This window comes from Hahella chejuensis KCTC 2396 (assembly GCF_000012985.1).
Taxonomy (GTDB): Bacteria; Pseudomonadota; Gammaproteobacteria; order Pseudomonadales; family Oleiphilaceae; genus Hahella; species Hahella chejuensis.
Window position 1 is genome coordinate 6,155,344 of the sequence record NC_007645.1, and the last position, 57,671, is coordinate 6,213,014.

At 55.7% G+C, this 57,671-nt stretch carries 49 protein-coding genes and 3 pseudogenes (1 of these 52 running past the window's edge); 36 read left to right on the forward strand and 16 right to left on the reverse strand.

The genetic code is table 11. The features are described 5' to 3' along the window. On the forward strand, positions 1-149 hold the 3' portion of the coding sequence (locus HCH_RS32775; RefSeq protein WP_011399721.1) for an EAL domain-containing protein. 3,643 nt of this gene lie to the left of the window's left edge; only the last 149 of its 3,792 coding nucleotides appear in the window; the start codon falls outside the window, past its left edge; the stop codon is at positions 147-149. Further along, positions 133-414, forward strand: coding sequence for a circadian clock KaiB family protein (locus HCH_RS27060; RefSeq protein ID WP_011399722.1), 282 nt, complete (start codon positions 133-135; stop codon positions 412-414). Before HCH_RS32775 ends, HCH_RS27060 begins: the two co-directional genes overlap by 17 nt. 14 nt (positions 415-428) lie before the next feature. On the opposite strand, the gene HCH_RS27065 is transcribed toward HCH_RS27060, so the two are convergent. Further along, positions 429-947 carry a hypothetical protein gene (locus HCH_RS27065; RefSeq protein WP_011399723.1) on the reverse strand — a complete coding sequence of 173 codons (519 nt, stop codon included), beginning with the start codon at positions 945-947 and terminating at the stop codon, positions 429-431. 278 nt (positions 948-1,225) lie between these two features. Here HCH_RS27065 and HCH_RS27070 point away from each other — a divergent pair, with 278 nt between their 5' ends. Continuing rightward, entirely contained in the window at positions 1,226-1,735 is a 510-nt protein-coding gene (locus HCH_RS27070) for a GAF domain-containing protein (RefSeq protein WP_011399724.1), read from the forward strand. A 354-nt stretch (positions 1,736-2,089) separates the two neighbouring features. Beyond that, complete coding sequence (locus HCH_RS27075) at positions 2,090-2,980, forward strand: DMT family transporter (protein WP_011399725.1); 891 nt, start codon at positions 2,090-2,092, stop codon at positions 2,978-2,980. A 15-nt stretch (positions 2,981-2,995) separates the two neighbouring features. On the opposite strand, the gene HCH_RS27080 is transcribed toward HCH_RS27075, so the two are convergent. Next, a complete protein-coding gene (locus HCH_RS27080; RefSeq protein WP_011399726.1) occupies positions 2,996-4,252 on the reverse strand; it encodes a diguanylate cyclase in 1,257 nt (418 codons plus the stop codon). Between the two features lie 293 nt (positions 4,253-4,545). Here HCH_RS27080 and HCH_RS27085 point away from each other — a divergent pair, with 293 nt between their 5' ends. The 21 genes and pseudogenes from HCH_RS27085 to HCH_RS27175 all read left to right on the forward strand — a co-directional run bounded on the left by HCH_RS27085 (position 4,546) and on the right by HCH_RS27175 (position 32,716). Beyond that, a complete protein-coding gene (locus HCH_RS27085) occupies positions 4,546-6,315 on the forward strand; it encodes an Ig-like domain-containing protein (protein ID WP_011399727.1) in 1,770 nt (589 codons plus the stop codon). Positions 6,316-6,615: 300 nt separating this feature from the next. Then, positions 6,616-7,485, forward strand: coding sequence for a 4-hydroxy-tetrahydrodipicolinate synthase (dapA, locus tag HCH_RS27090; protein WP_011399728.1), 870 nt, complete (start codon positions 6,616-6,618; stop codon positions 7,483-7,485). Between the two features lie 385 nt (positions 7,486-7,870). After that, positions 7,871-9,019 carry an acyl-CoA dehydrogenase family protein gene (locus HCH_RS27095; protein ID WP_011399729.1) on the forward strand — a complete coding sequence of 383 codons (1,149 nt, stop codon included), beginning with the start codon at positions 7,871-7,873 and terminating at the stop codon, positions 9,017-9,019. 232 nt (positions 9,020-9,251) lie between these two features. Next, on the forward strand, positions 9,252-9,665 hold the full coding sequence (locus HCH_RS32780; RefSeq protein ID WP_011399731.1) for a DUF6041 domain-containing protein: 414 nt from the start codon (positions 9,252-9,254) through the stop codon (positions 9,663-9,665). A 108-nt stretch (positions 9,666-9,773) separates the two neighbouring features. Further along, a complete protein-coding gene (locus HCH_RS27100) occupies positions 9,774-11,471 on the forward strand; it encodes an FAD-dependent oxidoreductase (protein ID WP_011399732.1) in 1,698 nt (565 codons plus the stop codon). Positions 11,472-11,497: 26 nt separating this feature from the next. After that, complete coding sequence (locus HCH_RS27105; protein ID WP_011399733.1) at positions 11,498-14,224, forward strand: PEP/pyruvate-binding domain-containing protein; 2,727 nt, start codon at positions 11,498-11,500, stop codon at positions 14,222-14,224. Between the two features lie 204 nt (positions 14,225-14,428). Beyond that, positions 14,429-16,906 carry a hypothetical protein gene (locus HCH_RS27110; RefSeq protein ID WP_011399735.1) on the forward strand — a complete coding sequence of 826 codons (2,478 nt, stop codon included), beginning with the start codon at positions 14,429-14,431 and terminating at the stop codon, positions 16,904-16,906. Positions 16,907-16,945: 39 nt separating this feature from the next. Further along, positions 16,946-19,486 carry an aminotransferase class III-fold pyridoxal phosphate-dependent enzyme gene (locus HCH_RS27115; protein ID WP_011399736.1) on the forward strand — a complete coding sequence of 847 codons (2,541 nt, stop codon included), beginning with the start codon at positions 16,946-16,948 and terminating at the stop codon, positions 19,484-19,486. 32 nt (positions 19,487-19,518) lie between these two features. Further along, complete coding sequence (locus HCH_RS27120) at positions 19,519-20,538, forward strand: methyltransferase (protein WP_011399737.1); 1,020 nt, start codon at positions 19,519-19,521, stop codon at positions 20,536-20,538. A 51-nt stretch (positions 20,539-20,589) separates the two neighbouring features. Continuing rightward, the gene (locus HCH_RS27125) at positions 20,590-20,832 is read left to right on the forward strand and encodes an acyl carrier protein (RefSeq protein ID WP_011399738.1); all 243 of its coding nucleotides are present in this window, start codon (positions 20,590-20,592) and stop codon (positions 20,830-20,832) included. 30 nt (positions 20,833-20,862) lie between these two features. Further along, on the forward strand, positions 20,863-23,076 hold the full coding sequence (locus HCH_RS27130) for an aminotransferase class I/II-fold pyridoxal phosphate-dependent enzyme (RefSeq protein ID WP_011399739.1): 2,214 nt from the start codon (positions 20,863-20,865) through the stop codon (positions 23,074-23,076). Positions 23,077-23,163: 87 nt separating this feature from the next. Next, positions 23,164-24,789, forward strand: a complete 1,626-nt coding sequence (locus HCH_RS27135) for an amino acid adenylation domain-containing protein (RefSeq protein WP_011399740.1) — start codon at positions 23,164-23,166, stop codon at positions 24,787-24,789. 1 nt (position 24,790) lies between these two features. Then, positions 24,791-26,011: pseudogene (locus HCH_RS35285) on the forward strand (beta-ketoacyl synthase N-terminal-like domain-containing protein); the annotation flags it as partial. Continuing rightward, positions 25,954-26,112 (forward strand): hypothetical protein, encoded by a 159-nt coding sequence (locus HCH_RS35290; protein WP_420794882.1) that lies wholly within the window; start codon positions 25,954-25,956, stop codon positions 26,110-26,112. The pseudogene HCH_RS35285 and the gene HCH_RS35290, both read left to right, overlap by 58 nt. A 121-nt stretch (positions 26,113-26,233) precedes the next feature. After that, positions 26,234-27,619: pseudogene (locus HCH_RS35295) on the forward strand (polyketide synthase); the annotation flags it as partial. 14 nt (positions 27,620-27,633) lie between these two features. After that, positions 27,634-27,951: a RedY-like protein gene (locus HCH_RS27145; RefSeq protein WP_011399742.1), complete on the forward strand. Its 318-nt coding sequence runs from the start codon at positions 27,634-27,636 to the stop codon at positions 27,949-27,951. Next, complete coding sequence (locus tag HCH_RS27150) at positions 27,938-28,741, forward strand: 4'-phosphopantetheinyl transferase family protein (protein WP_011399743.1); 804 nt, start codon at positions 27,938-27,940, stop codon at positions 28,739-28,741. Before HCH_RS27145 ends, HCH_RS27150 begins: the two co-directional genes overlap by 14 nt. Positions 28,742-28,778: 37 nt before the next feature. Further along, positions 28,779-29,906, forward strand: coding sequence for a nitroreductase family protein (locus HCH_RS27155; protein ID WP_011399744.1), 1,128 nt, complete (start codon positions 28,779-28,781; stop codon positions 29,904-29,906). A gap of 105 nt (positions 29,907-30,011) precedes the next feature. After that, a complete protein-coding gene (locus tag HCH_RS27160) occupies positions 30,012-30,743 on the forward strand; it encodes a DUF1295 domain-containing protein (protein WP_011399745.1) in 732 nt (243 codons plus the stop codon). 505 nt (positions 30,744-31,248) lie between these two features. After that, a complete protein-coding gene (locus HCH_RS27165; RefSeq protein WP_011399747.1) occupies positions 31,249-31,866 on the forward strand; it encodes a DUF5565 family protein in 618 nt (205 codons plus the stop codon). 238 nt (positions 31,867-32,104) lie between these two features. Then, complete coding sequence (locus HCH_RS27175; protein WP_011399748.1) at positions 32,105-32,716, forward strand: DUF2239 family protein; 612 nt, start codon at positions 32,105-32,107, stop codon at positions 32,714-32,716. Positions 32,717-32,782: 66 nt separating this feature from the next. Here HCH_RS27175 and HCH_RS27180 read toward each other — a convergent pair whose 3' ends face one another. From HCH_RS27180 to HCH_RS27190, 3 genes are all read right to left on the reverse strand, one after another. Then, the gene (locus tag HCH_RS27180) at positions 32,783-33,478 is read right to left on the reverse strand and encodes a hypothetical protein (protein ID WP_011399749.1); all 696 of its coding nucleotides are present in this window, start codon (positions 33,476-33,478) and stop codon (positions 32,783-32,785) included. A 205-nt stretch (positions 33,479-33,683) separates the two neighbouring features. Then, complete coding sequence (locus HCH_RS27185) at positions 33,684-35,288, reverse strand: ATP-binding protein (RefSeq protein ID WP_011399750.1); 1,605 nt, start codon at positions 35,286-35,288, stop codon at positions 33,684-33,686. Positions 35,289-35,290: 2 nt separating this feature from the next. Continuing rightward, a complete protein-coding gene (locus HCH_RS27190; protein ID WP_011399751.1) occupies positions 35,291-36,049 on the reverse strand; it encodes a response regulator in 759 nt (252 codons plus the stop codon). A gap of 429 nt (positions 36,050-36,478) precedes the next feature. Here HCH_RS27190 and HCH_RS35300 point away from each other — a divergent pair. The 4 genes and pseudogenes from HCH_RS35300 to HCH_RS27205 form a co-directional block, all read left to right on the forward strand. Then, positions 36,479-36,958 (forward strand): annotated as a pseudogene (locus HCH_RS35300) (phage tail protein); the annotation flags it as partial. A 116-nt stretch (positions 36,959-37,074) separates the two neighbouring features. Continuing rightward, positions 37,075-37,605, forward strand: a complete 531-nt coding sequence (locus HCH_RS27195; protein WP_011399752.1) for a phage tail protein — start codon at positions 37,075-37,077, stop codon at positions 37,603-37,605. 77 nt (positions 37,606-37,682) lie between these two features. Continuing rightward, on the forward strand, positions 37,683-38,222 hold the full coding sequence (locus HCH_RS27200; protein WP_011399753.1) for a phage tail protein: 540 nt from the start codon (positions 37,683-37,685) through the stop codon (positions 38,220-38,222). Between the two features lie 18 nt (positions 38,223-38,240). Next, positions 38,241-38,771, forward strand: coding sequence for a phage tail protein (locus HCH_RS27205; protein ID WP_011399754.1), 531 nt, complete (start codon positions 38,241-38,243; stop codon positions 38,769-38,771). A 73-nt stretch (positions 38,772-38,844) separates the two neighbouring features. Here HCH_RS27205 and HCH_RS27210 read toward each other — a convergent pair whose 3' ends face one another. After that, a complete protein-coding gene (locus tag HCH_RS27210) occupies positions 38,845-39,147 on the reverse strand; it encodes a DUF6916 family protein (RefSeq protein ID WP_011399755.1) in 303 nt (100 codons plus the stop codon). 261 nt (positions 39,148-39,408) lie between these two features. On the opposite strand from HCH_RS27210, the gene HCH_RS27215 reads away from it, so the two are divergent. Next, positions 39,409-39,693, forward strand: a complete 285-nt coding sequence (locus HCH_RS27215) for a PqqD family protein (protein ID WP_011399756.1) — start codon at positions 39,409-39,411, stop codon at positions 39,691-39,693. 75 nt (positions 39,694-39,768) lie between these two features. Then, the gene (locus HCH_RS34335; RefSeq protein WP_011399758.1) at positions 39,769-39,906 is read left to right on the forward strand and encodes a hypothetical protein; all 138 of its coding nucleotides are present in this window, start codon (positions 39,769-39,771) and stop codon (positions 39,904-39,906) included. Positions 39,907-39,923: 17 nt separating this feature from the next. Here HCH_RS34335 and HCH_RS27220 read toward each other — a convergent pair whose 3' ends face one another. Further along, the gene (locus tag HCH_RS27220; protein ID WP_011399759.1) at positions 39,924-40,823 is read right to left on the reverse strand and encodes a hypothetical protein; all 900 of its coding nucleotides are present in this window, start codon (positions 40,821-40,823) and stop codon (positions 39,924-39,926) included. A 288-nt stretch (positions 40,824-41,111) separates the two neighbouring features. On the opposite strand from HCH_RS27220, the gene HCH_RS27225 reads away from it, so the two are divergent. Together HCH_RS27225 and HCH_RS27230 are read left to right on the forward strand one after the other, a co-directional pair. Continuing rightward, a complete protein-coding gene (locus tag HCH_RS27225; protein WP_011399761.1) occupies positions 41,112-41,951 on the forward strand; it encodes a 2OG-Fe(II) oxygenase in 840 nt (279 codons plus the stop codon). Next, a complete protein-coding gene (locus HCH_RS27230; RefSeq protein ID WP_011399762.1) occupies positions 41,948-43,840 on the forward strand; it encodes an asparagine synthase-related protein in 1,893 nt (630 codons plus the stop codon). Before HCH_RS27225 ends, HCH_RS27230 begins: the two co-directional genes overlap by 4 nt. Positions 43,841-43,854: 14 nt before the next feature. On the opposite strand, the gene HCH_RS27235 is transcribed toward HCH_RS27230, so the two are convergent. From HCH_RS27235 to HCH_RS27245, 3 genes are read right to left on the reverse strand one after another with little or no spacing between them, the layout of a single operon-like run. After that, positions 43,855-45,594 (reverse strand): ABC transporter ATP-binding protein, encoded by a 1,740-nt coding sequence (locus HCH_RS27235; protein WP_148212668.1) that lies wholly within the window; start codon positions 45,592-45,594, stop codon positions 43,855-43,857. Between the two features lie 18 nt (positions 45,595-45,612). After that, a complete protein-coding gene (locus HCH_RS27240) occupies positions 45,613-46,782 on the reverse strand; it encodes a nucleotidyltransferase domain-containing protein (RefSeq protein ID WP_158304997.1) in 1,170 nt (389 codons plus the stop codon). Between the two features lie 20 nt (positions 46,783-46,802). Further along, on the reverse strand, positions 46,803-47,318 hold the full coding sequence (locus HCH_RS27245; RefSeq protein WP_011399765.1) for a GNAT family N-acetyltransferase: 516 nt from the start codon (positions 47,316-47,318) through the stop codon (positions 46,803-46,805). Positions 47,319-47,478: 160 nt separating this feature from the next. Between HCH_RS27245 and HCH_RS27250 the strand changes: the two genes are divergently transcribed. Continuing rightward, a complete protein-coding gene (locus HCH_RS27250; protein ID WP_041598966.1) occupies positions 47,479-47,916 on the forward strand; it encodes a 2OG-Fe(II) oxygenase in 438 nt (145 codons plus the stop codon). On the opposite strand, the gene HCH_RS27255 is transcribed toward HCH_RS27250, so the two are convergent. From HCH_RS27255 to HCH_RS27275, 5 genes are all read right to left on the reverse strand, one after another. Continuing rightward, the gene (locus tag HCH_RS27255) at positions 47,900-49,042 is read right to left on the reverse strand and encodes a hypothetical protein (protein WP_041598967.1); all 1,143 of its coding nucleotides are present in this window, start codon (positions 49,040-49,042) and stop codon (positions 47,900-47,902) included. The genes HCH_RS27250 and HCH_RS27255 overlap by 17 nt on opposite strands. Beyond that, positions 49,035-50,348 (reverse strand): methyltransferase domain-containing protein, encoded by a 1,314-nt coding sequence (locus tag HCH_RS27260; protein WP_011399768.1) that lies wholly within the window; start codon positions 50,346-50,348, stop codon positions 49,035-49,037. Before HCH_RS27260 ends, HCH_RS27255 begins: the two co-directional genes overlap by 8 nt. Positions 50,349-50,399: 51 nt before the next feature. Then, positions 50,400-51,503, reverse strand: a complete 1,104-nt coding sequence (locus HCH_RS27265; protein WP_011399769.1) for a phytanoyl-CoA dioxygenase family protein — start codon at positions 51,501-51,503, stop codon at positions 50,400-50,402. After that, positions 51,487-52,107, reverse strand: coding sequence for an aspartyl/asparaginyl beta-hydroxylase domain-containing protein (locus HCH_RS27270; protein WP_011399770.1), 621 nt, complete (start codon positions 52,105-52,107; stop codon positions 51,487-51,489). The genes HCH_RS27265 and HCH_RS27270 overlap by 17 nt, the downstream gene beginning before the upstream one ends. 123 nt (positions 52,108-52,230) lie before the next feature. Further along, positions 52,231-52,863 (reverse strand): hypothetical protein, encoded by a 633-nt coding sequence (locus HCH_RS27275; RefSeq protein ID WP_011399771.1) that lies wholly within the window; start codon positions 52,861-52,863, stop codon positions 52,231-52,233. An 851-nt stretch (positions 52,864-53,714) separates the two neighbouring features. Between HCH_RS27275 and HCH_RS27285 the strand changes: the two genes are divergently transcribed. Then, a complete protein-coding gene (locus HCH_RS27285; RefSeq protein ID WP_011399773.1) occupies positions 53,715-54,707 on the forward strand; it encodes a carbohydrate porin in 993 nt (330 codons plus the stop codon). A 260-nt stretch (positions 54,708-54,967) separates the two neighbouring features. On the opposite strand, the gene HCH_RS27290 is transcribed toward HCH_RS27285, so the two are convergent. After that, positions 54,968-55,753: a substrate-binding periplasmic protein gene (locus tag HCH_RS27290; protein WP_148212669.1), complete on the reverse strand. Its 786-nt coding sequence runs from the start codon at positions 55,751-55,753 to the stop codon at positions 54,968-54,970. Between the two features lie 300 nt (positions 55,754-56,053). On the opposite strand from HCH_RS27290, the gene HCH_RS27295 reads away from it, so the two are divergent. Next, the gene (locus tag HCH_RS27295) at positions 56,054-57,634 is read left to right on the forward strand and encodes a methyl-accepting chemotaxis protein (protein WP_011399776.1); all 1,581 of its coding nucleotides are present in this window, start codon (positions 56,054-56,056) and stop codon (positions 57,632-57,634) included. Positions 57,635-57,671 lie beyond the last annotated feature (37 nt).

Genomic DNA, 57,671 nt, shown 5'->3' on the forward strand with positions numbered 1-57,671 from the left:
AAGGCTGGATATTCAAGTTTCTGACCAAGCCCTGGCAGGATGACAAGCTACTGCAAGTTGTGACGGAAGCCTTTGAGCAATACGAAAAAGAACATCAGACACGGCTGTTGGATACAGCCAGCGGAGTCGGCGATGCAGCCCGGGCCTGAGCCATTGCCGGTTGAGCTGACGCTGTATGTGCAATCCGCGTCAAAAGTGTCGATGAACGCGATCCGCGCAGCCCGTCATCTTTGCGAAAGTGTACTGGCGGGCCGCTGTACTCTCAGCATTATCGACCTGGATCAGAGCCCCCAGACCGCCGAACGTGACGCTGTGCTGGCGACGCCGACGCTGGCCCGGGGAAGCCGGCGCATTATTGGCGATCTGTCCGACAGCGCCAGGGTGCTGGAGCTGCTGGACCTGACTTCGCTCTGATCGCCGGTCGGGACTTACGCGTCCTCCAGTGCGTCCATCTGCTCCTGATAGGCTTTGCGCTCTTTGATTTCCTCCAGCAGATAGGCGATGACGCAGTCATGAGTATCGGGGAATTCTTCCTTAATCGTCAGCAGGTAACCTTTGGCCAGATCCAGATTGCTCTCCCGTCGGCGCATATAAGCCACGGCGACATGGTACAAAGCGTGGGAGCGTACTTCCTCGGTCTGGGTCTTGTCGTTGTAGATCTCCAACAACAGCTTGATGGCCTGATCCAGACCATGAGGCGGCCGACTTTTCACGAACTCAATGATTTCCGGGCTGATGCGGTACTGCTGCCGCGGACAATCGACACTTTCGAATTCTTCCTGATATTTGGCGTATCCCTCTTTCACCGCATGGACGAAGTTATGTTTTTGCTCTGTCCGTTTGACGATGGCTACATCCGTCGCCACCGCTGCAGCGCCGGCCCAGCAGCCCGCCAATCCCATGCACGCCAGAGCGAGCGCCATCCCCGGAAGCAGTTGTTTCAGCATAGTATCCCTCGCAGTTTTGCAGGCAGTTCTTATAGATTGTTTTTCTAGAAGGCGTTATGGATAGCCATTCCGCTCAAAAAGCCATCGATAGACGTTTTTCGCGATCATACTGAAATCCACGGCTATTTCAGTGACATTCCGCTACTTATCTGATTTCGGGCAATTTTCTCCCATGCCGGCGCCTAAGTTCACGTGGCCGCAAACACACTGGAGCTATGGCCAAGCCGTTGGCGCAACCGCTATGATAGTGAGCGTTTTTATTCAGGGAACGCACAACCATGTATGACAGCCTGCCTTTATTGAGTTCTGAGGAAGAAAAATCCGCTCATTACCAACATACCCTGCGGGCGATTCGTCACGCTATTGAGGGAGAAACCGACTGGACGGCGATTCTTTCCACCGTTGTCTGCGAGCTTCATCATCGCTTCGAGTATTTCCACTGGACCGGTTTTTACCGCGTCGTCGCCCATGAATTAATGAAAGTGGGTCCCTATCAGGGCGGGCACGGCTGCCTCACCATTCCGTTCAGCCGCGGCGTGTGCGGCGCCGCCGCCCGTGAACAGAAAGTACAGCTAGTGTCGGACGTTAATGAGTTCCCCGGCCATATCGCCTGCTCCAGCACAACGCAAAGTGAAATCGTGCTGCCTTTATTCAACGCCAATGGTGACGTCGCCGCCGTGCTCGACATCGATTCCGACCATATCGACGCTTTCGACGCCGTCGATGAGCGTTTTTTGGCGGAGCTGCTGACCGATCTGATCCCCCTGGCTCCATCCCCCTTGTTCTGAGCCCGCGTAACACAAGGCCTTCGGGGTTAAACCGAGGGCTGCTTAAGGCCCTATCTGTACTCCTCACCGCCGTCATAACAGAATCTAAGCCGCCGATCTGTATCCCTGCAAACGAGGACAATCTGTGGCTTATCGGCGATTTAACGCTCCCCGTACAATATTAATCAGGCAGACAAATAGCTTCCTTCTATTTGTCTGCAACGACAGGGCCTGCACAGGTCAGGCCCTGTCTCCCGCGGCTTGCCGCCGCGCAGGCGCATCCATGCGCCTGATTATTAACATGCCAATATCATTGCCATATTAATAAAAACCCTCAATTCAATAAATTAACGCCGCTTCGGCGATAGAGACAGCATGCAGGCCACCTATATCCCTTATCTCTTTGTTCTGCTGTGGGCGACTGGGTTCGTCAGCGCCAAATGGGGTCTGCCCTACGCGGAACCCTTCACGTTTCTTAGCCTGCGCATGTTGCTGGTCGTGCCTCTGTTCGCCTTCCTGGCGATTGCAATGAAACGCCCGCGGCTTAACGCCGTGCAGCGCCGCCAGCAGATGATTACCGGCGTAGGAACCCATGGCCTCTATCTCGGCGGCGTGTTCTACGCCATTGCGGCGGGCATGCCTGCGGGGATTGTCGCCTTGATCGTCGGAGTGCAGCCCTTGCTGACGGCGCTGGTCAGCTGGCCGCTTGGCATCGGCTCCCCCCTGCGCCCCTTGCAGTGGATCGGGGTGTTGCTGGGACTGGCGGGATTGGGTGTAGTGGTGCTGCAAGGAGGAAAACTATCTGGACATATCACCGGCGAAGGCCTGAGCGCCAGCATTATCGCCCTGCTGGGCATATCCGGATCTACGCTCTGGCAATCGGTAAAGGGCGGCAAGACGGACTTGATAGCCGGCGGCTTGTGGCAATATATCGCCGCACTGATCATGTTCCTGATCGCCGCCTTCGCGCTGGAAACTCGTGAGGTGCAATGGAACCCCAATTTTATCGGCGCCTGGATGTGGTCAGTGTTCGTGCTTTCGCTGGCGGCGGTGCTGTTGTGGCTATACATGCTGAAAATCGGCGAAGCCACCAAAGTGACGCAGTACCTCTACCTGACGCCACCCACCACAGCAGTGATGGCCTACTTGTTATTTGACGAGCCCTTGACCCTGCAGACCGGCTTGGGCGTCGCGCTGGTGGTGGCGGGACTGTATCTGGCGAGACGCGGCGCCATGGCGGGCAAGCCGGCATTATCAAAGGCTTGAGAAGTCTCTGCGAGATTAAATATCTTCATCCGTTGTGAGGCGGTTACGACCGTTGTCCTTGGACTCGTACAACAGCACGTCCGCCCGCCGGATCAGATTATCCAGGGAGTCCCCCAGAACATCCGTGGCGCCGATGCTGACCGTCAGGCGCAGATGATCTGAAAGAAAGGGAATAGCGGTCTGTTCCACTTTGTGTCGGAACGATTCCAGCATTGGCGAGATTTTCTCGATACTCACGCCAGGAAATAACACGCAGAATTCCTCGCCGCCGAATCGGGCCGCCAGATAATCCCCAAAGGTTTCCCCTATCATCTTGGCGAAAGCGCAGATAGCGCGGTCCCCCGCCTCGTGTCCATAGGTGTCGTTGATGCGTTTGAAGTGGTCCACATCAATCATCGCCGCCGTCAAAGGCTCACCATTCTCCTTGGCGACCCGATACAGCTCCTTGGCCGCGCTGAATAAGTAGCGCCGGTTGTACATGCCGGTCAGATAATCACGGTTAGCCGCATCATTCAGAGCCTGAATGTTCTCCATGGCTTCGATGTTATGCATGATGCGACAGTGAAATTCCTCATGAAAAAACGGCTTCATCAAAAAGTCATTGGCGCCGTTCTTGATGAATTTGGCGGACAGCGTGGCGCTGCCATACCCGGACAGACCAATAATGACCAAGTCCTTCTTGTCATATTCCCTGCGCAACGCCCGAGTCAACTCGAAGCCATCCATTTCCGGCATGTTGTAATCGGAAATCAGCATTTTGATCTCCGGGTCCGCCTTGATCATTTCCAACGCTTCACGCCCATGTTTAGCCAGCTGCACCTGATAAAGATGCGTGACCAGCAGTTGCCGCACGTACTGCCGCGAGGTGTCGGAATCGTCCGCCACCACCACCTTGATGTTGCGATTGCGCAGTAGGCGACGAATCAGACGCGTGACGTATTCATAGGAATAACGGCTTTCTTTAACGACATAATCAACGATAGGTTTTTGCAGGATAGTCTCGCGCTTACCTTCGTCGTAGGTGGCGGTGAGCACGATACAGGGCAGCTTTTTCGACAGCACGTAATCCAGCACTTCGCCATTGGGCGCGTCCGGCAGATGCAGGTCCACCACCGTTACGAAATAGCCGTCGGGATCTTTTTCCAGAAACTCCCGAGTCTCCTGCAGCGTACCTGCGCTGTCACAGGGCAGGCCCAGCTCGGTCTTGATCAGGTGGCGCAACACTTTCGTGATCATCACACTGTCTTCAATCAGAAGAATTCGTTCATTCATGCCAGAGTATATCTTTGCGGCAGCTCGCCAAGAGAGTCGGAAAAGTCTAGTCTACATCCTATCTTTTAAGATTAGTTGAAGCGCACCGCGCGGCAAGTAATTATGACATCCAGGCTCAATCCGCCTTGCGGGACATAAGTGCGTCCCCACCGGCGATTAGCGTAAGGCTCGCCAGAATCTAATAGAACATCCGGCCAATTGGCGTTAAAAAATGCTTCTGCTAGCCTGCCCCGACTTACAATAATCCTATTGATCTGCTTGGCTAAAACTCAACATTCCGGCATAGGACGTCCATGCGAACCAATACAAAAATCATCTGTCTGGCTACCGCCATAATCGGTCTACAAGGATGCGCCGGTCTTTCCGGCCCTGCGACTTCAGGCTCCCACTCGCTGGCCTTTTCCGCCCCCGCAGAAGGAGAGACCAAAGCCGCCGCCATCCCTGTCATCACCCTTTTCTTTAACGAAGCGCTGGACCCCGCCAGCGTCGACGCCAGCGCTATCAAGTTAAACCTTGATCCCGCACGAAATATTGATATCGCCGAACGGGAGTATGACGCCCAGGCCAACGTGCTGACATTGCGTCTCTCCACGCCCATGCCACTGGCTACGCGCGTCGCGCTAAACGTGAGCGGCCTGAAAAATGAAAAAGGACAATCCGTCCGCGCCATCGATCTAACCTTCACCACCGACGACGCCTACCGCTATCGCGGCATTGAGTTTCAGGATGGCCGCATCAGCGGCTATTTCGAGGAGTGGCGAGAGTCTCGCGAAGGCGAGGAGGTTAACTACAACGTTAACTATGTCAACTCAGGTTCGGATCAGGTTTGGTTCACCGGCGATGATGAGATCAGTCGCTATGTTCGCACCCGTTCGACAGCGGAAGAAACCCTGGAGGCGATCTTTATCGCGCCTGGCGACGACGAGTCCTGGTTCACCGACGACGACATTCCGGAAAGCTACACCCGTCTTCGTTCTTCAGACACGCTGTATCAGTCTGCGCTATACCAGGGCCCGGGTCCCGACGGCGCATGGTTCACCGACGACGACGCGTCTGACAATTGCGCTCTACAGAGCTCCAAAGGCGACGAGGAACAATCCGTCACCGTATACAAGCGCAGTCGCCAGGGCGCAGATCATCAGTGCTTCACCGATGACGACGTCATTCTTGAAGTGAATCGCGACGAGCAGAACTCCCAAGGCGATAAGGTGCGCACCGCAAGTTGGGTGTACAGTCACCCCGGCGCCGACGGCCTATGGGAGACGGCGGATGATCAGATCAGCGCTTTCAGCGTATCCGACTATGACGACGAAAGCAGCGCCGTCTCCAACTACGCCTCCCCCGGCAAGGACGGCGTATGGCTGACGAAGGACGACCGCCTGACCGATTACAGCGTCACCACCACCAAAGACGGACTCACCCGCACCGTCTATTACCGCGACCCCGGTTATGACGGACTTTGGCGCACCGCTGACGATATTCCTTTCGGCTACTCAGAAGAGCGCAGCGACGCAGACGCTCACAATATCTACAGCAAAGAAGTGAATAACCCCGGACCTGACGGCGTTTGGTTCACCCAGGATGATTTGCTGGCCAGTCACGCCAAAAGCGAAAATGACGAGAACGGCAATTTCAGCCGCTGGATCAATTACAGCTCTACGGGCCCCGACAGGGAGCCTTTCACCGATGACGACCTGATTAACGAGTACTATACCTCCACCACCAGCGCCGACCGGGAAAGCATCGAAGAAGCCGGCTTCCGTGCGCCGGGAGCGGATGGTGTCTGGTTTACCGAAGACGATACGCCAACCACTTTGTCCAGACGTTGGGAGCGGCAGGATGAGGAAACTCAGCGTAGCCTGAGCGCGACCTACAATACACAAACCGCCGCCACCGTGGGGGAAATTAACGACGACGCCATTACTTACTACAGCGTCAGCGAATCGCAGGCGGGGTACTACATGGACGCCAGCTACCAGTCCCCTGGCGCGGACGGACAGTGGCTCACCGCAGATGATACGCCGGCGACCATGACGCTGAACTACGCCGATCCACGCGAGTAATGAGGCTCGCTCCGGCGGCGCTGCGCCGCCGGATAATTTCAGATTGATGTCGCCGCGCGACCGCATTAAAGTAGTCCCGTGTTGGATTTATTTAGCGTCTTATTCTCGTGCCGATAGTTTCATTCCTGCTCAAACGAAAGACTGGAAAACCGGGGTTCCACCTTGCGGCCGGAATTTGCGCATGCAAATAAAATAATTCCTGGGGAATCCATGAAAAAAAACCGGTCGCGATTGCTTCGCCGCCGGTTTTTTTTTGCCCATACCCCAGGTACGTCAATTCTATTGCCAAGGAGTTAATTTATGTTTCGCGGTTCCTTAATCGCCATGATAACGCCATTCATCAACGGCCAAGTGGATGAAAAGGCCCTTGCCGGTCTTGTCGACTGGCAAATCAAACATGGCGCTCACGGCCTGGTCCCGGTGGGCACGACAGGCGAATCTCCCACCTTGACGGAAGAGGAACACAAACGGGTGGTGGCCCTGGTGGCGGAGCAAGCGCAGGGACGAGTCCCGGTCATCGCCGGAGCCGGCTCCAATAATCCCGTAGAGGCGGTGCGTTACGCCCAGCACGCGCAACAGGCGGGAGCGGACGCGGTGCTCTGCGTCGCAGGCTATTACAATCGTCCCTCTCAGGAAGGGCTGTACCAGCATTTCAAAATGGTCCACGACGCGATAGATATTCCCATCATTGTCTACAACATCCCTCCCCGCGCGGTGGTGGACATCAAGCCTGAAACCATGGCGCGGCTGGCGGCGTTGCCGCGCATCGTCGGGGTGAAAGACGCCACTACGGATCTGGCCCGCATCAGTCGCGAACGCATGTTGATCAATAAGCCCTTCAGCTTTCTCTCCGGCGACGATATGACCGCCATCGCTTATAACGCCAGTGGGGGGCAAGGCTGTATCTCCGTTTCCGCCAATATAGCGCCGGCCCTGTACGGTCAAATGCAAACCGCCACTCTGCAAGGCGACTTCCGCGAAGCCCTGCGTATTCACGACTTGCTGGCGCCTCTGCACGAAGCGTTATTTCGCGAACCCAGCCCTGCGGGAGCCAAGTACGCCGCTTCGTTGTTAGGTCTTTGCAACGAAGAATGCCGCTTACCCATCGTTCCGTTAAGTGAGCAAACAAAATCAGATATCAAGAATATAATCAATGAGTTATACAGATAGATCAATAATCGTACAATTAAGCGTCTAATACCAAATGGTAATATCGTCGAGGAAATATTCGCGTTAAGAATATCCCTACTGATACGGACAAAAAATACAAGCAGTAAACTCCTACCGTCTCAACATCAGGACTAACGCGCCGTGAGACGACAAAGTTTAAAATGAAATATTTATTTCAATGATTGTGTTTTGGAATGGCAGTGGTATTTTAAACTTCTCCTACCGCCTCTCCAGCAGGTCCCGGAAGTACTGACCTGCAGTATTAGTGGGTATATCGAGATTAAGGACGCCCATCGTTACGGAGTCGTAACCTGGGCCCGCCGCTTCGGAGTGTTCCGAGGCGGCTTTCAGCGATCTATGGAAATCCTGAAAGAAGGACTTTGTAATGGACTTTCGACTCGATGATGAGCAGCTCGCTCGTGTCTCCCACGTGCGGGAATTCGCTCAACAAGTACTTTCGGAGTCGGCCCGGCGACGTATTGCAGAATCCGCGTTTGATCGCGAACTCTGGAACCGGGCTGCGGATTTGGGGCTGTCCGGGCTCCCTATCCCCGAGCAATGGAGCGGCTCCGGTTTCGGCGCCCTGGACACCATGCTGACAGTGGAAGCCCTCGGTTTCGGCTGCACGGACATGGGACTTGTCTTCTCACTCTGCGCGCACATGTTCGCCTGCGCAGTTCCTATCTGGCGTTACGGCGACGATACGCAACGCCAACGCTACTTACATCGCATATCCAAGGGCGAGCTGATCGCCGCCAACGCCATCACCGAACCGGAATCCGGCTCAGACGCTTTCGCCATGCGAGCCAGCGCTGTCCGGGACGGCGACACTTACATCCTGCGCGGAGAAAAGTGCTTCGTCACCAATGCGCCGGTGGCCGACCTGTTCCTGATATACGCCAAGACTGACCCCAGTCAGAGCTTTTTCGGCGTCAGCGGCTTCCTGGTTCCCCGGGACACCCCAGGGCTTTCCGTTACCGATGGCGGCTCCAAAACCGGCTTGTGCACCAGTCCATGGGGCTCGTTGTACATGGACGACTGTCGCATCCCTGCTTCCGCCTTACTGGGTGAAGAAGGCGGTGGCGCGCCGATGTTCCATGACTCTATGATCTGGGAGCGCGGCTGTCTGTTCGCCGCCTATGTCGGCGCCATGGAGCGCGTGTTGCAACAAAGCATCGACCACGCCCGCAACAGAAAGCAGTTCGGCCAGTCCATCGGCCGCAATCAGTCTATTTCGGACCGGCTGGTGGATATGAAGTTGCGCCTGGAAACCTCCCGACTCCTGCTGTATCGGGCTGGCTGGCTATACGACCAGGGCGAACCTTACGAGGAAGCCATCGCCCTCAGCAAACTCTGGATCTCCGAATGTTCCGTGCTAAGCGGGCTGGACGCCATGCAGGTCTTTGGCGGCACGGGGGTTTCCAGCGCCGCCGGCGTTGACCGGCTGCTTCTGGATTCACTGCCATCGAGAATATTCTCGGGGACCTCTGAGATTCAGAAAGAGCTGATAGCCAGACATATGGGATTGCGCTGACGCAACATTTCATACGGTCTTAAAAAGGAAAATACGGGAAAGGAAGTCTGTAGCAGCCCATTCGGCTGATTTGCCTGCATTACCCCGTCACTTGAGTTTTGAAAGCCCTCACCGGCTTTCAGGGGCTGCTTTTGCCTTATGAAAAGCATCATCGCGCCAGCGCCCCTCACAAAACTGAAAACCAAGAGCCCGCACACTGACGGGCCACACTACAGCGAGCAGAGCAGATCCAATGAAAATAGTGAAGATTCTCAGATACTTATTCGGCGCCCTCTATGTCATGGCGGGCGTCGCCAAGGCGTTTCCGCAAATTGAAGATGTCGGCGTCACGCTGCAAAAAGCCGCCGCCGCCAACCAGGGAACCTGGCTGGCCGGTCTCAGCGAGTGGCTGGCGGGTAATGCGCAACTGATGGCTTGGATCAGCGGCATTGCGCTACTCGCATCCGGTCTCTGTTATTTATTCAATCGCATGCTGATTCCCGCTGTCATCGGCCAATGCGTCATGCTGGCGGGCTTCGTCACCATACTCCACCGGGCGTTTCCACAGATTGTGTTCGTGGATTTGATCTTTCTGATTGTCGCCCTGCTTGTCCTGTGGGAATCCGTCAATCAGAAGAAATCTCTGTACGCCCTGCCCCACTATTAATCCGACAGACAAATAGCGTCCCTCTATTTGTCTTTCATCAACAGGATCAGCGTATGTCAGGCCTTGACCGGACTCATTTCAACTAAAACAACGGAAAGGTAGGAACAGATGGAATCACAAGACAACTCACAGTATGCAGGCGAAGCGCCTGTATTCCCCAGCAAAGACTTTGAATGCAATCAAGGCTCCTTTGACGACACGGACACCTCTCCCCCGCAACACGCCGGCGATTATGACGTTATTGTCGTCGGCGGCGGCATATCCGGACTGTCTTCCGCCTGGAAGCTGCGCGAGCGCAAGCTATTGGTGCTGGATCAACGGGATCGCTTCGGCGGCGCGGCGCGTCTGGAACAGCGGGATGGCCTGTTATACGCCAGCGGCGCCTCCTGCTTTCAGTTGCCCACCGGCCACAACGAAGTCTCTCACCTGCTGCAGGATCTGGACCTGTGGAACCAATGGCGCTCCACTGCGGAAGACACTCTGGTCATCTTTGACACCAAACGTCTGATGAAAGGTTTGGGGGAAGTCACCGCCGCCTTGTTGAAACAACCCAAAGAATTACTGAAGCCTGCAGTCTGGGGACTGACCGCCAATCTGCTGTACAGCGCCATGTCCGGCAAACCGTTCATCTCCGCGGAGAAGAAGCTGGGCGATCCCATGTTCGCCGACTTATTCCAATATCTTAATCGATTCACTCCTGATTCCGGCAAACACCCCGCCATGCCTTGGCGGGAAGGCTGCGACTGGACGCGGGAGGAGATGGAGTTGTTCGATTCCGTTTCTCTGCATGATTTGCTGTTCGACCCGGCCACGCGACGCTCCCTGCCGCAGGACCTGATTCCCAGACACCGCTTTGGTTCATTAGTGAAAGACGCCGTGGAAACCACGCTGCGCGTAGAGTGCCTTGCCATCAAAGATGTCTCCGCCTACGTCGGCCTGCATTTCCTGGTGGGATATCTTTATCGTCCTCTGGTCACCTTTCCCGGCGGCAACGGCTACATCGCGGACCGCATACGTCAGCGTCTGATGAGCACAGGTTCCTGTAAGTTCAAGGCAGGTTCCCGGGCCTATTCCATCACTCAGAATCAGGAAGGCGTAAAAGTCTGTTTCCAGCAGGAAGGCAAAAATTATTACGCCAACGCCAATGCGCTGATCTGGGCCGGAGCCAAACACGCCGCCGTGTCAGTGGTGGATGGCTTACCACAACAGCAAAAAGCCGCCATCGCAGAAATTGAACACCGGGATTACGCCATCGCCGGGGTGTACCTGAAAAAAGCGGCGCTGGCCAATTACTTCGGCGGCTACGTCATCGAAGGCGATATCGGCGGCCGCTACCCCAATAGCTGGTGCCGCAGCGGCGTCTGCCTGGCGGCGAACTGGAAAGACCCGTCCTACGCCGGCGGCCTCGGCGTACTCACTCTGCTGAAGCCCATTTCCGGCGCCGCAGACCAGGGCAAATTGGGCAAAGCCGACTTCCGCAATCTGCAGCAAACCGCCTACGGTGAGGTACGCGACATGCTGGTCGCCACCGGCCACTCCCCCGACCTGATTGAAGACATCAAATTATGGCGCTGGCCCCATGGTCTGGTGGTATCCAAAGTAGGCCAAATGAAACATGACGTGTTCGTCAACGCCTCTCAGCCCGTCGGCGCAGTGTTCTTCGCCAATCAGGACAGCGTCGGCATGGGCAATATGGAAAGCGCCATCTGGGCGGGCTGTCACGCCGCGGAACAGGTGCGTCGACACTTCCGCTCCCACAGCAGCGTCGTCTCCCATATCGGCGACTACGCAGCGACCCAGAGCTAGACGCCAACCAAGGAAAGGGAACTGACATGACATACGATTCGCATATTGTTGAAGTCTCCGGACAACAGAACTCCAACGCGCAGAGCCTGGGAGGCAAAGCCAGCTCGCTGAATACGCTGGCGGCGGCGGGGTTCCCCGTACCCAGGGCGTATTGTCTGACCGTGGACGCTTACGCCTCCTTCCTGCGCGAGTCAGGACTGGACCAATGGATCAGCGGTCTGGATCAACAGGACGCCAGCGCCTTTACGCAAATCCGCCAGCGTATTGAGGAAACGCAACTGCCCTCCTCGTTGCGTCAGGCGATCATCGGCGCGTACAAGGACATCGGGGCGGAACGCGTCGCCGTGCGCTCCTCCGCCATCAGCGAGGACAGCGAAGAACACTCCTTTGCAGGCCAGTACGACACCTATCTGCATGTAGAAAACGAAGAAACGCTGGTGGACTGCGTAAAGCGCTGCTGGGGGTCTTTCTGGACAGAGCGCGCGCACGCTTACGAAGGCCGTCAGGATCAACGCCGCCGCAGCAGCGACGCCGACGCCCCCATGCAAGGCATCGCCGTGGTGATTCAGGCCATGATCGATGCAGACGCCGCCGGCGTATTGTTCACCGCCGATCCCCTGAACGGCGACCCGCAACGCACGGTGATCGAATCCTGTTGGGGGCTGGGCGAAGGCGTCGTATCGGGCCAGGTGACGACCGACACTTTCGTCATCGACAATCAGAAAATGGAGCTGCTGGAGCAAACCCTGCGGGAAAAACCGCTGATGTCCACCCGCGCGGAGAACGGCGGCGTCTGCCTGCGAAAAACTGCAGAAAATAAAATCCGCGCCCCCACCCTCAACGAAAATGAAGCTCTGGCCCTGGCGGGCTACGCCAACGCCATTCGCAGTCATTATGGACGGGAGATGGATATTGAGTGGGCGCTGAAGGACGGTAAGATCTGGATTCTGCAGGCGCGCCCCATCACCGTCACGCCAACCAACAGCGACAACCGGCTGTTTGCGGACGCAGATGAGAGCAACAGCTACATACGCGATAACGCACTGTTCTCGCGTATGGATACCGGCGAGATCGTCACCGGACTGATGACGCCGCTGGGGCTGTCGTTCTGCCGCTTCTACCAGCACAACGTACATGGCCCCGCAATCAAAACCATGGGGTTACTGGATATCGGCGATTCTCAGCATTACATGGGATATCTGCAGGGACATGTGTATCTCAACATTTCCGCATCAGCGATGTTGCTGACCCAATGCCCGCCAACCCGGGATGCATTGAAGTTCACCAAACGTTACTCTACGGAGGAAGTGGACCTGAACTTCTACACCAACCCCTACGGCAAAGCGCCGCAAGGACTGCAGTATCTCAAGAGCGCGGGCTACTGGACGCTGTATCAGGTGCGCAATCTTGTGACTGCGGAACGCACCGTGCGCGACATGATCTCATTGCGCAAGCGAGAGACCGAACGCTTCCTGAAGCTGGATCTCAGCGCCATGTCGCTGGGCGAGCTGAATGCGGAACTGCAACGCATCGACCGCTATTTCCTGGAATCCTGCGCCGCCTACATGCCGTTTTTTCTACAGTCATTCGCACTGTATGACGCCCTCGCGGAGTTATGTGAGAAGTGGCTCGGCGACACTGGCAAAGGGTTACAGAATCGCATCAAAGCGTCTCTCAGCAACCTGCGCACCATCGAAGTGACGCGCGGCGTCTGTGATCTGGCGGCCTCCGTCCAACGTTCAAGCCACTTGCGCCAACTGGTTCTGGAGACGCCTTTGGAGCAATTGGCGCAGGCGCTGCAGAACGACGACGAAGGCGCGCGCTTCTGGAACAATGATTTCATGGCGTTCCTGCGCGACTATGGCGCCCGCGGGCGTCAGGAGTTTGAACTCAGCATACCCCGTTGGGCCGACGACCCCAGTTATCTGCTGCAGGTGATTCGTATGTACCTGACCAGCGACGTGCAGTTGGAGTCGCGGCTGGAAGAGATCGATCGCAAACGGGACGACGACACCCGCGCCTTGCTGTCCGGCCTGCCCTTGCGCATTCGTCTGTTGTTCAAGTTCGTCATCTCCACCTACGCCAAAATGGCGGAGCGACGCGAAGCCACCCGGCCCACTTATATCGCGCAAACCTGGTTCTACCGCAAAATCATCGTCGAAGTCATGCGCCGCCTCAGTGCGGAGAAAGTGCTGAAAATGGAGGACTTGCCTTACATCGACTTCAACGAGCTGCGCGACTATGTGGCGGGAAGAAAATCCGCGCAACAGGCTTTCTCCGCAGAACTGATTGAGCGTAACCGACGCAGTCACTTGCTGAACCAGCGTCTGCAGGAACCGCCCATGGCGATTGTCGGCGGACATGAACCCCGCCGGGAAACCGCGGAAACAACGCCCACAGATGACAACCAGGTGTTCCAGGGCATCGGCGCCAGTCCCGGCGTCGCCATGGGCCGCGCCCGCGTGATCACCGATCTGCCGCGGCAGGCGGAGGAGTTTCAGCAAGGCGAGATACTGGTGGCCCGTTTCACCGACGCCTCCTGGACGCCGCTGTTCGTGCTCGCCGCCGGGGTTGTCGCCGACGTGGGGTCGATGTTATCGCACAGCTCCATCGTGTCCCGGGAGTTCGGCATCCCCGCCATCGTCAACACCAAAACCACCACTCGCCGCATCCGCACCGGAGATATGCTCTATCTCGACGGAGACGCAGGCGTCGTACGCATAGAAGAACGCAAGGAGGACGCCAGTCAGTAGATATCCGCCAGACAAAAAGATGCAATGAGCGTAGCGGCCCGCCACAGACACAAAAATAAGCCGCTTTGATTTTGCGTTAATGAAACATCGACCTCAGCCAAGTTGTAGTCCGGCTGCAGACAGATTCCAGCTAGCAGGGATCAGGGGCTTCTTTGCGCCTGAAAAAATCCCTGGAACAGTGACGAAAATAGAGGGAGATTGATTATGGAAATTACGATAGGGGTCATCGTCGTCACCCGCAGTCGCGGTTTTTTCGAAACCGGACTCAGCGTTTTGAGCGACATTCGCGGTGAAGTATTCCAGCAAGTATCTCTGGATGCGGATATCGAATTCGAGGAAAAGCTGCCCAGCACGCACCCCGTTTATGAAGAAGCCCGCGACAAGGCGGTGCGTTTCCTTGGTAAGCGCAAGGAGCGCATTTCCATGCGGGTGATCCAGGCGGACAGCCTTGCGCGAGCGCAGGATAAAATCCTGCAGGCGCCCCTGCTCGGAACCAACTTCCAAGTGGGCATGGTGTACGTCGACTACGCCGATCCCCAGTTTGAAGATCTGGCTCCGCAGCAGATCGACGCGCAGTTACGGGACTTCTACGCGGTATTGCGGCAGGCGGACATTCCCGTCTTCCAGTCCTCATTTTCGACTGTGGTGTACACCCTGCCGCAACGTCCGCGCATACGGCACCAGCCGATGGAATACATTGAGCGCCAGCTCCCGGACGACCGCTCCCTGCTGCAAGCGGACCTGCTGTGTCTATGGATGGATTTCTTTGAAATGAGTTACGCCAACCGCCGCGTCAAGCCCGCGGCCCGGGTGCTGCCCCACAACACTTTGGGGGAGCATCTGATCAACTTCCTTAGCGCACGGGCGGGCTCGGAGTGGCTGGGCTTCTATTTCACCGGCTCGCTGGTCTCCAACATGATCAACTATCTGGAGCAAGAAGCTGCGCATCGTGATGTATTGTTGCTGCGCGGCCCCAGCGAGCACAGTCTGGCCTGCGGCGCAATGGCCAACTGGCAGCTGTATCGCCGTCCCTTTTTGATCGTGGTCACCAGCGGCATGATCGACGAATTCAAAGGCACTATCGCCAACCTGCGGGAAGCGCGGGCGCAAGGATTCATCGTCTGCGCGGAAAACCGCCACGATCAATGGTTCGCCTTTCAGGGCACAGTGTCAGCGGAGGAAGATTCACGGGAGGTGATTAAAGCCCGCGGACTGCCCTGCCTGTACCTCAACGACGTCGATCGCCTGCAGGAGGACCTGCAGAAGGCGATGGAGCTGTACGACGCCAAACGCGGTCCAGTGGTGCTGCTGGCCACCCAGGCGGTGCTGGAAGCCTGCAGCCGCTTCGACATTGCTTATCCGCCCGCGCCGGAAGCGCCGTCGGACACCATTCCAGAATCAGTCCAGCCGGTGCTGGATCAAGTCATGTCACTGCTCAATGACGGCCCGGACAAGCTGGTCTGGCAGTGCGGCGCCATGGATGAAGAAGAACTGGAGCTGACCCTGTCCATCGCAGAGCGCGCAGGGGTTGCGCTGGTGGACTCACTCACCTATCCCGGCTCGGTACCCAAGTTCCGTCATTGCCAGCGTAATCGCAATTATCTGGGCGCCTTGGCGGTCTATGGCTACAGCCCGCGGGTGTACAACTTCCTGCACACCAACGACAAAATGAATCCGCAGTCCGAGCAGTGCCTGTTTTTCATCAAGAGCAAGCTGCATCAGGTGTGCACGCCCTTCTCCGATGGTCGCCTGCAACGCAAGCTGCAAATTGTGCAGTTAACTGATAATCCCGAGCATATTTCGCCTTATACCGACTTCCCGCTGGTGCTGGAGCACAAGCAGTTTCTCCGCTACGTGGACAAGCACCTGGCCCCGTCGCCGGAGCTGGTGGCGCGCCGCTATCAAGCCATTGCTTCCGTGCCTGACTCGCCCTCGGATATGGCGAGCCGCCTTCCAACCACGCCCATGACGCCGAACTATTTCTTCGCCCGCCTCAACAAGCTGATGGAGAAACTGATCGTCGAGCATGGCTACGACTACACCGGTCTGTATGACGTCGGACGCTGCGGCATTTCAGCCGTGCGCAATCTGGCGCGCACCCGTCGCGGATTTTCCGGCTGGTATGGGCGCGCGTTGATGGGCGATGCGCTCATGGCCAGCATCAGTCTGGCGTTCACCAGCCCTTCCAACGTGGTGGCGTTCATCGGAGACGGCGCCAAAGGGCTCACTCCCGACGTACTCCCCTCGCTGTTGGAGAACGCCTTGAGCTATCCCGGCCGCATGAACCGCAATCTCACCATTTTCTATTTCTGCAATGGCGGGCATTCGGTCATCAACACCTATCAGGAACGCATTCTGTTTAATTACACCTCGCGGCAAATGCGCCTGGTCAATGTCACCGATCAGGATTGGGAGGACGAACTGGGCGGGCTGCGCTTCACCTCGCGCACGCTGACCACATTCGACCCGGCGGCGCTGACGTCCGCGCTGTTGCGCCCTGGTTGCGTCAACTTATTCTCGGTGATGGTCTCCCACAACAACGAAGGCGACGGCATCAGTCTGGCCACCGCCACCGGCTGGCAGCGCGACCCGGCCACTCAGCCGCAAGCTGAAGCGAAAGCACAAACGGCAACGGGAACGGATACAGAAACGGATAAAGAAAGCGCGCAGCCTGTCGTTTAGACGCTGGCGGATAGCAGTTCAGTAAAGGATATCATTGTTATGAAATTCGGATTTATCGGACACCCGACCTCCATCGGGCTGAAACGCTACGTAAAAATGCTCGACTTGCTCGACCGCAGTTCGCGAGACCTGCAAGTGGGCTATCAGCGGGACATATGGAGTCATCGTAATCTGGTGCCCTTCGTCGATTTCGGCCGTATTCAGTCCCCCGCAGGAGTCAGCTGCGAAGGCATCGTGCATTACCTTCCGCTCACCGCAGAGGAAATGCTGTCCACCCCCAGGGCGGTGCAACAGCGTATTTTTGAAGGGATAGAGTCGTTGCAGGCGCAGGGCGCTCAGCTCGTAGGCCTGGGCGGCTTTACCTCGATTATCGGCAAGCGCGGGCTGGTGACGGCGGAGCGCGCCGGCATCCCCGTGACCAGCGGCAACTCGCTCACCACTTACGCGGGCTACACCGTGCTGCTGCAGACGCTGGAGCGTTTACAGCTCGATCCGGCGGATGCGCAGGTGGCGATAGTGGGTTATCCCGGCTCCATCTGTCTGGCGCTGGCCAAGCTGTTGCTACAGCTGGGCTGCCGCCTGGATTTGGTTCACCGGGGCACGGCGGATGATGCGCAACTGCTGGAGCACCTGCCTGAGCATTGGCGCAGTCGGGTCACCTTGTTAAATTCCATGGACGCGGCGTATGAGCGCAATCGCCTGTTCGCCGCCGCCACCTCGTCCGGCGGCGTAATCGACGTATCCCGCCTGGCGCCCGGCTCCATTGTCGTAGACATCGCCCTGCCTCGCGACGCGGAGCGCCCTCCTACGCCCCGTACTGACGTACTGGTGCTGGACGGTGGCTGCGTTACCGCTTCGCCGGCGACCAAGCTGGGCGGCGAGTCCATGAACATGTCCATCAAACAGCAGATCAACGGTTGTCTGGCGGAAACCATGGTGCTGGCTCTGGAGGGTCGCGCGGAGTGCTTCTCCATTGGTCGCGACCTGCCCCCGGAAAAAGTGCTGGAGATAGGAGAAATCGCAGAGCGTCATGGCTTCCGCGCCTTTCCTCTGGCGTCCTATGGCGAGCGCATCAACATCGAACTGATCAACGGGCTGCGTCGCTTCCACCATCGCGGTAACGCTCAGGCGCCAGGCTATACCCCATCGGATCTGGCGGCGACGGAGCCGGATTCCGGCGAAGCGCGACGCTCGCAAACCGTGCAGCGCTACCGCAGTTATATCAACCCCATGCTGGCGGATTTCCTGCAAATGCAGCGCTGTGACAAAGTCTTCGAACGCGCGGAAGGGTGCACCCTGACTGATACGGACGGCGAGCGTTTTCTCGACATGGTGTCCGGCTACGGCTGCCTCAATCTGGGCCATAACCCGCAAGTGGTGACGGAGGCGATCCAGAAGTACGTCGCCAACATGGGGCCCAACTTCGTGCAATACGTTTCCCTGCCGGAAGAGACCTCCAAGCTGGCGGAGCGGCTCTGCGCGGTGGCGCCGGGACGCTTCGAACGGGTTTTCTTCAGCAACTCCGGCACGGAAGCCGTGGAGGCGGCGCTGAAACTGGCGAAAGCGGCCAGCCGTCGCTCCCGTTTTGTCTTCGCCAATAACAGTTATCACGGCAAGACACTGGGCGCGCTCTCCGTCACCGGTCGCGAAAAGCATCAGAAGCATTTCCGCCCCCTGCTGCCGGGTTGCACGGGCGTGCCGTTCGGCGACCTGGAGGCGCTGCGCGTTGAGCTGGAACAAGGCGACGTGTGCGCATTCATCATTGAGCCGATCCAGGGAGAAGGCGGCGTCTATCTACCGCCGGACGGCTATCTGAAGGCTGCACAGGAACTGTGTCGGCGCACCGGAACCCTGCTGATCGTGGACGAAATCCAGACTGGCCTGGGGCGCACTGGACGCCTGTTCGCCTGCGAATGGGAAGGAGTGGAGCCTGACATTATGGTGTTGTCGAAATCCCTGTCCGGCGGGCTCATTCCCATCGGCGCAACGCTCAGTTCCGCGCAGATCTGGGACGCAGCCTACGCCTCCACCGGACGCTTCCTGTTGCATACCTCCACCTTCGGCGGCTGCAACTTGGCCGGCGTCGCCGGGCTCGCCGCGCTGGAAGGCGTAATAGAGCAGGATCTGCCGCGCCGTGCGCAAGAGATGGGCGACTATTTCAAAGCCGAACTGCAGCAAGCGGTGCAAGCCTACCCCTTTATCAAGGAGGTGCGCGGTCGTGGCCTGATGTTGGGCATTCAGTTCAACAACGACTTCAGCGGCGCCGTGGAAGCCTGCGCCCGGGAGTTCGGCACGCGTTTGCCGGGAGACTGGCATCTGGCGTACCGCTTTTTCCCTGACGAAGTGCGCGAGCACTTGGCGGCGGCGGTGGGCAAGATGGAGGAATCACTGGCGGAAATGTTCTGCATGCGCTTCGTCACCAAGCTCAGTAACGATCACCGCATTCTGACTTTCGTCACCGCCAACAGCTCAACCGTGATACGTATCCAACCCCCGCTGATCATCAGTAAAGAGGAGGTCGACCACTTCGTGAAATCCTTCGCCACCGTATGCGAAGAAATGTCCACTTTTATGAACTAAGCAACGATTTTTGAACGGATGGAGAGATAGCGATGGAAATTAGCAAAGACCAGATTGTTGACCTGATGATGGGTTTCTTCAAAACCAAAACACTGACAGCCGCCTTCGACCTGGGGCTGTTCGACGCCATGGCGGAGGGCCCCGCCTCACTGGAGGACATCTGCGCCCGCGCCAATGCGCCGGTCGCGTCGGGCAAGCGCATGTTGATCGCCCTGCACGCGATGGGGTTGCTGCAACGCGAGGGAGACGCCTATTCCCTGGCTCCGGGCGCTGCGCCCTACTTGGTCAGCCAGTCTCCGCAATGGCTGGGATGGCTGGGCCGCCACATCGATGCGTTCCTGTATCCGCTGTGGTCCTACACCGCCCAGGCGGTGCGCGACGACAAAGATCAACGGGAGGCGGTGTTCGGCGACAAGCGCAGTTGGTTCGATATCCTGTATCAGAACCCTTCCGACGTGACGGACTTTCAGGAGTTCCTGGGTATCTTCGCCAAGCCCTTTATTGACGGTATGGTGGAAGGCGTGGACTTTTCCGCCTACAGCCGCTTCATGGACATTGGCAGCGGCGTCGGCAGTTTGCCCGTCGCCGTGGCGGAAGCCTGCCCACACCTGGAGATCGCCATCTGTGAATTGCCCAAAGCGGCCTGCTACGTGCGCGACAAAATCATGTCCGGCGAGTTCGCTGACCGCATTGATGTGGTCGAAGGCGATGTCATCGCCGGAACCATCCCACAGCAGGAGTACGACCTGATCCATCTGGGCTGGATGTTGCACGACTACGCCCCTGACACGCAGTTGCAGATTCTGCGCAACATTTACGACGCCCTGCCGGCAGGCGGCGTCTTCATGGCCAGTGAAACGCCCCTGGACGAAGACGAAAGCGGCCCCCTGTTCACCTCCCTGCTCTCCATCAACATGCTGGTGTCCACGGATGGCGGTGTGGAGTCCACGGCGCAGCAGTATATGCAGCGCTTTGAAGAGGCCGGGTTCAGCAACGTGAGAGTGCTGCGCATCAACGGACCGCGCACGTTATTCGTCGGAGAAAAAGTCTGACAAACGGGCTCCGGCCCGTCTTCCAGTCCCCCTCAAAAAGGAAGATGCACAATGCTAGAGAACACATTATTAACCTACATTTCCGAGAATTATCTGGGCTCGGACGATGAGGGGTTCAATGCGGACACCCCCATTCTGGAGCTCAATATCATCGATTCCGGCTCCCTGTTCGATCTGGTGGATTTACTGCGGCGGGAAACCGGCGCGTCAATTCCCCTCAATCAGGTTACCCCCGGCAACTTCGCCTCCGTGCGCAAGATGGTGGATCTGGTCACGCGCCTGCAACAACACTAGCCCCGAATATTCAAGGAATGAGGTTACACCATGACAGAACAAGTATTTGCCGATTCGCAACAGGCGGAAGCCTCCTTGCGGGAACTGGTGCTGAGCGCCTTGCAGCGTCACACGGAATACGCTCGAGAAGACTTTGACGACGACGCGGATTTCGAGGGCGACCTGGGCGTGGATTCCATCACCCTGGCTTCCGTGCAGGCGGAAATTTATCAGACGCTGGGGCTGCAGAATAAATCAGTACAGGCGGGCCTGGACAACGTTGGACAACTGCTGCGCCATATCGGTCAACGCCTGCAGAAAGAAGGCCTCAGCATCGCCACGGCTGCGCAGCAAACAGCGCCGGCCCGCCGCGCTGACGCACAGGACGACGCACTAAGCGCGAACGTGCTCGACGTGTATCAGGCTCACACTGGCTACCGTCGCAGCGAGCTGGATCTGCAAGCGGACCTGGAAGGCGATCTGGGCGTCGATTCCGTGACCCAGGCTTCCGTGCTGGCGGAGATCGCCAAGCTCATTCGCGTGGAGAAAACCGGATTTCCCGCCGGCCTGAGCACCATCGCGCAAGTCATCGCTTACCTGCGCGAGATCGGCGCCGACGCCGACCTGGCCCGTCCCGCCAAAGAAGTGGGCGCCGCCCCGGCCCCCCAAGCGGTTTCCAGACAACTCGCAGAAAGCCGTGGCGGTGGCATGTGGACGGATTTCATCGACCGCCTTAATCAGGATGAGGTCGCGGAGCCCAGTGACGCTGCGACGGAACTGGCGGACCAGTTCAAGCTGAGCTTCCTCGCCAGCGGTTTCGGGCAGAAGGACATCTCCGCTCTGCACGACCGTCTGCGCAGCGAGCACGGTATGCCCGCCCATCTGAATCTGGCGGACTGCGATACTCCCGAGAAACTGTTGCAATACATTAGAGCCAGCCGTCCGCATCAGGTTGAAGCGTTGGGAGTGGAACACCAGGATGCGGCCTACGGAGCCAGCGCCGCGGCGGAAAACGATCCCCGCACCATGAAAGATTTCGTCAATCTGCCGGATCGGGATCTGTTTCATAAGGCCCGGGAGTTCCGCAAGTTCTACGTGGCGAAGCAGCAGGCGCAGCTGTATTGGTACGGCATGCCTCTGGAATCCCAATGCCGTAACCGTGCGGTGATCTACGACGAAGTCACCGGACGCCGCCGTGAGTTTTTGATGTTCGCCTCCAACAATTATCTTGGACTGGCCAATCATCCCGAAGTCATTGAAGCCATCGCCGAAGGCGCCCGTCGCTACGGCGCCACCAATACCGGTTGCCGTCTGATCGGGGGCAGTAATGTCCTGCACAAGGAACTGGAGCGCCGTCTGGCCAAACTGAAAGGACGCGAAGCCTGCATCGTGTATCCGTCCGGCTATTCAGCCAACCTGGGCTGTATCTCGGCGCTGGCCGGACGCAACGATCTGGTGTTCACCGACTCCATCAACCACATGAGCATTCAGGACGGCTGCAAACTCTCCGGGGCTTCCCGCAAGATTTATCAGCACAGCATGGAAAGTCTGGAGAACACACTGAAAAAATACGCCGACCACGACGGCGGCAAACTGATCGTCACCGACGGCGTGTTCTCCATGCACGGCGATATCGTCGACCTGCCGCGTCTGGTGGAGCTGGCGCAGCAATACGGCGCCCGTGTACTGGTGGATGACGCCCACTCCACCGGCGTTCTCGGCAAAACCGGCTCGGGCACCACCGAACATTTCAACATGAAGGGTATGGCCGATCTGGAACTGGGCACCATGAGCAAGGCGCTGGCCGGCGTCGGCGGCTTCGTGTGTGCGGATGAGGAAGTGGTGGAGTACCTGCGCTTCTACTCCAACTCTTACGTGTTCGCCGCCACTATCCCCGCCGCCGTGGCGGCGGGCGTGATCGCCTCTATCGACGTGATGGAGCGCGAGCCGCAGCGCTTGAGCAAACTCTGGAGCAACATCCATCGTCTGCGCGGTCATCTGCTGGGCGCCGGGTTCGATTTGGAGCATTCCAACAGCGCCATTATTCCGGTGGTGGTGGGCGACGACCGCAAAACCCTGGAGCTCGGCCGCGCCGTCCGCGCTCGCGGCATGTACTGCCAGACCGTGGTGTTCCCCGGCGTGGCGGTGGGCGACGCGCGTCTGCGCATCAGCGTCACCAGCGAACACACCGAGGAGGACCTGGATATGGCGGCGCAGATCATCATCGACGCAGCAAAAGAAGTGAATATTCCCGTCACGCTGTGATCCGGCCAACCCGGATGGCGCAACGCCGGCCGTCCGGGTTGATGACGTCACTGCGCCAGCTTAATGCAGGATTGGAGGAGAGCAGGCATGAAAGCACAAGAAACGGAAAGCGGATTTGTTCCTGTCATCGACTATTTACGACGCTCCGCCGCCAATTTTCCCCAGCGCCCGGCGTTTGTCGGCCCGGAGGAAATAAGCTACGAGCAGTTCTACGCCAGAGTGCGCCGCTGGGCCGGATATTTCCGCTACGCCGGTCTGCAGCCCGGGGACCGCGTGGCCATCTGGTTGCCCAAGCAAATCGATTATGTGGTCGCCCTCTACGCCGCCATGGAATGCGGCGGCGTGTACGTTCCTATGGATGGCGTGCAGCCGGTGGAGCGGGCGAAAAAAATTCTCGCCGGCGCGGAGCCCGCCATTCTAGTTACCGACAGCGCCCGTTTTGAGCAACTGGATGATACGACTTGCGCGTCATTACGGCTGGCGCTGGTCACCGACTTCCACAAAGTTCCTGACGCGGCTGCGCCCGGCTGTTTCGCCGTTGCGTCACGGGCGTCGGCGGACGCATTCGAGCCAACGCCGGAGCAAACGCCGCATCATCCCGGTCCACAGGATCTGGCGGCGATTCTATTCACCTCCGGCTCCACCGGTATGCCCAAGGGCGTTCAGATCAGCTACGGCAACCTGCACGCCTTTATTGGCTGGGCGCTGCAAGAGCTTTCCCTGAGCGAACGGGACGTCTTTTCCAATCATGCCGGTTTCCATTTCGATCTCAGCACCTTCGACCTGTTCGCCGCAGCGGCGGCGGGCGCGGGGGTCTGGGTTATCGGCGAGGAACAACAACGGGATGTCGCCGCGCTGTCGGAGGGCATTCATCGCTATGGGATCAGCGTTTGGTACAGCGTTCCCTCCATCCTGTCCCTGATGGTGAACGCAGGCGCTCTGGATACCGACGTCACCGCCTCGTTGCGCTATCTGATATTCGCTGGCGAAGTCTTCCCGATTCGCCCCTTACGGGAGCTAAGCCAGCGTTTGCCAGCGGACTGTGCGCTCTATAACTTCTATGGGCCGACCGAAACCAATGTCTGCCTTTACTATCGGGTGACGGCGGAAGACCTGCAACGGGACAAGCCAGTGTATATCGGCGCTCCGCTGCCCGGGCAAACCGCCCTTGTGCTGGACGACCAGGGCCTGCCTGTCAGCGCTCCCGGCGCCATTGGCGAATTAGTCATCGAGGGCTCCTGCGTCACGCCGGGTTACCGCAACCGCGTCGACCCCGCCAACGCCGATAACCATCTACAGGGACGCCATGCGACCGGCGATCTGGTGGGCTACGAAAACGGCTATCTGTACTACCACGGGCGCAAGGACCGCATGCTGAAAATCAATGGCTACCGGGTGGAGTTAGGAGAGATCGAAGCGGCGTTGTCGACCATGCCGGGCATCCGGGAAATCGCCGTGGTGGCGGAAATCACCGAGCAGGCGCAAAACCTCATTGCCTATTTCAGTGCGGTTGATCCGGCCTCTGCGCCCAGTGTGCTCGCCATCAAGCAGCACTGTCAGACGCGGTTGCCCCGTTACATGATTCCCAAGCTGGTGCGCAGACTGGACGAACTGCCCAAAAGCCGTAACGGCAAAATTGATTATCTGGCGTTAAAAGCGTTGGCGTTCAAGCCGAATGTTACGCCACAGACTCACACAGACCCGGTTGCCTGACATGACTGACGCCAGCTTATTTTCTTCCGCCTCATCCAGTTCTCATGACCAGACGTTGCGCGAGCCTGTCGCCATCGTGGGCATCGCCTGCATTACGCCCTCCGCCCAGGATACGGAATCGTTCTGGCGATTGCTTGACCGCGGCGAGCGCGCGCCGCTACGGGCAATGCCTGCCCATCGAATACCGCAGACCAGCGCAGCGGCCAAGGCGCACTTAGACGCTTGGCGCGGTTCATTTTTTGCGGAGGCGGAGAGTGATTTCAAACGCTTTCGCATCCCTCCCGCTTACCGTAAATCCGTGTCCCAAATGATGCTGTTGCAGCTGCGCGCGGCGGAGCAATGTCTGCGTGACGCAGGCTATCCCGACAAGCTGCCGCCACTGGACGACACCGACGTATACAGCGGCGCCTGCTTTTGCTTCGACAGCGCGCTTAACAACGCCTTGAAAGTGGAAGGCGTGCGGCTCGCTTACGAGGCCGCGGAGCAACGCTCAGGAGACTGTGAAGCGGACCTGGACGCCATCCGCGAGCGACTGCGCGAGCATTTCGGCCTGTCATCCCATGATCGCGTCGGCGAAATGGCGAGCAGCATACCCGCCCGCATCGCCTCGCACTTTGGTTTTCGCGGCCGCGCCCAGGCGCTGGAGTCCGCCGACGCCACCAGTTACGTGGTGCTGGAGGCCGCCTTGCTGGCGTTGTCTGGAGGCCAGACCAAAGCGGCGCTGGTCATCGCCGGACAACGCTATGACAGCCTGCTGCCCGCGCTCGCCCTGGAGAAAAAAGGCTTCGCGTCCGGCGCGCCTTTCACCGCCAATTCTGCTGGAGCGCCGCTGGCGGAAGGCGCCACGGCGTTATTATTGAAGAAGCTAAGCGACGCCCGCCGGGACGGCGATTGCATCTACAGCGTCATTCGCGGCGCCGCCTGCGCCCGCCGGGACTCTCCCTCCGGCTACCGCTACGGCGGCGATGCGGCGCTGAAATATCAAGCCGCTGCGGAAGCCTGCCGTCAGGCCAATATCAGTCCCGCTAGACAGCGTTTCATTGAGTGCGCGTTGCCTGGCCATGCGGAAGAAAGCAAAGCGCTACTGACCGCGATGGCGGATTTACGCCATGACGATAGCGTCCCTCTACATCTGCGCTCCTGCGTCGCCAACCTGGGATACGCATTCGCCAACGCCGGACTCAACGCCATCGCCGCCGCCAGTCTGGCGTTGCGCTACGGTCGCCTGCCTGGCATGCCGCAAGAGGACGGTCAGGAATTATTACAACGTCAGAACATCGACTACGGCGCCAACGGCGGCGAGCCCTGGCCGCAAACGGATGAGCTTATCGCCGGCGTGTGCGGGGGCGGACTGAGCGGCGTCAGTTGGCATATGGTGCTGTCCAGCCCGGATGCGGTGGCGGCGGACGTGGAGACAGCTCCAGTCCCGCAGGAGCCCATCGCCATTGTCGGCGTCGGAGGCTCTTTCGGTCCTTGGCGCGACGTGACGGCAATACACGCAGGCCTGTGGGATGGCGCCGATGGAATTCAGCCAATACCGGAAGCGGTATTGCCCCATCGCGCCTTTTTCAGCGCGGATGCATCCCGACCGCTGAGTTGTTACGCGCAATATGGCGCAGCGTTGGCGCAAAGCGAATTCGACTTATCCCCCTATAAAATCTTTCCACGCCGGGCCGCCGGCATGGACAAGGCGCAAAAGCTGGGGCTGCAATGCGCCGCCGAGGCTCTGGCGGATTATGGGCTGTCGCGCAAACGTCAACGCCAGGGCGCCACGGCGGTGTTTATCGCCAGCAACCTGAACCTGGGACGGGAGCGCGCGCTATCCGCGGCGTTGCATTATCCCCAGCTACAGGCGCTGTTCGCCGGCTCCACGCTGGCAAGCTACTTTCAGGACGCCGTCGCAAAACAGCGGCTCTCCCCCGAGGAGGTCGATCACTTCACGTTCGACAGCTTTTCCGCCAGCGGCATCGCGGCGTTGATCTCCAATTGCTTTCAACTCAACGCCGCCCCAGCCGCCGTGGAAGCGGCCTGCGCTTCGTCTCTGGCGGCGCTGCATAACGCCGTGCTGGCGCTGCGCAGTCATCGCTACGACCTGGTGCTGGCGGGTGGCGTGGAGCTGCCGGTGAACATTCGCGACCTGACGCTGTGCTCCGCGCAAATGATGTTGTCACAGCACAAGATCGCGCCTTTCGCGGTAGACGCCGACGGGTTTTCACCCGGGGACGGCGCCGGCATGTTCGTCCTCAAGCGCCTGAGTGACGCACTGCGGGATGGAGATACTATTTACGCCGCCATCACCGGCGTCGGCGCCTCCTGCGACGCCCGCTCCATGACGGCGCCGGACCCACAGGGACAGGCGCTGGCCATGCGCAAAGCCTTCGTTCAGGCCGGTTATTCTCCTGCTCGCGTGCAGTACGTGGAAACCCATGGCACGGGCACCCGGTTGGGAGATATTGCGGAACTCTCCGCGTTGAATGAGGTTTATCTCGCGCCTGAACGGAGCGGTCCGCTAAAGGTGGGTTCGGTCAAATCCAATATCGGACACACCTTCGCCGCGGCTGGCTCAGCGGGCCTATTGAAAACCCTGCTGGCGATCCGTTACGGTGATATCCCGGCCACGCTGTTACGACGGGAGATGAACCCGGAGCTGCCCCTGGCGGAGATACCCACGGAGCCCGTCACCGCCCTGCAGCCCTGGCCACTGGGCGATGGCGCCCGTTACGCCGCGGTCAGCTCATTCGGCACCGGCGGCGTCAATTATCATCTGCTTTTGCAGTCCGTAACCGCTACCCATGCGGCGCCGGACGACTCTCAATACACTGCAAGTTAAGGAAAGGGAACGAAATGGAAACCATCATTCACAAAATCCGCCTGTTCGATGTCGCACAGGCCGACGCCTTCGAGTTCTGGGTGCAAAACGTCGATTACGCCACCTGCCCCGACCTGCCCAGCGTCGTGAGGTTTGACGTGCATCGCGCGTCTTTGCAGGCAAACGCCCCTTATCACTATGTGGAGGTGATAAAAATAACCGACCGCGCCGCCTTTGACGCCGACATGGAAACATCAACGTTCGCCGGATTGGTGCAGGCCTTTTCCCGTATGGCGGAAGTCGTTGAAGAATTGGCCGGCGAGCAGCTGGGCTCGGGCTATGCCGCAGGCTGAGCCTGTCGCCCCCCTTCCGCGCCTGCATGCGGGAAAATTACCGGCGTCAGATTGGAACCGCACGTTGATGGTCGGCCCCTGGCGCCTGCACGCGGTGTCGGTGACCGGCTGGCGACGCCACTTTGAGACGGAAGCAGACCTGCGCCGGGTATTCGACCTGCGCGAACGACGCCATCTGCGGCAGATTCGATTCGCCAAACGCAAGCTGGAATGGGGCGCGGGAAGACTGGCCGGAAAGCAGGCGCTGCAGCGTTTGCAGTCTGAGTTGGCGGCGCCGCAACGGGCCTTACGGGACATCATTATCAGCAATTGTAAAACTGATCCCCATCAAGGCCGACCGGAAGCCAACATGGAGGGCTACCTCAGCATCAGTCACACAGGGAACTGGGCGGTGGCGGCGGCCGGGCGCTGCCCCGTCGGCGTCGATATCGAACCCGTTCGAACCTTCTGCGGCTCAGTCTGGGAAATGGCTTTTACCCCAGAAGAGCGGCGCTGGTTGTTACGCCGTGGGCGCAACGAACGCGACACCTCCGCCACCATGGCGTGGGCGTTCAAAGAGGCGCTGTTGAAATGCTACGGCCGCAGTATTTTTGGCTGGTTCGCCGATGTTGAACTGCATCCGCCGGGGGATGCCGGAGGATTGTCCTGGACATTATCACGGCGACTCAGCCGAGAGCTCGGCGCCGTCGCCAATACGCCTCTGGTAGCCATAGCGGACCGGTTTCAGGGATGCGCGCTGGTGGTTGTCGGCAGCCCGCCGGAGGTGTGCGACCTGCTTAGGGGATCTTGATTCGCAAAGAATTCATTGAAAGATTGGAGCTTTATTTATGCAGTCGACCTTCGCTCAAGAACTGCAGGAAACCGTGGATTTGGCGCGCTGGGCGCCGTCATCCCACAACTCGCAACCCTGGACGTTGATACATATTCAGGAGCGCGAGCGGGCCAGCGCACTCCTTGGAGAAGCGCTTCAGGAGGGAGAGCAATGCGTCGTCCTGGCGTTGAACAGCGCTCGCAAACTCAAAGCCCTGGAAAGTCTGGAAATCGAAATGCTGATGAGCTGCGGCTTGTTTCTGGGCTTGTTTTGCATGACCCTGGGGGTTCGCGGCCATGACTGGCGCCTGCGCTGGTTCTGTGAAGCGGAAAAGAGCGCGCCCATCGCCGCGCTGGAGCAAGAGCAGGGGTGCCTGGCGCTGACCGCAGTGCGCATTACGCCGAACAGCGTTAAGCCCGTCGCCGACGCTGAAGCGTGGCGGCGACTGGCGCTGCATAGACGCACTCACCGCGGCCCCTTTAACCCTTTACGCATCAGCGACGAAACGTTGCAGCAACTACTGGCCAGGCGTTGGCCGTTGTCCTTAACCGGGGAGCACTTGCTGATGCGGATAGAACGCGATCAGCCTGCGATTCGCCGCGCGGCGCAACTGGTAAAACAGTATGCGGTGCTGGACTTCGCCAACTATAAAGCCTGGCGCGAGACCTATCGCTACATCCACTTTTCCCTGGAAGAAGAGGCGGAAGACGGATTCTATCTGCAAAGCCTGCTCGGCCCGCAAAGCAAGTGGAGCAGTCTGTTCTATCGTTGCGTGCTGGCTCCGCCGGTCATGCAGGCCCTGCGGCCCTTCGGCGCGCCGCAACGTATGGCGGATCAGCTTGGCGCGCTGGTGGAAGATTCATCCCAATTGTTGTTCTGCCATCTCGGAGAGGAGCATATGACGCCGAAAGCGCTGACTCAGGCCGGCGCGCGCCTGATGGAGGTCTGGCTCAACGCCCAGGAGCAGAAACTGGCGATACACCCGGTCAGCGTCATGCTGCAGCATGACCAGGCGCGCATTGCGATCGAGCGACTGCGGGACGAAAACGGACGCATGATTTTCTTCGCCAGGCTTGGCGCCATCAAAGAAGTTTTCGACAAAAGCCCCAGAAGAAAAACCAACGGCATCATCGCCGCCGGATAACGCACGGGACCAAAAAAAAACAATTCACTCAACGGAACCGTCATTACCCCCTAACCCCGTCGCCAGACGGCTTACTCAAGTTCGATAGAAAAAGGAAAAGGAAATATGGAGCAACAATGGATAATCATGATCATTGTGATCGAGGCCATGGCCGTCGCCGGCGTCATCGCCGCCTTGATCACCAAGGACACCAAGGCGCCCTTTATCTTTGGGTTTAATACGCTGTTGCCGGTAACGCTGGTGTATTGCTGGTACGGCGACGCGGACCTGGCGCGTAAGGCCCTGCTGTTGGGCATGGTGATTATTTACCAATTGCGCATGAATGTGGTGCTCACGCTTTGGTACAACAACACCGCCGCCGCCAAGCTCAAGGAAGTCATGCCGCTGTCGGCCATCTACTTTTTACCGATCATTCTCGCCAACGTATTTGGCTGGCTCTACTGCCTGCCGTTCCAGTGGGCGGCGGACCGGGTCGGGCCATTAAACTGGATCGATTACAGCGCTGTCGCCGTCTATTTGGTCGGCACTATTTTCCACTTCGGCAGTGATTATCAGAAACACTTATTCAAGCAACAACCCAACTCTCGCGGCCAGATTCTGGACACAGGCTTCTGGCGCTACTCCCGCCATCCCAACTATTTCGGCGACTTTTTGATTTACGTCTCCTTCGGCCTCACCGCCGGCAACCCCTGGGGCGTCATCGCACCCCTGGCCAATATCGCGCAGTACATGGCGGACGCCATTCCCAAAAGCGAAAAAATGGCGGAAGAACGCTACGGCGAAGCCTGGCGGAACTATAAGAAAAAGGCCAAATGCCTGATCCCGTTTGTGATCTAATCTGCGTTTATTTTCATGGCGCGGAAAGCCTGCGCGACGACAAGATGCGGGAGACAGGACCTGGCATGCCCAGGCCCTGTCGTTGCAAACAAATAGAAGGAAGCTATTTGAGGATTAAAAAAGCCTGTCAATGTAGTTTACTGGCCGCAGTTTAGAAAAAAGACCCCAAATCCCTTTGGGTTAAGCGCTGTTCCGTGCGCGCAAGGACATCAACTCAGTGGGGGTGAGACATCCCTATCTCTTACGCCTTCCATTACCACATAGACAGCACAGCGGCAGTGGCTTCCCTGCGATGAAACGATCACGCCTTTGACCAGCGCCGCTTTACAAGAGACATATTACGCAGCGGAGCGACAGAGGCTGTCGTCATACAAATTTTTTTGAAAAATTCTGTGTAATCAGACCACTCAGTTTGACCGCCATTGATAACAGGCGTTACCATGCCGCCTCTCTTCATGGAGCCGGACGGGACTCGAAAGCCGTTTACACTTCATAGGAGAAAAACATGAAAAAGATCAAGACGTTATTCGTCATCGATCGCCATAGTCACCTGGCGACGGAGCAAGCCGTTCCAGAATCCGCCTGGGTGTTGCAAGGCATGGGGCTCGCCACCGAGAAATTCGACGGCAGCGCCTGTCTGTTCAGAGCAGGCCGTTTGTGGAAACGTTACGACCGCAAACTGCGCAAGCCGTTCGCCGCGAAGCTCCGCGCCGGGCGTCTCGCAACTCTGGAGCACGCCATGTTCAAATCAGCCCCGGATGGATTTACTCCTTGCGAGGCGGAGCCTGACGCCATTACCGGTCACTGGCCCGGCTGGCTGCCGGTTTCCAAGGCCAGCCCGGAAGATCGCTGGCATTGCGAAGCCCTTGAACAGGCCGCCGACACACTGATCGAAGGCCAGACCTACGAGCTGGTCGGCCCGAAAGTTCAGGGTAACCGCTACCAGCTGCAGCGCCATGCGCTGTGGGCCCATGGCGGCAAGATCCTGACGCCGCCGGAGCGCCTGGACTTCCACTCTCTGCGCGACTGGATGGCGGCGCAAAGCATGGAAGGCGTCGTGTGGCATGCGCCGGATGGACGTATGGCCAAACTAAGGCGAAAAGATTTCGGTTTTTCATGGTGAATACTGGCCTGGGATTCTTCCCGGGCTTTTATTTTCCCCTCTCATCTCCCACTCTAATCACTATATCCGCCAGCCCGCAGCCACTAACTTTCGGTTTTAAAAACACTTTTTTATCCACGCTAAAAAAACATTATTACCCGGATAATATTGACTTCATTTTTTACCCCGGTATTATTGGCGGCGTATTTTCAGGATAGCGGTGGTCACTGCTATCCGAGCGAGCACAGGAGTGAAACACATGAGCGTAAAAGAAACTCAGAGCTATACCGGCTTTCACGGCCACCAACTTTTCGCCGCCGGCGACTTGCCTGACGTGGCCTTAAAGGCCAAGGCTTTATTGGAGCAGGACACAAACGCCCCCGTCGCTATCTACGACAACGCGACCGGCAGGATCGTGGATATCGATTATCGCGGAACGGCTGAGGAGGTTATCGCCAGAATCGCAGCACGCAGCGAAGATGGAGCTCCCAAGCCTAAAGCCGGGCCTGGACGTCCCAAACTGGGAGTGGTGTCGCGTGAAGTCACGCTGCTGCCCCGGCACTGGGACTGGTTGAGAGCGCAACCCGGCGGCGCATCGGTGGCGCTGCGCAAACTGGTCGAAGCGGCCAGACGCGACAATGTGGATATCGACAAATCCCGCCTGGCGCTTGAAGCCGTGTATCGATTCATGTCCACCGTCGCCGGCGACTTCCCTGGTTTTGAAGAAGCCTGTCGCGCCTTCTTCGCCAAAGACTATGAGACGTTTGACGACATGATTTCGCTATGGCCTGACGATATTCAGGACCATATCCGGCATCAGACGGAGAACGCATTGCAAATGCAGAAAAAAGCGGAGGCTCAGCAGGACTGAATTCCGTCCGCCCCCAGCACTGCGCAGGCCCGGCAAGGGCCTGCCGCAGCCAGTCTCTACCGCATCTTAGAACTGATACGTCACCGCCACGGACAAGAACCCCTGCGCGCCGCCCAGATCGTCTTCAATATCGCGACGTTCGCGCTCCAGATTACTGGTAGACAGAACGCCACCGGGATCTCTGGCGCTTAACTTCACATCCGGATCGCTTAACGGCGCCATCACCCCAAATTCAGCCTGGAAAGACAAACCGGACTCGCTGCGGATGCGATTTCCCCACCCCAGGCTCAGATAAGGCGCCCAGGAGGACTGATCGATTTCCGCATCCAGACGCACATTATCGCTACTGCTGACGTGTGCGCCGCCGACGTTGAAAGACTGCCCTGACTTGGTCGTCCCCTTGATATCGTGATCAAAATAAACCAGACCGCCGGAAAAGAAGATGTTATCCACATACTTACCGGAGAACGGATACCAGTCCACACCGCCCGTCAGCGTCCCGGTGCGGAAATCCGCTTTGTATTTGGTTCCGCTCAGCTCAAGATCATCGACGTCATCCACATCAATTCCGCCGAAGGTGAATCGCAGCTGCAGTTGATCCTCATCCACCAGACTCCAGTCCGTCCGTTTGGCGGCGGTGACGCCAACGCCCTGCGTCCCCAACATGCCGCCAACAGAGTAGTCCGCCGCCTGCGCCGAAGTCGCGTAAGCCGCCGCAAGAATAAGTGTCGCCCCCAGGCGAACGATAGAATTGTCAGCCATTGCCCGGCCTCCCTCTTTTTCAAATATTTAAATCTAACTTCACAAAAGGAAAGGTGATCTTAAGAGGCCAAACGAAAAAGGTATGTGGCTGATTTGGGACAGAATGTGACGCCAAACCCGCGCGCGTGACCAGAGTGCTTCATCAAGGACAAGCGACGGATTTGGGGAACAGAACAAGCGAGGGGAACTGAGTAAAAGCGCTCTTCTAACCGGCGGTGGGCCCGTGAGCCGGCCAGGAAATTTCAATCGCGGCGCCCCCCAATGAAGAGTCGCCGACGGTGACGTCGCCCTGGTGCCATTGCGCGATCTGGCTGACGATCGCCAGCCCGAGGCCATGTCCGCCGGATGAGGCGCGTTCGACGTTGCCCAGTTGGGCGAAGGGCTGCAGGATCGTCTCCCGATCCTCCTGAGGAATGCCCGGTCCGTCATCCTCCACCTGCAAGCGGCAGAGCGCGCCGTCGCGACGCAGGCTGACCCGTACGCGGGATTGCGCATAGCGGGAGGCGTTATCCAGCAGGTTATGCAGCACTCGACCCATGGCGCGGGAGTCCGCCCATATGCGGGCGCCGCGCAGACTATCGTCACAGACAAACTCACACACCAACTCACTGCGCTCCGGCTGATGTAAGTCCACTTCTTCCTCCACCAGGGACGCCAGATCAATCTCGCTGAAATGATTGATGTCGATGGCGCGGCTGTATCGGGAATGGGTGAGTAATTGATTGATCAGGTAATCCAGCGAATCAATGCTGGCGTGGATGCTTTTGCGATAGCGCTCCTGCTCTTCCGCCGTGCAGTCTTCCGACTCCAGAATTTCCACCGCGAAACGCAGGCGCGCCAACGGAGTGCGGAGATCATGGGCGACGGCGTTGGTCAGCTGTTGATGAGAACGCACCAGCTTCTGGATACTGTCCGCCATGGCGTTGAACGATTGCCCCAAACGGGCGGCGACAGAACCTTTACGCAGCGTCACGCGGTGCTCCAGCCGGCCCTGTCCAAACTCCGACGCCGTACGGTCAAGGCGTTTGAGATCACGCCATAGAGGCGTCAACCAGGATAATAACCCCAGGGAGGTGGCTAACAGCATGGCGGTGAACACGGTCACCAAATAAGAGAGAGCCACCCCGCCGGGCGAAGGCGTCGGCCCCGCCGTCAGGACTTTATCGCTATCGCCAATACGATAGTAAAACAAGGATTCATCGTCCTCTGTATTGGTCCACGCATAGCCTTTCGTCATCAGCGCTTCTTTTTTGTCAGCCGATATATCCAGCTCCGTTAGCGCCAGCATATCCAGCGGAAAACGAAACTCCGCCTGCAATTGCGTCAGTAACTGCAGCCATTGCGCTTCCGGCGTTTCCGCAAAAAGGTCGCCCAACAGAAACAGTGTGCCTTTGGCGCTGCGCAACGTCTCTTCGTCATCCGTTTCATCCAGCACCATTTCAACCACCCAGTCGCTGTCGCCGACCCTGCGCCAAAGCACGTCAGTATCCGCCTCCGAATAGACATAACCGCCTTCTCGCAAGGTATCGGCATACTGCGTTTGCGTGAGTAATTCCGCCAAAGGCGTCAGCCGCAATCGATAGCCGAAATGGTTATCCAACGACGCCACTCTGTCCTGCCAGGCGCTCTGCGGCCGCTCCGTCAAATCGCGATCAATCAGGAAAAATGTGCCGTTATAGGTGTTAACGAAGTAATTGAGGAGAATGCGGTTTTTAATGTAATGAACAGGGTTGTAAGACTCCGCCGTCAACAGCAGCCCTACCGGCAATACAATGACGATCACCAAACGCAGCAGTGTTCTCAACATCATCTTCAACGGCCCCCAGCCAGGTCAGGGTCAGTGCAGAGTTGATAGCCTTTGCCCCGAATCGTTTTGATGATGTCCTGCCCTGCCCCGCCGTCCTGCAGCTTCTTGCGCAGACGGGAGATGCGCCGGTCTATGGAACGGTCCAAGCCGTCGTAATCAAAACCGCGTAATTCCTGAATGATAAAATCGCGATCGACCACTTCGCCCAGTGATCTCGCCAGCAACAATAACAGCTCGAATTCCGCCGTGGTGAGCTCTACCGAGCGCGCGCCCAGTCTGACCACGCGGTTGCGCAAGTCGATCGTCAATGCCCCGGCGCTGATCACACTGCTATCCTGAATCGTCGCCGCGACGCCCTCACCGCGGCCTGTGTGCTCCAGCCGTCGCAACAGCGCGCGAATGCGACTCAGCAATAAACGCGGCTGCACCGGTTTCACGATATAATCGTCCGCGCCGAGCTCCAGTCCCAGCATTTGGTCCATATCCTCATCCAGCGCCGTCAGCATGAGAATAAACCCGTTATAATCCAGCCGCGCCTGCCGACATACGTCCATGCCCGACAGCCCGGGCAGCATCACGTCCAGAATCACCAGCGCCGGGCGTTGCGTCAGAATCTCCCGCACCGCATCCAGCCCGTTGGCGACCACCGCCACCTGAAAACCATTTTTGGTCAGATAATCCTGAATCAAGGAAGCCAGCTCCTGGTCATCCTCCACCAGCAGCAAGCGATGATTGTGAGCGCAGTTCGAAAATACGGGTGTCATGATGGGAGAGCGTCGCCTTAACCAACGGGATCAGGGGAAATTCGCTCAGTGTAGGAAAAAATACGAAGGGAGAATACCTGCCTGTGTAGCAGGTTTGTGACAGTTTGGGACAGCCAAGCGCATGCGCGTCGGCTAGCCGCGGGAGACAGGGCCTGACCTGTGCAGGCCCTGTCGTTGCAGACAAATAGAAGGAAGCCATTTGCCTGCCTGATTAATAGTAAGACGGCGCCTTGCTGTACAAAAAAACGTCTACTAGGCTTCTGTATACAGTCCGCCCCTGCAAGCGGACCTGTTTTGCTGTTGAGTATTCAAGCTGCATACCTTCCTAACCGGCGCCCCACGCCCCAGGTATGCGCGTACAAGGATCAAACAAGGAGCCGCTTATGGAACCCTATCTTGGACAGATCAGCATGATGGCTTTTAACTTCCCCCCCCAAAGACTGGGCTTTTTGCAGTGGAGATCTCCAGCAAATCAGCCAAAACCCAGCGCTCTTCGCCCTAATCAATACCTATTATGGAGGGGATGGCAGGACGACCTACGCTTTACCTGACTTGAGAGGCCGAGCGCCGGTACACATGGGCCGGTTATCTCAATACACATATACCCTGGGACAGAAAGAAGGGACGGAGACCGTAACCTTAACTGAAAGCACATTACCCAGGCATACTCACACTGTTTACGCCTCATCGGAAGACGCCGATAAAGGAGGCCCCAATGACCAGCGCATATTGGCCGCCACTCCTGATATCTACCGTCCGCTCACAAATCCTGTCCCCATGAATTCTAATGCTGTCGGCATGACTGGCGGTAACAGTAGCGGAGGTACAACGCCTTTCCCAAACATGCAACCTTCACTGGCGATAAACTTCTGTATTGCTATTTCAGGCTACTTTCCCCCGCGCAACTAAAGAGGATTTACAGGAATGCCTACTTTATCGACTAGCTCGATTAGTACCAACCATATTCCTCAACGTCGAACTTTACTCATGACCCAAGCGCGTCTTCAGAAACGGAGGTCACAAGCATGTCATTGCCTTTCATTGCCGAAATAAGAATTTTTGGGTTCAACTACCCTCCCCGCAGTTGGTCATTTTGTAGTGGGCAAATCATCCCTATCGATGAAAACCAAGCCCTTTTCGCCTTGATAGGCTCCATTTACGGCGGCGACGCCAGGGTGACAATGGGGCTTCCCAATCTTCAAGGGCGCAGCCCTCTTCACACAGGTAAAGGCCCAGGCCTCACTGAGCGCCAGTTAGCAGATTATGGTGGATTGCCGGAGGTTGAGCTTGCAGCAGCACAGATACCTCCTCATACACACACCTTATCCGCAGCTAAGCAAGCAGGAACAACTTCAGAGCCCACTGGCCAGCTGTTCGCCTATCAGGCCGGGGACGTACAACCTGACTACAAACAGCCGCCACTTGGGGATCTGCAGGCGATGTCTCCAGGAATGTTGGCGTACGCAGGCCAGAGTTCAATGGTTGAAAATCGCCAGCCTTTTTTGGGACTTTCATTCTGCATAGCCTTAGATGGAATTTTTCCACCGCGAAACTAGAGGCCCAGCATCTTTCGTCATAGGTATTTCGCATACGTCGATACAGAGACCGCCGCGGCGGACAAGGAGAGGAAAAAATGGCAGATTCATATATTGGTGAGATACGTATTTTCGCAGCTACTTTCGCACCACGTAACTGGAGCTTTTGCGATGGACAGGTATTGGCGGCCTCGCAGCAGGCCGCTTTATTTAGCTTACTGGGAAGTTTTTATGGGGGGGATGGAAGGACCACATTCGCCCTACCGGATATGCGTGGCCGTCTTCCTTTGCACTTTGGACAAGGGCCTGGACTAACCCCCTACGCTATTGGAGCCAGAGTCGGCGTGGAATCCGTTACTGTGACGATGGAAAACATGCCGCCGCACACCCACACGCTTATGGCGTCGAATGACGCCGTCACTGTTGATGTCTCTCCCTCAAATCAAGTGACCGGCGTTACTGACCCCGCAGCTCCGTTTTACACGACGACAGGCAATATAACGCCTCTGGCGTCAGAGGCAGTGGGATACGCAGGAGGCGCTCAAAATCAACAAACCTCCCCACACTCCATCATGATGCCCTATTTAGCGTTGAACTTTATAATCTCGTTAAAGGGCGTATATCCAAGTCGCAACTAACCAAAGGAGTGTGGAGTTATGTCCGAACCATTTATCGCAGAAGTCCGCATATTCTCGTTTGATTTCCCTCCTGCAAGTTGGGCGTATTGTGACGGACAATTGTACGCTATAGGTCAAAACCCAGCTTTATTCTCTCTTATTGGAACCCTCTACGGAGGCGATGGAAGAACGACTATGGGCTTACCTAATCTTCAATGCCGAAGCCCGTTGCACGCTGGGACAGGCTTAGGCCTGACGCCTCGCCCTTTATCCAGCCTTGGAGGAACTCCCTACACAGTGCTTGATGAGATACAAATCCCCCCCCACACACATGCCCTCAAGGCAGTTGCTTCCCGCGGGACAACCCCTGAGCCGCAGAATCAGCTATTCGCCTATCAAGGGGGCGACCCTCAGCCTGATTACAAGCAATCTCCATTGGGCGATCTCGTGCCGATGCATCCTCAAATGCTGGCCAATACGGGCAATAGCGGTGCGCTCGATAATCGGCAACCCTTTTTGACTCTCTCTTTCTGTATCGCGCTTGACGGTATTTATCCACCAAGAAACTAAAAGCCGAACCAGATAAGGGCGCTATGCGCCCTTCATTAAATCACTCACCAAAAGCCAGGCTGGATAACCGCTATCAATTACCCACTTTGTAACTGAATACCGACTCATACAAATAGCAGTCGTCTTTTTCCGCGACGGGTACGATAAAGATATCGTGCGCTCCACAATTATCGTTTTTAACCGCGCAGGTTTGTTGCGGCATCAGGCCTTTGTCTTTTCCCGCTTTAAATATCACCGAGAAGCTTTCAAAGCCGCCTCCCAGCTCTTTTTTATCCGACACTTCCACCAGCGTTAACTCTAAAGGCGGCTGGCTGGAATCATAAGTCGCGTAGAAAGTTTTATCTTGATTGGATTGAAACTGGTCGTGGGTAAACATCGGCATCTCCCTGCTGTGTTCTATTGAGGTATAACCAGATTGCAGGCGCAGATTAATGCGCACGCCAACTAAGTATAGACAAACTAATGAAAGCCGGGCCGACGCAATACACTCCTCGTTAGAGAAAGCCCTGCGCGGACGGACTTAACTTGATAAATCAAAAGGTTCGGGTCTATGCTGAAGTAGCGGTTGTACCTTCTCTGAGCGGCCCACATCATGCGGTATGTGGACCTCCTTGTTAACCCAATATGGAGGAAACAGATGGAAGCCATCACAAGGGACGATGTGGTCATGCATAGTGACAAACAGGTTTCCTGCTCTGTCGATCAAGGCGTTGTCGTCATGCACGTCAATGCCGGTGAATTCTACGACTTAAACCATTCCGCGTCCGATGTCTGGAGGCTATTGGACTCTCCTACAAAAGTGTCGACACTGTGCGATCGCCTTCGCGAGAAGTATAACGTCGACTCCGAGCGCTGCGAAAAAGATGTACTCAACCTGCTCAATCGTTTGCAGGAAAAAGGCGTCATCGAAGCGCAAAAATGAATACGCCAAAAGAACAACTTCCACGCCTCTCCTGCAGTGTGGCCACATTCAATTTAAATAAAGGGTATTTACACTATGGATCAGGAAAACGAAGAAACCAAAGTTACAGAAGAATGGGAAACACCTGACTTCACTGTCATGGACGCCAATCAGGCGCAAAACTTTGTTGGCGACGGACTTGACGGGGGATTTGGCGGAGACTCTCGCTCCTAGCCCCGGCCAGGCGTCACTCAAGCTGTAGACGCCTCTAATTCCCGCGCTGCAAGCATATCCACGATACTTATTGCTTCCGACATCAATTTAGGGCGCTGCAAAGAATAAACAGACGTAACGCCTGCAAGCGTCGCGCATGCATTCAGCATCATTTTCCGCTGCTCAAGCGAGACCAGAAACACCTTTCTGAAGCAGTGTTCAAATAACCCTGCTATCGCCTCTTGTGGCGTTAGCTTCTGCAATGAAAGCTCCCTTCCTTCCGTCAAGATATAGACACTTTGTACAAAAGCTTTTTTTAGAGAGAAGTTACGACTCGCCGGATAGCAGTGTTTGACCCTGGTTTTAAAGGGTAGACGAGGATGATTCTCCGGCGTTTCCCCCATTGTCAACAATATTTCCGATGATAGCTTAAGTCTTGGGAAACCAGGGCATAAACTAACCTCGCTCCCCTCTAACGATAATGGACAAATATCGTCACTCAAAAGATCACAACCTTGATAATAGAAGAGCCCCGCCATACTTGATTTTCCGGCGGTCTTATTACCGCAAAACAACAGCGCGCCTCCACTTGGCAGGCGCACAGCGGAAGCATGCAGCACTAGTCGCTTACGCCATTGCAATATCGCCCCCATGCATGACCCCAGTACATGGGCATAGATACTCCAACTTTGTGATGACTCGCCAGGTGTGATGACTATGCGCGATGGACGCACCCAGAATCGCCCGCCATCGTCATCAAATATTAATGCTTCGCTTTCTGTCGCCTGATAGCGTTTACCTTGCTTCAACGCTCTTTCGAGTCTGCCTGGCGTTTCTCCAATCACGATGGTGAGGTCAGAACCGTCACCGCCTCGCACTAACCAGGGAAATTCAAACTCCGCTTGAATCTGTAATCCATAAGCTTGGTAATTGTACATGCGCTATTGTCCCTCAAACCGCTTTCTTCCCGTGTGTTTTGGACTACGCTTATATCAATCCGGCAGGCAAATGGATTTCTTCCATTTGCCTGAGACGACAGGGCTCGCGTATGTCGGGCCAGTCTCTCGCGGCTCCTCGCCGCCAAGATAATAATTTATCGCAATGGCGATCATCTGCAGTTGGGCCATTAATAATAAAAATGTATAGCCGCAGATGCTTCATACCACAAGCAGGGTCCTGAAGCAGGTCAGTTCAGCGGAGATATTGCTGCACAAGGGGCCAGACCCATGGACACGCTAGATCTGATTCAACTCGCCAGAACCTATATTTCCTATGATAAGTTCGATAAAGCTGCGTCGGCTCTCAGCCAGCGCCTGTATATCAATCCAAACTGCCCGCAGGCGCACGACTTACTCAAAACTATCTCTGACCGCAGAGAACCGAATTACGGCGTCATTCCATCCCCACGCATAGTTATTTCTGATTTCTTGCCCCGAGTACGCGTTGATGAACTCCTGACGCTCGCGGAACAACGCATCAGCAGATTTGAACCAGGAAAAGTTTCAGGCGCCAGAGAAATTGCGCCGGAGAGGAGAAACAGCCTGCGCCTGAGAGACCCTCTTATAGAGAAAAAGCTCAACGATTGGTTTTCTCCACACTTTCGCAAGAGGCTAACAGACTACTGTTCTCAGTTAGACGTCGCCCTGTTCGAGATCAGTGAAATAGAGCTGAAATTTTGCTGCTATCCTAATGGAGCCTATTTCCATATCCATCGCGACGACCAAGCGCCTAACAGTGAAGCAACAGGCATGCGAACGCCTGGCGTGCGCAGGATCAGCTTTGCTTACTATTTCCACCGCCGCCCTAAAAGCTTTACAGGTGGAGAGCTACAGCTCTACGCCACCGACAGGAAGCACGATATCTACTCTCGCCACCGAATAGAGTCCATTCCCCCTCACTTCAACACCTTGGTCCTATTTCCCAGCGGCTTTTACCACGAAGTCCTAAAAATCACGGAAACATCTGGAGAGATAATGAACGGCAGGTTCGCCATCAATGGCCATATTTGCGAAGCATTTCGTTCTCAAGAGAGCACAAAAAAAGCAGTGAAGGGAGCAAACTCATGAGTGGTATCGCTGGGTTATACCATGCAAAAAAAATCGTCACTGACGCAGACCTTCGCGCCATGTCAGACGCCATGTCGCACCGAGGCCCGGATGGAAGCAATGTTTGGCGGCAGGCGCAGCTCGGCTTTTGTCACAACATGCTGCACACCACGCCAGAGTCTTTGTTTGAAGCATTGCCCGCAGAGTCGCATGACCAGCGAGTTGTAATTACCGCAGATGCTCGCCTGGACAACCGAAAAGAGCTTGCCTGCGCACTGGGAATAAATCGAAGCGACTTGCCCCTGCTGAGTGACAGCCAACTCATTCTTATGGGTTATCTTCATTGGGATTTGGCGTGTGTGAGCCAATTTCTGGGCGATTTCTGTTTCGCCATCTGGGACAAAGACAGGCGTCGCCTGTTTATCGCTATGGACCCGATGGGAACCCGGTCGCTACTCTATTTCCACTCCCCTGACCTATTTGCTTTCGCAACAGATGTCAAAGCCTTGCTAGCCGCCCCGGGAGTGGACAAAAAGCTGGATGAGTCGGGGTTTGTCCTTCTGGCGTCAGGTCGCAGACGGGAAGCGCCTGAGCGCACATGCTTTGAAGGCATAACCAGGCTTACCGGCGGCGAGCGCTTATGCGTTCATCCTCCCTCTTCCGGGCAAGCAGGTTGGAAGATTGAGAAACGCAGTTACTACACTCTCCAACCTGAAACGCTCAACTTCAAACATCCAGAGGAAATGCTTGAGGCGTTTCGAGAGAAATTCCGACTGGCGGTGACTTGCCGAATGCGCAGCGCCTTCCCCGTAGCCACGCTTCTTAGCGGCGGACTGGATTCTTCCGCTATCAGCTGCATGGCCGCTGACCAGCGGCGCCACTTCTCCCATCCCCTTATCGCACTGTCATCCTGCCTGACAGATCAAGATCCTGAGCAGGATGAAAGACGATTTATTAGTATCGTTGCGCGCCAAAAGCAGTTGCCTGTTCATTACGTAACGCCCACGTCCGGTCCCGCCGCGTTACTGCACCAAGTACACGACATGACCGGCCTTCCCGTTAACCTCAATCCACATGTCTATACAGCGCTCTACGCCAAAGCGCAGAGTGAGGGCGCCCGCATTGTAATGGATGGCGTCTGCGGCGAGTGGGGACCCAGCTGGACTGGAGAGGGTTATTTACAGTATTTGCTACAACAACTGCATTGGAAAACACTGAAGGAAACAGTCCTCAGTTTGTCTCAAAACTATTCCCAGTCTCCTCACAGGGTATTCCAGAACGACGTTCTAGCTCCATTGGAACCCAGGTTCCTCCGCAATATACGATATAAATTGAGAGGGCGCTCGGTAGAGGAAAACAGGCTTCCCCTGACCAACAGACTCTACCATCAACATGCGGCCCCACCGCCTGAGGCCAAGTCATCAGACAAGTCGCTTCTGGGAAAACGGCTAAATGTCATACTTGGTGGCCGCACGCCTAGAGAATGGTATTCACCACACTTTCATATTCGCAACACCTTTCCTTATTTAGATGAGCGGGTATTAAAGTTTTGCCTGGGGTTGTCGGATGAATGGTTCATACAGAAAGGCTGGCGCCGTTATTTCATTCGCGCCGCGATGGAAAAAACGCTTCCTCCAGAAATTCAATGGCGTAGAGATAAAAGACCTTTTTCGCCAAATTATCACAGGCTGATGCAAACTGACGCCCCTGTCTACGAGAGTATTGTTCAAGACGTTTCTCCATCAGATCCGGTAAGAGACTATATTGATGTTGAAAGGATCAAACGCACGATAAAAGAGCTCAATCAACGCCCTTCATGGGGACCATACAACGGCGTCGATTTCGCGAGGAAAGTGGTGGATTTCGGGGTACAGAGCCTGATATTTCTTCGCTGGTTTCAGCGACTCTAGAGTGTGAAGCCCCCTTATTGGATGCTCTGCAGCCCCTGAGAGGAAATTCTGCGACTCTGAACTTCGCCGTTTTCCATATGTACGACAAAGTCCGTACAGGACAGCAACGCTTTTCGATGGGTGATGATAAGCACTGTAGTCATTTTTTTCAGTTCGCGGATAGCCTCAATAATGACAGTTTCATTCTCCTCATCCAAAGCGCTGCTAACTTCATCCAGGATAAGTAAAGCCGGCTTTCTCAATAGCGCTCTGGCCACTGCAAGACGCTGCTTTTCACCTCCTGATAACAAATCGCCCCGCTCACCGATAAGGGTATCTATGCCTTGAGGCAACGCTTTGACAAACCTTTCCGCCGACGCATTCCGCAATGCTTCCCATAGTTCATCCTCCTCAATCCCAGGCGCAGCCCAAAGCAAATTTTCACGAACACTCTTGTTAAACAAGAAACTCTCCTGCGTCACATAACTAACCGAGTGGCTCCATTGCGTAATCTCTTGTTCACTTAGCTCTTTCCCATCAATTAGCACCTGTCCATTGGACGGAGTCAGCAGCCCTGACAGAATATCCGCAGCGGTAGTTTTTCCAGAGCCGGAAGGCCCAAGCAACGCCGTAACGCTGTTAACAGGCAAAGTGATAGAAAAGTCACGGAGCGCGTATGTCCCTGGCGTCGACAAATAGGAAAAACTTACACGTTCGAGACGGACGCTTCGTGTCGCCACTATCGGTTTCACTTCTATGCTCTTATCGGACAAACCTTCCTCCACGTCGCCGTTTAATATGCACACCACTTCGCTATACGAAGGCAGGATATTGAGAATCTGCTGATACCGATAAGACATATCCTTCAAGATTGGCGCGAATCGGGAAAAAAGCAAAAGCAACACAATAAATTCAGCCGCAGGCAGCTTCACCCATCTAATAAAAAAATAACAGAGTCCAACCAAACAAACCGCGATGAGTATTTCATAATACAGGGTGACTAATGCACTGATTTTCTTAAACCTTAATAATGCACATCCTAATCGGCGGCTTTGCTCTTCCAGATCAACACCAGCGCGCTTTTCCTGCTTGAACGCTTTTACAACTTTCATTCCTTGCATATATTCGCTTACAGCGGAGAAATAAGCCTGGCGAAGCACTTTCCCTTCCTCCCCATTGCGGAGACTCAGCCGATTCAAGCAACGTGAACCCGCGTAAATCCCGCCACCACTCACCAGCGCCACCAGAGTCAAGCCAGGGGACGTCAGATAAGAAACAACACTGTACACACCAAGCACGCAACTCAAAGAAACAAGCTGAACGAGCAAGAGAGATATTTGCGAGGCTCTATCCACCTCGTGATTTAAAACCTGGGCTAAATGAGAGACTCGAAACTGAGTGAAGCGCAACCAAGAAAAAGCCAGCATCTTCGCTGTCAGCCGTCCTCTGAGGTTAAGAGCAAGTTCCGTCTGCAACTTTGCAGCGAGTGTCTGCTGGAAGTATTTAATCGTAGAATAAACAACGATAATCACGATGAAGATAATCAATGCTTCGTTAAGCTCCAGCATGGAGCCTAGCCAACTCCATTGGGAGCCCAGCTCATACCCGGCGTCGACTCCCGCCAAGGTCAACAACGGAATCAACGCCAACAGGCCAACCCCCTGAACAAAAGCCAAAGCAAAAAGCAGCGTCGTGAGCAGAACGATGCTGCGCTTGTCGTAACGCCACGACATCACGACGTATGAGGAAATACTTTCTTTAATGTCCTGTTTCAAACCTCAGCCCTTTGAATGCTATTCGACCCTGACCCTTTTCCTGGAAAAAAAGTATCGCCAACTCCATAAAAAGGGCCGCAACAGGTAGTAGCAAGGAAACATCCATCTGGGAAGCTTGAGAAGCGCGATATCATTAGCCGATATACGGAAAAACTGAGTTAAGTGGCGCATCAAATACTTTTTCCTGAATGAAAAAAAACATAGCAGTACATATTGCTCAACTGGACTTAGATAAGTTTTGCGCTGATTCGCTCGTTCCCACCTGGAGCACAGCAAGCGTACGAACGGATTACTTTTTGCGAGCGCTTCCTGCGCCGCTGGCAAAGGCGTAAACAATAACTTTTGAGTCATGATCATTGCAGCAAGGACGGGGTGCTCGACTCCCCATCGACGTGCTTTATCCATGACTGCGTTGAGATCGACTTCTCCCCCGGATAAGTATGCGTCGATATCAGATAGCCAGCTTAATCTGGCCCAACAGGACCTGGCCCCATGCATCGCCAGATAAACGAACTCGTCTTCAGCGCTCAGGCAAGCGCGCCCGAACTCGTTCTTATGGCAAGAGTATTCTTGCTCAAATAATCCTTTTCCCAGCTCAGGGAGCACATATTCGTTGTCGTCCAAGCGCATGTGCAACTCAAGAAAAATATCTCTCAATGCATTATGAAAAATGAAATCTTTATTGCTATTCAGGTAGGCTTCCACCACAAGGGGTGAAGCGCTCTCAGCTGGAGTAACTCGACGATAACCCGCCTCCGACAATAAACGCTCTATCAACGCAACATGCTCGCGCGGCGCCAGCACATCTAAATCGCGACATTCTCTGAGCGAGGCGTCCTGATACAATCTCTCCGACAAAGCTGGTCCTTTCAGGCAAACATAGGGCAACCTGTTGGTTTGCAAAAGCCCGCCAATTCTTTCAAGTTCAGCGTAGTGCTTAAGGTTACGCAGCCGGGCTTCCCGCTCCATCAGGCGGATTTTTTTACGGACTCCGCCTGGAACCGACTCGCCAGCCGCACTTAAATTTCGCCACACTAATGGCGTTACCCGATGCCACCTTAGCTGTTGTAAAAAGCACTCCCAATCCGAGCTTTCAAGTTGTGAGCAGGTCTCTTTAAGGGCCGACAACGGAGCTGCGCTATGAGCCAGACACATGCGTAACAATTGATAAGACGCCTGACGGTTCATCCCTGCAGCGTCTGCTATAGTCATACCATCACACGCTGCACGATCTCAGGCCGCCACATCATGCGTTCATAGGGAGGCAAGATGGATTCTGTGACAAATCCCAGTTTCAAATAGAGTTTTTTCGCTGCGACATTCTGCATCAGCACGCTGAGCGTCAGCGGCGCGCAGATTTGTGCGGCGGCGGCTTGCAGGCTGCGGATGACTTCCTCTCCAAAGCCTTTGCCGCGCGCTTGCGGAATAAAAGCGATATCGATGACATGCACTTCGTTATGGCCGAAATCGATGGTGACTTTACCGATACGCTCATGTTGCTTTTCAATGACGAAATACATGGCGTTGGGAAATTGCGCGCCATATCCTTGCTGCTGCGCTTTGAACTGCATGTCGATGATGGATTCGACGAAATCGCGCTCGCCGTCTATCAGACGCAAGTCCTCTCGCGTACTGTTATGAAGTTGCTCCAGAAACGCTTTATCAGAAGCGGTAGAGGGGCGGACAACCAGGCCCTGCCCTAATTTCACATCCTTCACTTTCATAATTCCTTTACCCCTTTTTATTAAATCCGGCCCTCGAAATGAACCGGGATGCGCCCTCATCCATGCAACAAGTATAGCTCGCGCCTGAGTGATGCAAGGCTCGCTGAGTCATTGGACTCTATGACAAAGCGTCCTCGACGACACCCGGCGATTTTTTCATATGTCGCGCTATCAGGGCCCCAAACCGGAGTTCATGATGTCGCCCGCCAGTTTGACGTATATGAGATTTCAACAGCGCCCCGTACAACGCCTGTTCGCTGGCTACGCAGCCAGCCTGACGCCCGACCCTCCCCACGAAATGCTTTGCCAGGATATGCTGTTGACTGCGCTGCGGGAGCAACAATATCTGCGCCCCCATACCGACAAAGGAACGGGAGTAAAAAGACATGTGTGTATCGTATTTTACCTGTCGCCGGACTGGCGGGAGGAAGATGAAGGCGGCCTTAAGATTGAGACGCCGCCAGGAGAAACAATCATCCTATCCGCCCTCTTTAATCGCTGCATCATCTTCAAACCAAACCTGCTTCATAGCGTTACGCCCTTCGCCAGGTCCGCAGCGGGAAAGGTGCGTTACAGCCAGACTATCTGGTACGCCTAGCCTGAAGTAAGCGAGCGTAGAGGCCGTCCAGCCTCTGGGAAATCATGTTGGCGTCTTGCGCTGAGAATATGCGGCGCTTGTCCTCGCTGTCCCCCTGAAAAGACCGGCTTGGGTCTTTCGAGTATTGTCCCGCTCTGCTCTTCAGATGCTGCCGGTCATCCGCAGAGAAAGACACGCCAAAGTGATCTGCGATGCGGTTCTCTACGGCGCCAGGAAGCTCCGTGTAATCCACAACCAGTACAGTGCTATCCAGCGACTGCGCCATGCTGTTCATAAGCGCGGCCAATACCTCCATTTGGTAAGACAGCAACACGTCCGAGGCGGCGTCATCCACTTTTGAAACAAGATGCGACAATACAGACAAATCTGTTGTCGCCATATGCCTTCCGGCAAGCCTTTGATGAGACGCCAGTATTTCTTCTGGCCGCCGAATTACAAACACCGATGGCGAGTCGGGATAGAGCTGGCGCAGCAGCGGCCAGAAGCCAATATCCCAGGCGTTCCACTTCACAATCAGATCCTGATCGCAGCCTCCCGCCAGCCCTTGCGCAGCCAGCAGAAAACGTAGCGCTTCCGCTTTTTGATTCTTCGCCATATCCTTGTCCAGCAATAACTCCGTCAATACGCTGGATTCTGAGATCACGCAGTGCGCGGGAGAGACGGCCAACAAGTTTGACACCAGTGTCGAGCCGCAACGGGACAGATGAAAAATAAAGCCGGCGGGGCGTACTTCATGGAACAAATGGGAATGCCGGATCAGATACTCGATACGTGTAGCAGGTTTAATGATACCTCCAATAATCGAACGCGCTCTTTGCGTGGCGATGCGCTCATCCCAAAAAGGCGCCCAGTCTTGTGCGATCGGCGCCACGCCCCATATCACACGTTTGCGCGCGGCTTCATAACGCACTGGCGTCCACTGGCGCAACAGCAAAGGCAGGTTTGGTTCGAACTCCTCATTGTTGCAGGCCATGAGCGCTGATACAGGGTCAGATTCGCCTTGTTCCTCAACACGGGTATACCCTTTTAAAGTGGAAAGTAAATCATCAAACTGATGGCAGGCCATACACTGGGCTAACGCCTCTTCTGACTCAAGCAGCCGCGAATAGACCTCGCGACTATCCATGCAAAGCCTCCAGCTCATCCATTACCCTGGCGTTGATGGAGGACGCCCGCTGAGCGCTGATGTCTTCCTCTGACGCTTCTTTAAACCACTGTTCAACGTCCTGAAAGCGCCGACTTTGATATATCGTCGCCAGGGCCTTTTCCATCGGCGCGCCCAACAGTTCAAACACCAACTGATCCAGCAGCCACTCTCGTCTCCGAACCGCTTCATCCAGCTTACCCGCCTTGGCGTATGCGGCTTTCGACCATATCCGTTTGAGGTGATACACGCCCAACTCTCCCACTTCCGTACTGTCGGGTAAAGGAAGGTCCTCCGTCGCAGGACGACTGCGATAGGAGAACTCAAAATCCGGGTAATCATTCAGGCGGTAGTGAAAATCCAGCTTGCTACCGGGAACCGGTCGTATGTTTTTCTTATATCTGGGCAAAGTCAGCTGCGACTGATTCTCCTGCAGACAATGATCGCCATAAATTCGGATAAACGTCGTTACCTTAAGATCCGTCATACCCTCGTCGCATTCGGGGATTAACAAAGAACCAGAGAGACAGGAGTCATCGCCGGCATGGAGCGCCGCCGCCGTCGACCGATCCAGCGTAAGCAGCTCACCCAGGTGGATATTCTTACCGCTTTCCGAAGAATGCAGCCAGGCGTCCAGCTGCACTGACGCCGGTATCAACATACCAGTCGGTTTTAGAAACTGTTGCAAGTGAGAAAATATCTTCACTTGCGGCTCCTGTTGCAGCATATGCTTCATCGTCTCCGATAGCAGAATGTCATAGGACTCGCCATTGGGAGGCGTCCAGACCGTGGCGTCTGCGCAGGCGATATGAGCGACCCGGTCCGAGACCTTCAGCAGAGCAATCACCTTCTGCAACGCCTCCAGCGAAGCCTCATGAATGTCCAGCAGCGTCACTTTCAATTTATCCGCAGGAAACAACGGCGCCAGCGGCGCCAATAGAAGCCCGAATGGTCCGGTTCCCGCATACAGCAGCTCCACCCTGTCCTGTCGCTGCAATACATCCTGTATCGCCTGATAGACGCCCGCCATGAATATTCGCGTGCGCTCGATATCCCAGGCGCACCTGCCCGCCTCCAGAGGCGAAATCGCCTTACCAAACCCAGTCTGGGTAGACAAGTCTTCGTTATAGCAGGAAGGATAAAGATCAATTCCCGTCACCGTCGCGAGCGCACTGACCAGCGCATCCAGGTGGGGCTTGGCGGCGGCGGAGGTCGCGCACAGTAATTTTTGCGTTGTCTCGATAATGCCGTCGGCGTTTATGGGATTATTGGCTCCAGCATCAGTCATCGTTGCATTCCTTTTGTTATAAATATGGCAATGATATTGGCATGTTAATAATCAGGCGCAGGGAAGCGGCGTCATATTTAAATATTGCACGACACGCGGCGTCGCAGCCCTGTTCGGGCTTGCGCCATGGGGCAGATAGTGATGCCAGATGATCAGCGAGCCCGCAGGCGCGGCGACATACTTGAGTTTAAAGTGGGAGAGATCTTGTTGATTCGGGTCTGCGCCAGGAGGCAGTTGCGCCATCCAGTCGATCATTTGGCGATGAAAGCCTGGCGCGCAATGAAAAGCGCCCTGATTCTCCGCGACGTCGGTGAGATAGATAAGGCCTTGTGTGCGCAATTCCGGCGCGCGACTGAAGTCCACGTCCCAATGCAGCCGGGTTCCAAAAAACTGATATAGCGGCGTTTCCGGCGGATTAAACCCCGCCCGGTCAATCGAGCACTGTAAGCTTTCCGTTCCCCAGATATCTGCAAATGCCTGACGCATTTTTTCGGAAGAACGATTGGCGTCCAGCACGGGATCACGAAACAATTGCACCATGATGTTTTGCTGCGCCTGATGCGCGAGATACCATGTCTCCGGTCGATCCGGACTTTTCTGCAAAAAGCGATAGATTACGTCAACAGAAGCCTGGCATTGAGGCTTATCCAGCACACCTTCCACCACCAGGTATCCATTCTCACGCCAGAACGCAATCTGACTCTCACTTAGATATTTAGGCGCATCGCCACACCACGGCCCCTCCAGGATTTCCCTGGCGTTCAGCTGCTGTGTGTACGCCCCGGCCCGATAGTCGCCCAGAACTCGGTTAATATCGTCGATACGCGCTTTGCTTAAACCGCCCGGGTTCTGTTTCAAGACCCAGCTTTCGAACTCGGCGAAACTCGGCTCACCGCAATAGAGAAAGCCCAGGCACTGATCAAGCCCCAGCCCCAACAGATTCATCAGCGCCACATCTGTTCGCCATTCCTCCTGTCGAAGCCGTTCCTCCAGCTTGCCGCATTTATTCAAGCGCGTCTTATGCCAAAGCCGCTTGAGACGTTGCACGCCAAGACTTCCCACTTCTTCCGCAGAAGGCAGCTTTTCGTATGTTTGAGTCTGAGGGGTTGAATTGGATGACCGAGCCCCGGAGCCAGTATTAGGGACATAGCTCATCAAAATACCTTCCTTGACAGGTTAACAGGCTGGTCTCAATTTTCTCTCGCAACCACTCGTCCGCCACACAGTCGATAACCAGGTTGATGCGATCGCAGTCCCCCCGATTGATGACAGAGTGTGTCTGATCCACATTCAGGTACCACAACTCCCCTTCCTGCATGGGAACGAGATGATCATTCACCCAGAATTCCAGCAGCTCATGACTCTCAATCGGAACATGCAGACGGGCCTCGCCGTGCTCCAGCGACACCCCATGATCGCGATGAGGTTTGATTTCCGCGCCGGGGCGCAGTCGCATCAACCGGACGGATTTAAGCGGGCAACGAAGCGACGCCAGAAACTTGTGCAGGCCGGGACACTGTTCTAAAACCGGCAGGTCCACCCAGTCGTCACAGCTTTCTATGGCGAAGCCTTGCAGAATTGGATGAGCTTCACGGTAGTGGGCGGGACAGCGCAACGACATGACATCCCACTCTCCGCTGTAGTCGCGTTGATTGACGTGATGTATCCAGGGTAATTCGCGAATGCGTTGCAGATCAGACTTCAATGCAGGAAGGTCAATGTTGACATCAATCCTGGCGAACGAGAGCGGTTCCGTCATTCCCTGAAATCCTTCTTACTTTGGCCATAGGCGCCGATATCCAGCAAGCTGGCGCAAATATTTACCTACTAATATTAATATGGCATTGATATTGGCATGTTAAAAATCAGCCATCGGCGCTGGTTATGCCGGATAACCATAATAGGCTCCCATTTCTACATCCGCCTGCTCCAGTTTGGGCAAGCGAGCGCGATTAATTTCCGCATACAACCAGTCGTTGAGAACACCGTCTATTTCCAAATAGACCGAGGCCTCTCCTCCTGCATTTTCCACCCGCAGGGACAGACCCGGGTTGAAGTACCACACCTCCCCCTCCACCATTTGCGCAGGCGTCTCATTCACACGGAAGCTCAGTCCTTTGCTTAAGGATATGGGAACCTGCAAACGCACCACATCCTCTCTTTCCAGTGGGTTCAAGGAGTGATAGTCCTCAATGATGATTCCTGGATTCAGCCGCATAATTCTGGCTGCCGCCAGCGGACATTGCAGGTATTCAAACACGTCCCGCATCTCTCCTTTACGCAAAGAAGCGACAGCATCCGCGCCCGGTCTGGAAGAGGCGACGCCAGCCCCAGTCACTAATCCGTCAACAGGCAGCGCATCCCAGCCGTCGTTGAAGTTACAGGCGCTAAAATTGCCCTCCCACAAAGTGATCAGCAGCATTTCAAGGTCACGCAATAACCCACGAACGTCAAAACTCGCAGGAAGACGCGCGCAATAAGCATTGAGGACAACCTGACGACCGACTTCGCTCATAATCCGACATCCTTAACTGCCAGCCTGAAACAGCGAGCCGCTTCCGCAAGACGCATTACGCCCGTCGAGAGCCTCTCTCAGGATTTCACAAGCTGAAAAAGCATCCTATCCTTCTCCCACTTCCTCCAGAAGTATTCAACTTGATTAAAATATAGACACATCCTTGCCAAAGTGAGAAATAGATCATGGAAACTTTTTGTTAAAGGTCAGCACTCTATAAACAAGCGCAGCCTCTCCTCGCTCAGTGAAATAAAGCATTTTCAATACATGGGGTTACACAGGGAATCATATTGACGCCTATCGCCACGGCTGCTTACAGTCCAGGGCCGCCGGCGTCGCTTAGCCTCAGCGGGACCAAACGAAAGCATGGCGCGCCCAGGGAAAAATATTTATATAGCAATGATATTGGCATGTTAATCATCAGGCGCATGAATGCGCCTGCGCGGCGGCCTGCCGCGGGAGACAGGGCCTGACCTGTGCAGGCCCTGTCGTTGCAGACAAATAGAAGGAAGCTTTTTGTCTGCCTGATTAATAATAAGCTTGAACGCATCACAAACGCCCTCATCAGCCGCCTCTGCCTACCCCTCATTTCTGGCGCTTTACTAAACCAACGCACATTTACATCTTAGCGCCATCAAATACCGGCCATATGGCCTACCAGGATCTTACTATTTCGTAATATTTCTTATTTTTCGCGTAAGCGGCGGGAAATTTCTCGTTTTAGGATGAGGCTACCTTAAGTTTTTCGGACGCGATGCCGGTTAGATTTATCGATATTGCGGATTGATCCGGAAAGCCGCGCCGCAGGCGCTTATCTCAACAGAGAAAACAACAACAGGAAACTGGCATTTATGAATAATAAGTATTTCATGAAGACTTTGCCTCTGGCGGTCTCCCTTGCGCTGGGTATCTCACAAGCACACGCGGAATTTGGCATCGGCGCCAACATCGAGCTCGATACAGACATCATCGACAGTAAAGACGGCGACACCACCTTCGAGCAAGGCGGCCGTATTGAAGTGAATGTGACCGGCAAAACCGAACTCAATGGTTATTTCGTAGAAGGCAAGGGATCAGGCCTGTTGAAGAAAAGCGGCGATGCCGCCACCGACGATATGTGGGTGAAATTCGGTAACGACACCTGGGACGTGCAGGCTGGGCGCTTTGAAGCCGTGAACCTGTTCCCTCTGGGTAAAGACACCGTCGTCGCACATGCTGGCAGCGGCAAAGGCGCCTTTGTGTACGAAGCCAACATGGTGCGTGGTCGCGCAGGTGACGATGGCGGGCAATTCGCGCTGCATGTTCGTCCCGGCTCCAACCTCAGTTTCGAACTGGCGACTATCTGGGGCGACGCATCGACGGCTGGCGGCAGCGATGGCGACGACACCACTTCTTTTTCCGGCTACCGTCCGAGCGTAACTTACGCAACTGACAGCTTCAGCATCACCGCTGGTTATGAATCTCTGAGCTATGATATCGACGCAACCACAGAGGTCGATAAATCAGGTTTCGCATTAACCGGAAACCTTAACGTTGGCGGAGCGAGTATCAACCTGAACGCAGCCCGCGGAGAAGACGATTCAAACGATAATACGATCACCAGTTTGGGCGCCAACGTCACCTACGGTAACTTCGGCCTGGGTCTCGTACACTCTGTCTCCGATATCAATGCTGACGAAGACCCCACCGTATCCACCCTCTACGTGGCGTACACCCTGCCTTTGTTCAATATAGAAAACGCCAGCATCACCTTTGCAGGATCTACCTCCAAAGCTGACGACCTGACTGACGGCGGAGACGACGACCTCAACAAAATAAGGACTCGCATTAACTACACTTTCTAAAAAGAAAGGCCACTCTCGTTCCTTCCTTTCTGTGTTGATTGCGCCGCTTCCACGTGCGGCGCTTTTTTGCGTTTACGCATTTTTAGCGTGAAGTTGGAGGCGGCTCCGCTTCACGCTTTTTTACGCCAGCGCTCCAGCCTTCAAATAGGCCGTCTTTCCTGAGCCCAACAAATGGCTAATATTATTAAGCGTAGAAAACTTGGCCAGCGATAGGCCGAGGGTTCAACAATGATTGACGCATTTGCCGACTGAGAGTCGCCTCAATGCGCTCCGAGACTCAGATATTTGATAATGATGTTGTCGATGACGTCACGGGACTTCAAGTCCTCGATCACTTGATTGATGCGTGTATCCAGACCCTTGTTGGCGTCAACGAGCTGTCGCGACAAAGCGATCACCACTGGGCGATTGACGACTTCATCAACAATGGTTACGTCATTGAAATAGCCAAGTCTGCGCGCCTGATACATGAAGGTAATGTCTTCCGTTATCGCGCAATCTACGCGGCCATACATGGTCAGCTTGACCAACTGCTCTGCGCCGTTCACCTCCACCACACTCTTGAAGTGCGTCATATCCAAACTGGGAAAACGATAATTGAAACCGCGCAAGACGCCTACCTGACGGCAATTTTTCAGTCTGTCATTCCCCACGCCCGCCTCCTCTTCCGCCGCTTTTTTCTTGCGAATAAACGTGGATACAGTCGATGTGTACAGCGGCGATGAAAGCCACAAGGCGTTGAGCGCGTCTTTGTCATTATAGCCGGTCGTGGTCAGCAGCCCATCCAGAGCCCCCTGTCCCAACATGAGGGTAATCCGAGGCCGGGGGAAGCTTTTCAGGTCAAACCGAACTCCTGCGCGAGTCAACGTCTCACGCACTATTTCGTAATCAATCCCAGTCGTTTCACCGTCTTCGGAATGATAGACGTAAGGCTCCACCTCCTCGGCGGCGGCCAAAGTCAAATGGAGATCCTCGGCGCGACTGAACTGTATCGGCAAACCAGTCGCTATCAGTAGAGCCAAGCTCACCAGCTTAGTTAAGGACATTCGTATACCGCGTTGCAATGACGAACCGCCACGCGCCTCCCTGCCGCCAGACGTTCGGGTGATGGTGTCTATAAAGAAGAGTAGTAAGGCGGCGAATGCTTGTCCACCGCCCTTCCCCTCAGAAAGCATCGAAACGCCACTGGGAACTGGACATTTTTAGTTCCAGAACTATCTTTATGTGAAATAAAGGTCTTCGGCGTGGATTGTCATTGTCTTACTTGCCGCTCAAGCAGTATCACCCACTACTTCATCATGGATTAAATGATGTTGCTAAACCATTTGTCGATAAAGGTAAAAATAATGATTATCCCGGCTATCGCCGTGCTGGGATTCATTACCAACCTGGTTTTTAATCACAGTATCAACGCCAGTAACACAGAACGCCTGGATCAGATACAGCAGCTCTATTTTCCTGTCGTTCAGTCATCCAAAACCAATATGTCTCGCCTGAGCAGACTGGAAGAAGTATTTAATACTTCTGTATCCGTGGGTGAAGCGGATATGCTGGAAGCCGCCCGCAACACTTATCGGCAGATGATCGCGGACATCGACGAGCAAAAACAGCTTTGGCCGTCGCAAGTCGCCGCGATTGAGCAATGCAGGACCTTGCTTGACCGCTACTTCAACAAAGCGATGAAAGTCTCGGAGGGAATGCTGGACGGCTCATTAGACCCGTCCCAGATTGCTGGCGAAGTAGCGCAAATGCGGGACTTCCTTAAACAAACCTCCGAGCAGTTGAGCCAATTCAATGCGCAGGCGCTGGACGCCTTCAACAAAACCGTGGGGGATTCCCATTCCGCCTCGCAAGAAGCCTTCGCCATCACAGCGACCACCAGCGGCGTCGCCATAGCCATCATTCTGTTCATCTCCGCCAGCATTATTTCATTGATCCTTAAAAATCTCCGCCTGATGCGTAACTCATTGCAGGATATCGCTCAAGGTGAAGGCGATCTGACCAAACGCATCCCCCTAAGCAGTCGAGATGAAGTGGGTGAGTTAGTGCACTGGTTTAACATTTTCATGGACAAGCTGCACGGTAGCATTAACCAGATCGTGAGTATATTTGAGCCGCTTGCACGGATGTCCGGGGACCTTAGCTCGATGACTTCCGTCACCTCTCGCCTGGCGGACGAGCAGGAAAAAGCGACGGATGAGGTGACCACCGCCGTCGAACATATGTTGCATAACGTACAAAGCATCGCCCACAACGCGTCGCAGGCGGCGGCTGAAGCCGTAAGCGCCAACGAGGAGGCGAAGCTGGGACGGGAAGTGGTGAATCAGACAGTAGCGACCATCAATTCGCTGGCGGATGATGTTGAAAAAGCCTCTGACGTCATTCGTCGTCTGGAAAGCTACACCGTCAATGTTGGAAGTATTCTGGACGTCATCAAAGGCATTGCTGAACAAACTAATTTGTTGGCGCTGAACGCCGCCATTGAGGCCGCCAGAGCAGGAGAGCAGGGGCGCGGCTTCGCAGTAGTCGCAGACGAAGTACGCACCCTGGCGTCCAAAACCCAAGAGTCCACCAAAGAAATCCAGACCGTTATCGAAGAATTGCAAAGCGCCTCATTAGGCGCTGTCAACGCTATGACCCACAGCCAGAAGCAAGCCAATGAGAGCGTGGATCAGGCGGCGAAAACTGACGCCTCGTTGGAAAAAATCACCGACAAAGTCGCTTCCATCACCAAAATGAACTCTGAAATCGCCTTAGCGACAGAAGAGCAGCAGAACGTCTCAGCCTCCATTAACGATACTATCGTAGAGATCAAATCCAACGCCAGATCCGCTGCGGAAACCGTACACTCAGTGGATGAAACCGCCCATGCGTTGCAACAAATTTCCAGGAAGTTAAAGGAGGTGACCGGCCAATTCAAAGTTTGACGATGAGTCGCCCAGGGACGTATTCAAGCCTGCCCGG

Bases quoted from the DNA above. Each gene is read 5' to 3' on its own strand.
- HCH_RS27060 (WP_011399722.1), top strand. From the start codon at position 133: ATGCAGCCCGGGCCTGAGCCATTGCCGGTTGAGCTGACGCTGTATGTG.
- HCH_RS27065 (WP_011399723.1), bottom strand. From the start codon at position 947: ATGCTGAAACAACTGCTTCCGGGGATGGCGCTCGCTCTGGCGTGCATG.
- HCH_RS27070 (WP_011399724.1), top strand. From the start codon at position 1,226: ATGTATGACAGCCTGCCTTTATTGAGTTCTGAGGAAGAAAAATCCGCT.
- HCH_RS27075 (WP_011399725.1), top strand. From the start codon at position 2,090: ATGCAGGCCACCTATATCCCTTATCTCTTTGTTCTGCTGTGGGCGACT.
- HCH_RS27080 (WP_011399726.1), bottom strand. From the start codon at position 4,252: ATGAATGAACGAATTCTTCTGATTGAAGACAGTGTGATGATCACGAAA.
- HCH_RS27085 (WP_011399727.1), top strand. From the start codon at position 4,546: ATGCGAACCAATACAAAAATCATCTGTCTGGCTACCGCCATAATCGGT.
- dapA (WP_011399728.1), top strand. From the start codon at position 6,616: ATGTTTCGCGGTTCCTTAATCGCCATGATAACGCCATTCATCAACGGC.
- HCH_RS27095 (WP_011399729.1), top strand. From the start codon at position 7,871: ATGGACTTTCGACTCGATGATGAGCAGCTCGCTCGTGTCTCCCACGTG.
- HCH_RS32780 (WP_011399731.1), top strand. From the start codon at position 9,252: ATGAAAATAGTGAAGATTCTCAGATACTTATTCGGCGCCCTCTATGTC.
- HCH_RS27100 (WP_011399732.1), top strand. From the start codon at position 9,774: ATGGAATCACAAGACAACTCACAGTATGCAGGCGAAGCGCCTGTATTC.
- HCH_RS27105 (WP_011399733.1), top strand. From the start codon at position 11,498: ATGACATACGATTCGCATATTGTTGAAGTCTCCGGACAACAGAACTCC.
- HCH_RS27110 (WP_011399735.1), top strand. From the start codon at position 14,429: ATGGAAATTACGATAGGGGTCATCGTCGTCACCCGCAGTCGCGGTTTT.
- HCH_RS27115 (WP_011399736.1), top strand. From the start codon at position 16,946: ATGAAATTCGGATTTATCGGACACCCGACCTCCATCGGGCTGAAACGC.
- HCH_RS27120 (WP_011399737.1), top strand. From the start codon at position 19,519: ATGGAAATTAGCAAAGACCAGATTGTTGACCTGATGATGGGTTTCTTC.
- HCH_RS27125 (WP_011399738.1), top strand. From the start codon at position 20,590: ATGCTAGAGAACACATTATTAACCTACATTTCCGAGAATTATCTGGGC.
- HCH_RS27130 (WP_011399739.1), top strand. From the start codon at position 20,863: ATGACAGAACAAGTATTTGCCGATTCGCAACAGGCGGAAGCCTCCTTG.
- HCH_RS27135 (WP_011399740.1), top strand. From the start codon at position 23,164: ATGAAAGCACAAGAAACGGAAAGCGGATTTGTTCCTGTCATCGACTAT.
- HCH_RS27145 (WP_011399742.1), top strand. From the start codon at position 27,634: ATGGAAACCATCATTCACAAAATCCGCCTGTTCGATGTCGCACAGGCC.
- HCH_RS27150 (WP_011399743.1), top strand. From the start codon at position 27,938: ATGCCGCAGGCTGAGCCTGTCGCCCCCCTTCCGCGCCTGCATGCGGGA.
- HCH_RS27155 (WP_011399744.1), top strand. From the start codon at position 28,779: ATGCAGTCGACCTTCGCTCAAGAACTGCAGGAAACCGTGGATTTGGCG.
- HCH_RS27160 (WP_011399745.1), top strand. From the start codon at position 30,012: ATGGAGCAACAATGGATAATCATGATCATTGTGATCGAGGCCATGGCC.
- HCH_RS27165 (WP_011399747.1), top strand. From the start codon at position 31,249: ATGAAAAAGATCAAGACGTTATTCGTCATCGATCGCCATAGTCACCTG.
- HCH_RS27175 (WP_011399748.1), top strand. From the start codon at position 32,105: ATGAGCGTAAAAGAAACTCAGAGCTATACCGGCTTTCACGGCCACCAA.
- HCH_RS27180 (WP_011399749.1), bottom strand. From the start codon at position 33,478: ATGGCTGACAATTCTATCGTTCGCCTGGGGGCGACACTTATTCTTGCG.
- HCH_RS27185 (WP_011399750.1), bottom strand. From the start codon at position 35,288: ATGATGTTGAGAACACTGCTGCGTTTGGTGATCGTCATTGTATTGCCG.
- HCH_RS27190 (WP_011399751.1), bottom strand. From the start codon at position 36,049: ATGACACCCGTATTTTCGAACTGCGCTCACAATCATCGCTTGCTGCTG.
- HCH_RS27195 (WP_011399752.1), top strand. From the start codon at position 37,075: ATGTCATTGCCTTTCATTGCCGAAATAAGAATTTTTGGGTTCAACTAC.
- HCH_RS27200 (WP_011399753.1), top strand. From the start codon at position 37,683: ATGGCAGATTCATATATTGGTGAGATACGTATTTTCGCAGCTACTTTC.
- HCH_RS27205 (WP_011399754.1), top strand. From the start codon at position 38,241: ATGTCCGAACCATTTATCGCAGAAGTCCGCATATTCTCGTTTGATTTC.
- HCH_RS27210 (WP_011399755.1), bottom strand. From the start codon at position 39,147: ATGTTTACCCACGACCAGTTTCAATCCAATCAAGATAAAACTTTCTAC.
- HCH_RS27215 (WP_011399756.1), top strand. From the start codon at position 39,409: ATGGAAGCCATCACAAGGGACGATGTGGTCATGCATAGTGACAAACAG.
- HCH_RS34335 (WP_011399758.1), top strand. From the start codon at position 39,769: ATGGATCAGGAAAACGAAGAAACCAAAGTTACAGAAGAATGGGAAACA.
- HCH_RS27220 (WP_011399759.1), bottom strand. From the start codon at position 40,823: ATGTACAATTACCAAGCTTATGGATTACAGATTCAAGCGGAGTTTGAA.
- HCH_RS27225 (WP_011399761.1), top strand. From the start codon at position 41,112: ATGGACACGCTAGATCTGATTCAACTCGCCAGAACCTATATTTCCTAT.
- HCH_RS27230 (WP_011399762.1), top strand. From the start codon at position 41,948: ATGAGTGGTATCGCTGGGTTATACCATGCAAAAAAAATCGTCACTGAC.
- HCH_RS27240 (WP_158304997.1), bottom strand. From the start codon at position 46,782: ATGAACCGTCAGGCGTCTTATCAATTGTTACGCATGTGTCTGGCTCAT.
- HCH_RS27245 (WP_011399765.1), bottom strand. From the start codon at position 47,318: ATGAAAGTGAAGGATGTGAAATTAGGGCAGGGCCTGGTTGTCCGCCCC.
- HCH_RS27250 (WP_041598966.1), top strand. From the start codon at position 47,479: ATGTCGCGCTATCAGGGCCCCAAACCGGAGTTCATGATGTCGCCCGCC.
- HCH_RS27255 (WP_041598967.1), bottom strand. From the start codon at position 49,042: ATGGATAGTCGCGAGGTCTATTCGCGGCTGCTTGAGTCAGAAGAGGCG.
- HCH_RS27260 (WP_011399768.1), bottom strand. From the start codon at position 50,348: ATGACTGATGCTGGAGCCAATAATCCCATAAACGCCGACGGCATTATC.
- HCH_RS27265 (WP_011399769.1), bottom strand. From the start codon at position 51,503: ATGAGCTATGTCCCTAATACTGGCTCCGGGGCTCGGTCATCCAATTCA.
- HCH_RS27270 (WP_011399770.1), bottom strand. From the start codon at position 52,107: ATGACGGAACCGCTCTCGTTCGCCAGGATTGATGTCAACATTGACCTT.
- HCH_RS27275 (WP_011399771.1), bottom strand. From the start codon at position 52,863: ATGAGCGAAGTCGGTCGTCAGGTTGTCCTCAATGCTTATTGCGCGCGT.
- HCH_RS27285 (WP_011399773.1), top strand. From the start codon at position 53,715: ATGAATAATAAGTATTTCATGAAGACTTTGCCTCTGGCGGTCTCCCTT.
- HCH_RS27290 (WP_148212669.1), bottom strand. From the start codon at position 55,753: ATGTCCTTAACTAAGCTGGTGAGCTTGGCTCTACTGATAGCGACTGGT.
- HCH_RS27295 (WP_011399776.1), top strand. From the start codon at position 56,054: ATGATTATCCCGGCTATCGCCGTGCTGGGATTCATTACCAACCTGGTT.